General features: G+C 70.7%; 56 protein-coding genes, 1 tRNA gene and 2 pseudogenes (1 of these 59 running past the window's edge). 24 read left to right on the plus strand and 35 right to left on the minus strand.

Translation table 11 applies throughout. The features are described from left to right. Positions 1–246: 246 nt before the first annotated feature. The gene (locus tag NO889_RS06700; protein WP_256411518.1) at positions 247–696 is read right to left on the minus strand and encodes a universal stress protein; all 450 of its coding nucleotides are present in this window, start codon (positions 694–696) and stop codon (positions 247–249) included. A 119-nt stretch (positions 697–815) separates the two neighbouring features. On the opposite strand from NO889_RS06700, the gene NO889_RS06705 reads away from it, so the two are divergent. Beyond that, positions 816–2,420, plus strand: a complete 1,605-nt coding sequence (locus NO889_RS06705) for an amidohydrolase (protein ID WP_256411519.1) — start codon at positions 816–818, stop codon at positions 2,418–2,420. Positions 2,421–2,549: 129 nt separating this feature from the next. Here the strand turns inward: NO889_RS06705 and trpG are convergent, their stop codons facing one another. From trpG to NO889_RS06735, 6 genes are all read right to left on the minus strand, one after another. Beyond that, on the minus strand, positions 2,550–3,182 hold the full coding sequence (trpG, locus tag NO889_RS06710; protein ID WP_256411520.1) for an anthranilate synthase component II: 633 nt from the start codon (positions 3,180–3,182) through the stop codon (positions 2,550–2,552). After that, positions 3,179–4,873 carry an anthranilate synthase component I gene (gene trpE, locus NO889_RS06715; protein WP_256411521.1) on the minus strand — a complete coding sequence of 565 codons (1,695 nt, stop codon included), beginning with the start codon at positions 4,871–4,873 and terminating at the stop codon, positions 3,179–3,181. Before trpE ends, trpG begins: the two co-directional genes overlap by 4 nt. After that, positions 4,870–5,514 (minus strand): phosphoribosylanthranilate isomerase, encoded by a 645-nt coding sequence (locus tag NO889_RS06720; protein WP_256411522.1) that lies wholly within the window; start codon positions 5,512–5,514, stop codon positions 4,870–4,872. Before NO889_RS06720 ends, trpE begins: the two co-directional genes overlap by 4 nt. Then, positions 5,514–6,578, minus strand: coding sequence for an anthranilate phosphoribosyltransferase (gene trpD, locus NO889_RS06725; protein WP_256411523.1), 1,065 nt, complete (start codon positions 6,576–6,578; stop codon positions 5,514–5,516). The genes NO889_RS06720 and trpD overlap by 1 nt, the downstream gene beginning before the upstream one ends. A gap of 146 nt (positions 6,579–6,724) precedes the next feature. Then, positions 6,725–7,396, minus strand: coding sequence for a universal stress protein (locus tag NO889_RS06730; RefSeq protein ID WP_256411524.1), 672 nt, complete (start codon positions 7,394–7,396; stop codon positions 6,725–6,727). A 147-nt stretch (positions 7,397–7,543) separates the two neighbouring features. Continuing rightward, a complete protein-coding gene (locus tag NO889_RS06735) occupies positions 7,544–8,827 on the minus strand; it encodes a tRNA pseudouridine(54/55) synthase Pus10 (RefSeq protein ID WP_256411525.1) in 1,284 nt (427 codons plus the stop codon). A 140-nt stretch (positions 8,828–8,967) separates the two neighbouring features. Here NO889_RS06735 and NO889_RS06740 point away from each other — a divergent pair, with 140 nt between their 5' ends. Then, on the plus strand, positions 8,968–9,348 hold the full coding sequence (locus tag NO889_RS06740) for a DUF5830 family protein (protein WP_256411526.1): 381 nt from the start codon (positions 8,968–8,970) through the stop codon (positions 9,346–9,348). Between the two features lie 5 nt (positions 9,349–9,353). On the opposite strand, the gene NO889_RS06745 is transcribed toward NO889_RS06740, so the two are convergent. Continuing rightward, complete coding sequence (locus NO889_RS06745; protein ID WP_256411527.1) at positions 9,354–10,586, minus strand: DUF7115 domain-containing protein; 1,233 nt, start codon at positions 10,584–10,586, stop codon at positions 9,354–9,356. A 156-nt stretch (positions 10,587–10,742) separates the two neighbouring features. Here NO889_RS06745 and NO889_RS06750 point away from each other — a divergent pair. Together NO889_RS06750 and NO889_RS06755 are read left to right on the plus strand one after the other, a co-directional pair. Beyond that, positions 10,743–10,896: transfer RNA gene (locus tag NO889_RS06750), tRNA-Met, on the plus strand. A 193-nt stretch (positions 10,897–11,089) separates the two neighbouring features. After that, positions 11,090–12,070: an NAD-dependent epimerase/dehydratase family protein gene (locus NO889_RS06755; RefSeq protein WP_256411528.1), complete on the plus strand. Its 981-nt coding sequence runs from the start codon at positions 11,090–11,092 to the stop codon at positions 12,068–12,070. A 91-nt stretch (positions 12,071–12,161) separates the two neighbouring features. On the opposite strand, the gene NO889_RS06760 is transcribed toward NO889_RS06755, so the two are convergent. From NO889_RS06760 to NO889_RS06780, 5 genes are all read right to left on the minus strand, one after another. Next, entirely contained in the window at positions 12,162–12,656 is a 495-nt protein-coding gene (locus NO889_RS06760; protein ID WP_256411529.1) for a metal-dependent hydrolase, read from the minus strand. 14 nt (positions 12,657–12,670) lie between these two features. Continuing rightward, positions 12,671–13,855, minus strand: coding sequence for a bifunctional sugar-1-phosphate nucleotidylyltransferase/acetyltransferase (gene glmU / locus NO889_RS06765; RefSeq protein ID WP_256411530.1), 1,185 nt, complete (start codon positions 13,853–13,855; stop codon positions 12,671–12,673). Between the two features lie 107 nt (positions 13,856–13,962). After that, complete coding sequence (gene glmM / locus NO889_RS06770) at positions 13,963–15,354, minus strand: phosphoglucosamine mutase (RefSeq protein WP_256411531.1); 1,392 nt, start codon at positions 15,352–15,354, stop codon at positions 13,963–13,965. A gap of 65 nt (positions 15,355–15,419) precedes the next feature. After that, positions 15,420–15,749 carry a 4Fe-4S dicluster domain-containing protein gene (locus NO889_RS06775; RefSeq protein WP_256411532.1) on the minus strand — a complete coding sequence of 110 codons (330 nt, stop codon included), beginning with the start codon at positions 15,747–15,749 and terminating at the stop codon, positions 15,420–15,422. Between the two features lie 110 nt (positions 15,750–15,859). Then, positions 15,860–17,632, minus strand: a complete 1,773-nt coding sequence (locus tag NO889_RS06780) for a glutamate--tRNA ligase (protein WP_256411533.1) — start codon at positions 17,630–17,632, stop codon at positions 15,860–15,862. Between the two features lie 341 nt (positions 17,633–17,973). Here NO889_RS06780 and NO889_RS06785 point away from each other — a divergent pair, with 341 nt between their 5' ends. Continuing rightward, positions 17,974–18,204, plus strand: coding sequence for a hypothetical protein (locus NO889_RS06785; protein ID WP_256411534.1), 231 nt, complete (start codon positions 17,974–17,976; stop codon positions 18,202–18,204). Positions 18,205–18,284: 80 nt separating this feature from the next. Here the strand turns inward: NO889_RS06785 and NO889_RS06790 are convergent, their stop codons facing one another. The 4 genes from NO889_RS06790 to NO889_RS06805 all read right to left on the minus strand — a co-directional run bounded on the left by NO889_RS06790 (position 18,285) and on the right by NO889_RS06805 (position 20,811). Beyond that, on the minus strand, positions 18,285–19,019 hold the full coding sequence (locus NO889_RS06790; protein ID WP_379787464.1) for a DUF4382 domain-containing protein: 735 nt from the start codon (positions 19,017–19,019) through the stop codon (positions 18,285–18,287). After that, the gene (locus tag NO889_RS06795) at positions 19,012–19,305 is read right to left on the minus strand and encodes a hypothetical protein (RefSeq protein ID WP_256411536.1); all 294 of its coding nucleotides are present in this window, start codon (positions 19,303–19,305) and stop codon (positions 19,012–19,014) included. The genes NO889_RS06790 and NO889_RS06795 overlap by 8 nt, the downstream gene beginning before the upstream one ends. A gap of 184 nt (positions 19,306–19,489) precedes the next feature. After that, on the minus strand, positions 19,490–20,224 hold the full coding sequence (locus NO889_RS06800) for a hypothetical protein (RefSeq protein WP_256411537.1): 735 nt from the start codon (positions 20,222–20,224) through the stop codon (positions 19,490–19,492). Positions 20,225–20,322: 98 nt separating this feature from the next. Next, the gene (locus NO889_RS06805; RefSeq protein WP_256411538.1) at positions 20,323–20,811 is read right to left on the minus strand and encodes a hypothetical protein; all 489 of its coding nucleotides are present in this window, start codon (positions 20,809–20,811) and stop codon (positions 20,323–20,325) included. A gap of 245 nt (positions 20,812–21,056) precedes the next feature. Here NO889_RS06805 and NO889_RS06810 point away from each other — a divergent pair, with 245 nt between their 5' ends. Then, on the plus strand, positions 21,057–21,209 hold the full coding sequence (locus NO889_RS06810; RefSeq protein WP_256411539.1) for a DUF2080 family transposase-associated protein: 153 nt from the start codon (positions 21,057–21,059) through the stop codon (positions 21,207–21,209). 11 nt (positions 21,210–21,220) lie between these two features. Here the strand turns inward: NO889_RS06810 and NO889_RS06815 are convergent. Further along, positions 21,221–22,469, minus strand: a pseudogene (locus NO889_RS06815) (RNA-guided endonuclease InsQ/TnpB family protein); the annotation flags it as partial. 125 nt (positions 22,470–22,594) lie between these two features. Between NO889_RS06815 and NO889_RS06820 the strand changes: the two are divergent. Further along, positions 22,595–22,981: pseudogene (locus tag NO889_RS06820) on the plus strand (RNA-guided endonuclease InsQ/TnpB family protein); the annotation flags it as partial. Positions 22,982–23,048: 67 nt separating this feature from the next. On the opposite strand, the gene NO889_RS06825 reads toward NO889_RS06820, so the two are convergent. Then, a complete protein-coding gene (locus tag NO889_RS06825) occupies positions 23,049–23,399 on the minus strand; it encodes a 4a-hydroxytetrahydrobiopterin dehydratase (RefSeq protein WP_256411540.1) in 351 nt (116 codons plus the stop codon). A 113-nt stretch (positions 23,400–23,512) separates the two neighbouring features. On the opposite strand from NO889_RS06825, the gene NO889_RS06830 reads away from it, so the two are divergent. Continuing rightward, complete coding sequence (locus tag NO889_RS06830) at positions 23,513–24,340, plus strand: BtpA/SgcQ family protein (RefSeq protein ID WP_256411541.1); 828 nt, start codon at positions 23,513–23,515, stop codon at positions 24,338–24,340. Positions 24,341–24,363: 23 nt separating this feature from the next. Here the strand turns inward: NO889_RS06830 and NO889_RS06835 are convergent, their stop codons facing one another. From NO889_RS06835 to NO889_RS06855, 5 genes are read right to left on the minus strand one after another with little or no spacing between them, the layout of a single operon-like run. Continuing rightward, the gene (locus NO889_RS06835; protein ID WP_256411542.1) at positions 24,364–25,377 is read right to left on the minus strand and encodes a carbohydrate kinase family protein; all 1,014 of its coding nucleotides are present in this window, start codon (positions 25,375–25,377) and stop codon (positions 24,364–24,366) included. Then, positions 25,374–25,829, minus strand: coding sequence for a nucleoside deaminase (locus NO889_RS06840; RefSeq protein ID WP_256411543.1), 456 nt, complete (start codon positions 25,827–25,829; stop codon positions 25,374–25,376). The genes NO889_RS06835 and NO889_RS06840 overlap by 4 nt, the downstream gene beginning before the upstream one ends. A 24-nt stretch (positions 25,830–25,853) precedes the next feature. Beyond that, the gene (locus NO889_RS06845) at positions 25,854–26,216 is read right to left on the minus strand and encodes a hypothetical protein (RefSeq protein ID WP_256411544.1); all 363 of its coding nucleotides are present in this window, start codon (positions 26,214–26,216) and stop codon (positions 25,854–25,856) included. Positions 26,217–26,219: 3 nt separating this feature from the next. Next, positions 26,220–26,957 carry a Rho termination factor N-terminal domain-containing protein gene (locus NO889_RS06850; RefSeq protein ID WP_256411545.1) on the minus strand — a complete coding sequence of 246 codons (738 nt, stop codon included), beginning with the start codon at positions 26,955–26,957 and terminating at the stop codon, positions 26,220–26,222. Positions 26,958–26,960: 3 nt separating this feature from the next. After that, positions 26,961–27,197 carry a TFIIB-type zinc ribbon-containing protein gene (locus NO889_RS06855; protein WP_256411546.1) on the minus strand — a complete coding sequence of 79 codons (237 nt, stop codon included), beginning with the start codon at positions 27,195–27,197 and terminating at the stop codon, positions 26,961–26,963. 184 nt (positions 27,198–27,381) lie between these two features. On the opposite strand from NO889_RS06855, the gene NO889_RS06860 reads away from it, so the two are divergent. From NO889_RS06860 to NO889_RS06880, 5 genes are all read left to right on the plus strand, one after another. Next, entirely contained in the window at positions 27,382–27,612 is a 231-nt protein-coding gene (locus NO889_RS06860; protein ID WP_256411547.1) for a hypothetical protein, read from the plus strand. A gap of 132 nt (positions 27,613–27,744) precedes the next feature. After that, positions 27,745–28,683 carry a cell division protein CdpA domain-containing protein gene (locus tag NO889_RS06865; RefSeq protein ID WP_256411548.1) on the plus strand — a complete coding sequence of 313 codons (939 nt, stop codon included), beginning with the start codon at positions 27,745–27,747 and terminating at the stop codon, positions 28,681–28,683. A 115-nt stretch (positions 28,684–28,798) separates the two neighbouring features. Beyond that, on the plus strand, positions 28,799–29,653 hold the full coding sequence (locus tag NO889_RS06870; protein ID WP_256411549.1) for a CehA/McbA family metallohydrolase: 855 nt from the start codon (positions 28,799–28,801) through the stop codon (positions 29,651–29,653). A gap of 94 nt (positions 29,654–29,747) precedes the next feature. Beyond that, entirely contained in the window at positions 29,748–31,031 is a 1,284-nt protein-coding gene (locus NO889_RS06875; RefSeq protein ID WP_256411550.1) for a molybdopterin molybdotransferase MoeA, read from the plus strand. Next, complete coding sequence (locus NO889_RS06880; RefSeq protein WP_256411551.1) at positions 31,028–32,998, plus strand: molybdopterin biosynthesis protein; 1,971 nt, start codon at positions 31,028–31,030, stop codon at positions 32,996–32,998. The genes NO889_RS06875 and NO889_RS06880 overlap by 4 nt, the downstream gene beginning before the upstream one ends. Before the next feature lie 51 nt (positions 32,999–33,049). Here the strand turns inward: NO889_RS06880 and NO889_RS06885 are convergent, their stop codons facing one another. After that, positions 33,050–33,805, minus strand: coding sequence for a DUF2064 domain-containing protein (locus NO889_RS06885; protein ID WP_256411552.1), 756 nt, complete (start codon positions 33,803–33,805; stop codon positions 33,050–33,052). Between the two features lie 29 nt (positions 33,806–33,834). Continuing rightward, the gene (gene idi / locus NO889_RS06890; protein WP_256411553.1) at positions 33,835–34,431 is read right to left on the minus strand and encodes an isopentenyl-diphosphate Delta-isomerase; all 597 of its coding nucleotides are present in this window, start codon (positions 34,429–34,431) and stop codon (positions 33,835–33,837) included. A gap of 108 nt (positions 34,432–34,539) precedes the next feature. On the opposite strand from idi, the gene NO889_RS06895 reads away from it, so the two are divergent. Then, positions 34,540–35,970, plus strand: a complete 1,431-nt coding sequence (locus tag NO889_RS06895; RefSeq protein WP_256411554.1) for an ATP-binding protein — start codon at positions 34,540–34,542, stop codon at positions 35,968–35,970. Positions 35,971–36,038: 68 nt separating this feature from the next. Here NO889_RS06895 and NO889_RS06900 read toward each other — a convergent pair whose 3' ends face one another. Beyond that, complete coding sequence (locus NO889_RS06900; protein WP_256411555.1) at positions 36,039–36,626, minus strand: class I SAM-dependent methyltransferase; 588 nt, start codon at positions 36,624–36,626, stop codon at positions 36,039–36,041. A 137-nt stretch (positions 36,627–36,763) separates the two neighbouring features. Here NO889_RS06900 and NO889_RS06905 point away from each other — a divergent pair, with 137 nt between their 5' ends. Continuing rightward, positions 36,764–37,483 carry a GNAT family N-acetyltransferase gene (locus NO889_RS06905; protein ID WP_256411556.1) on the plus strand — a complete coding sequence of 240 codons (720 nt, stop codon included), beginning with the start codon at positions 36,764–36,766 and terminating at the stop codon, positions 37,481–37,483. A 5-nt stretch (positions 37,484–37,488) separates the two neighbouring features. Continuing rightward, complete coding sequence (locus tag NO889_RS06910; RefSeq protein WP_256411557.1) at positions 37,489–38,904, plus strand: FAD-dependent oxidoreductase; 1,416 nt, start codon at positions 37,489–37,491, stop codon at positions 38,902–38,904. Positions 38,905–38,920: 16 nt separating this feature from the next. Here the strand turns inward: NO889_RS06910 and NO889_RS06915 are convergent, their stop codons facing one another. Next, positions 38,921–39,517, minus strand: coding sequence for a DUF6149 family protein (locus tag NO889_RS06915; RefSeq protein WP_256411558.1), 597 nt, complete (start codon positions 39,515–39,517; stop codon positions 38,921–38,923). A gap of 172 nt (positions 39,518–39,689) precedes the next feature. On the opposite strand from NO889_RS06915, the gene NO889_RS06920 reads away from it, so the two are divergent. From NO889_RS06920 to NO889_RS06935, 4 genes are all read left to right on the plus strand, one after another. Beyond that, positions 39,690–40,928 carry an NAD(P)/FAD-dependent oxidoreductase gene (locus NO889_RS06920; protein ID WP_256411559.1) on the plus strand — a complete coding sequence of 413 codons (1,239 nt, stop codon included), beginning with the start codon at positions 39,690–39,692 and terminating at the stop codon, positions 40,926–40,928. Positions 40,929–41,045: 117 nt separating this feature from the next. Next, on the plus strand, positions 41,046–43,244 hold the full coding sequence (locus NO889_RS06925; RefSeq protein ID WP_256411560.1) for a PAS domain S-box protein: 2,199 nt from the start codon (positions 41,046–41,048) through the stop codon (positions 43,242–43,244). Between the two features lie 54 nt (positions 43,245–43,298). Then, entirely contained in the window at positions 43,299–43,514 is a 216-nt protein-coding gene (locus tag NO889_RS06930; RefSeq protein WP_256411561.1) for a DUF7979 domain-containing protein, read from the plus strand. A 98-nt stretch (positions 43,515–43,612) separates the two neighbouring features. Next, on the plus strand, positions 43,613–44,026 hold the full coding sequence (locus NO889_RS06935) for a DUF7124 domain-containing protein (RefSeq protein ID WP_256411562.1): 414 nt from the start codon (positions 43,613–43,615) through the stop codon (positions 44,024–44,026). 162 nt (positions 44,027–44,188) lie between these two features. Here NO889_RS06935 and NO889_RS06940 read toward each other — a convergent pair whose 3' ends face one another. Next, positions 44,189–44,962: a glucose 1-dehydrogenase gene (locus NO889_RS06940; RefSeq protein ID WP_256411563.1), complete on the minus strand. Its 774-nt coding sequence runs from the start codon at positions 44,960–44,962 to the stop codon at positions 44,189–44,191. Between the two features lie 130 nt (positions 44,963–45,092). Here NO889_RS06940 and NO889_RS06945 point away from each other — a divergent pair, with 130 nt between their 5' ends. Next, the gene (locus NO889_RS06945) at positions 45,093–45,713 is read left to right on the plus strand and encodes a MogA/MoaB family molybdenum cofactor biosynthesis protein (RefSeq protein WP_256411564.1); all 621 of its coding nucleotides are present in this window, start codon (positions 45,093–45,095) and stop codon (positions 45,711–45,713) included. Positions 45,714–45,740: 27 nt separating this feature from the next. Here NO889_RS06945 and NO889_RS06950 read toward each other — a convergent pair whose 3' ends face one another. Then, complete coding sequence (locus NO889_RS06950) at positions 45,741–45,947, minus strand: hypothetical protein (RefSeq protein WP_256411565.1); 207 nt, start codon at positions 45,945–45,947, stop codon at positions 45,741–45,743. A gap of 70 nt (positions 45,948–46,017) precedes the next feature. Next, a complete protein-coding gene (locus NO889_RS06955) occupies positions 46,018–46,335 on the minus strand; it encodes a BolA family protein (protein WP_256411566.1) in 318 nt (105 codons plus the stop codon). A 161-nt stretch (positions 46,336–46,496) separates the two neighbouring features. Between NO889_RS06955 and NO889_RS06960 the strand changes: the two genes are divergently transcribed. After that, on the plus strand, positions 46,497–48,869 hold the full coding sequence (locus NO889_RS06960) for an amino acid permease (RefSeq protein ID WP_256411567.1): 2,373 nt from the start codon (positions 46,497–46,499) through the stop codon (positions 48,867–48,869). Positions 48,870–48,888: 19 nt separating this feature from the next. On the opposite strand, the gene deoC is transcribed toward NO889_RS06960, so the two are convergent. From deoC to NO889_RS06975, 3 genes are all read right to left on the minus strand, one after another. Continuing rightward, positions 48,889–49,527 carry a deoxyribose-phosphate aldolase gene (deoC, locus tag NO889_RS06965; RefSeq protein WP_256411568.1) on the minus strand — a complete coding sequence of 213 codons (639 nt, stop codon included), beginning with the start codon at positions 49,525–49,527 and terminating at the stop codon, positions 48,889–48,891. Between the two features lie 72 nt (positions 49,528–49,599). After that, the gene (locus NO889_RS06970) at positions 49,600–50,520 is read right to left on the minus strand and encodes a DMT family transporter (RefSeq protein ID WP_256411569.1); all 921 of its coding nucleotides are present in this window, start codon (positions 50,518–50,520) and stop codon (positions 49,600–49,602) included. Between the two features lie 79 nt (positions 50,521–50,599). Beyond that, entirely contained in the window at positions 50,600–51,259 is a 660-nt protein-coding gene (locus NO889_RS06975) for an ArsR/SmtB family transcription factor (protein WP_256411570.1), read from the minus strand. A 126-nt stretch (positions 51,260–51,385) separates the two neighbouring features. Here NO889_RS06975 and gpmI point away from each other — a divergent pair, with 126 nt between their 5' ends. Together gpmI and NO889_RS06985 are read left to right on the plus strand one after the other, a co-directional pair. Further along, positions 51,386–52,960: a 2,3-bisphosphoglycerate-independent phosphoglycerate mutase gene (gpmI, locus tag NO889_RS06980; protein ID WP_256411571.1), complete on the plus strand. Its 1,575-nt coding sequence runs from the start codon at positions 51,386–51,388 to the stop codon at positions 52,958–52,960. A 73-nt stretch (positions 52,961–53,033) separates the two neighbouring features. Further along, on the plus strand, positions 53,034–54,176 hold the full coding sequence (locus NO889_RS06985; RefSeq protein WP_256411572.1) for a thiolase family protein: 1,143 nt from the start codon (positions 53,034–53,036) through the stop codon (positions 54,174–54,176). A gap of 1 nt (position 54,177) precedes the next feature. On the opposite strand, the gene NO889_RS06990 is transcribed toward NO889_RS06985, so the two are convergent. After that, a protein-coding gene (locus NO889_RS06990) for a dipeptide epimerase (RefSeq protein ID WP_256411573.1) crosses the window boundary here: on the minus strand, positions 54,178–54,809 show its 3' portion. Its footprint extends 409 nt past the window's final position; 632 of the gene's 1,041 nt are visible here — the last part of the coding sequence; the start codon falls outside the window, past its right edge; the stop codon is at positions 54,178–54,180.

Raw genomic sequence — 54,809 nt, forward strand, 5'->3', positions numbered from 1 at the left:
GAAGCAAGGACCGCAGGAACGAGCGGAGCGAGTGACGAGGACCACAGCGAGCCGCGCGAGTCCTCGCGACTGGGGCTTTGGGGATCGTCACCGCGACAGCAAGGGTCCCGTTCTACTCACCCCGATCCCCACCAAAACACCCGTACCACAAGCAGACAGTATAGACTGTCCGTTTCGAACGAGAACGTGTCTGATGAAGTGAAAATCGACGAGGTCGACTGCGACGACGCTGCCTGCGACTCGAGCTCAGCCCGAGACGGTCGTCTTCACGATGCTCACCGGCGCGGGCGACTGTCGAGAGACGCGTTCCGTGACGGAGCCGAGCATCCGCCGGTACTCACCCGGCCGCGTCTTCGATCCCATCACGGTGAGGTCGATGTCCTCGCGGTCGATGTACCGGAGGATCGCCTCGTCCGGCTTTCCGTACACGAGGTCGGTCACGACCTCGACGCCCGCGCTCGCCGCGCGCTCCGCGACCGCCTCGAGCGCGTCGCGGCCGTTGTCCTCGAGGGTCTCCTCCGCTCCCTCGGAGCCGTCCACGAACTCGTCGCCGGAGTAGGCGTTGACGATGTCGCTGTCGACGACGTAGAGCACGTGGAGCGTGGCGTCGTAGCGGTCGGCCGCGTCGATGGCGTGGTCGGTCGCGCGGTCGACGCCCTTCGTGCCGTCCGTCGGGAACAGTATTCGATCGTACATGTGCGAGGGTTCGTCCGGTGACCGAATAAAAGGTGTGCCCGGTTCCCGGACCGGGAGAGCGAGAGGATTCGTCAGGGTCCGCCCCAAACGGTTAATCCGTCCCGCGCGGGAGGACGTTCATGAGCGAAGCCGCGGACCGGGTCTTCCTGAACGGGGAGGTCCACACGCTAGCCGAGCCCGACGAGACCCACGAGGCGGTCGCCGTCCGCGACGGCGAGGTCGTCCGGCTCGGCCGGACGTACGACGTCGAGTTCCTCGCCGGCGTCGACACCGACGTCGTCGACCTCGCGGGACGCGTCCTCCTGCCGGGGTTCGTCGACGCGCACACGCATCTGACGACCGTCGGGCGGTCGCTCGTCCACGCGGACCTCTCCGCGGCCGACTCGCCCGCTGAGGCGATCGATCTGCTGACGGAACGGGCCGAGGAACTGGAGGGGGCGGACGGAGACGCCGCCGATCCCGCCGCCGCCGCCGCCGACCCCGCGACGGAGTGGGCGCTCGGCTACGGCTACGACGAGTCGACGTGGGAGGAAAAGCGGTACCTGACGCGGGACGACCTCGACCGCGTCTCGACCGACCGCCCGGTGGCCGCGTTCCGCGAGGACATGCACGTCGCCGCGGTCAACGGGGTCGTCCTCGATCGGTTCGCCGACGCGCTGGAGTCGGTCCCCGAGGAAACCGTCCCGACCGATGACGCGGGCGAGCCGACGGGCGTCCTCCTCGAGAGCGCGATCGACCCGGTCTACGAGGCGGTCGAGCCCGGCGTGGCGGGGACGCGCGCGGCCGTCGAGGCGGGCCTCGAACTCTGCGCCGAACGGGGGATCACGGCCTTTCACGACATGGTCCGGGACTCGCACGCTCCGCGGGTCTACCGCGACCTCGACGCGGAGGGAAAGCTGACCGCGCGCGTCCGGATCAACTACTGGACCGACCACCTGGACGCGCTCCGGGAGGTGGGGCTCGCGACGAACGCGGGATCGGCGTTCGTCCGGACGGGCGCGATCAAGTCGTTCACCGACGGGAGCTTCGGCGGCCGGACCGCCCGGCTCTCCGAGCCGTACGCCGACGACCCGGAGGAGACCGGCCAGTGGGTTATCGAGCCCGCCGAACTCGACGAGTGGGTGCGCGAGGCCACCGAGGCGGGCTACCAGTTCACGGCCCACGCCATCGGCGACGAGGCGATCCGGGCGACCCTCGACGCCTACGAGGGGGCGGCCGCGGGCGATCCGGGCGCGGACCGCCACCGAATCGAGCACGTCGAACTCGCAGACGACGACGCCGTCGAGCGGCTCGCGGACACGGGCGTCGTCGCGAGCGTCCAGCCGAACTTCCTGAAGTGGGCACGGGAGGACGGGCTCTACGAGGCGCGCCTCGGCGAGGAGCGCACCGCGGAGACCAACCGCTACCGCGAGATGCTCGACGCGGGCGTCCGGCTCGCGTTCGGCTCCGACGGGATGCCGATGGGCCCCCTCCTCGGGATCCACCACGCCGTCAACGCCCCCGCGGCGGGCCAGCGGCTCTCGGTGACGGAGGCGCTCCGTGCGTACACCCGCGGGGCGGCGTACGCCGGCTTCGACGAGGACCGGCTGGGCACCGTCGAGGTCGGCAAGCGCGCCGACTTCGTCGTCTTAGAGGAGTCGCCGTGGGAGAACCCGGAGACGATCCGCGACGTCGACGTGGCGATGACGGTCGTCGACGGCGAGGTCGTTCACGACGCGCGCTGAGAAACGGGGCGGGAGAGACTGGGTGGGAGCGGGAGAGACTGGGTGGGAGCGGGAGAGACTGGGTGGGAGCGGGAGAGACTGGGTGGGAGCGGGAGAGACTGGGTGGGAGCGGGAGAGAGGGGACGCGACCTACGCGACCGACTCGAGGAAGTTCCGGATCACGTCGTGACCGACCGCGGTGAGGACGCTCTCGGGATGGAACTGGACCGCCTCGATCGGGTGATCGCGGTGCCGGATCCCCATCACGACCGGCTCGCCCGCGTGGTCGGTCGTCGCGGTGACCGCGAACTCGTCCGGCACCTCCGTGGCGACGAGCGAGTGGTACCGCCCCGCCCGAAAGCCCTGGTCGAGCCCGGCGAAGACGCCCGCGCCGTCGTGGTCGACCGGGAACGCCTTGCCGTGGACCGGCTCCGGCGCGTGCCCGACCGTGCCGCCGTACTCGTGGACGGCCGCCTCCAGCCCGAGACACACCCCGAGGGTCGGGACGTCGGGGGACAGCTCCCGGAGCACCGACGCCGAAACCCCGACGTCGCGCTCGTTCTTCGGATGGCCCGGTCCGGGACTGATCACCACGGCGTCGGGCGCCTCGGACTCGACCGCCGACAGCGACGCGGTGTTCTTCAACACCGCGATGTCGACGTCCTCGCTCGCGTCCTCACCGCCGCCGTCCTCACCGTCTCCGCCGCCGACCGAGAGCTCCGAGACGTACTCGACGAGGTTGTAGGTGAACGAGTCGAAGTTGTCGACGACGACGACCTTCATCGGCCCATCCCCTCGATCCGAGGGTCGTCCTCGCGAACCCGCTCGATCGCGGCGAGGACGCCCTCCATCTTGCGCTCGGTCTCCTCGTACTCCGCGGTCGGGTCGGAGTCGGCGACGATCCCCGCGCCGGCGCGGACCGTGATCTCGTCGGTGCCGGCGCGCTCGTCGTCCTCGAAGCCCGTCTCGCCGGAGCCGTCGATCCCCTCGCGTATCGTCGCCGTCCGGATCACGATCGCGAAGTCCGCGTCGCCGGTCCACGAGTAGTAGCCGACGCCCCCGCCGTACGCCTCCCGCGGGGTCGTCTCGAGGTCGTCGATGACCTCCATCGCGCGCACCTTCGGCGCGCCGGTGAGCGTGCCCGCGGGGAACGCCGCCCGCGTGGCGTCGAACGGGTCGCAGTCGGGCGCGAGCGTCCCCGTCACGGTCGACTCGATGTGCTGGACGTGGCTGTACTTCAACACGTTCATGAACTCCTCGACGCGGACGGACCCCGGCTCGGACACCCGGCGCACGTCGTTGCGCGCGAGGTCGACGAGCATCGTGTGTTCGGCGCGCTCCTTCCCGTCCGCGAGCATCTCGCCGGCCAGCCGCCGGTCCTCGACCGGGCTCGTCCCGCGGGGGCAGGTGCCCGCGATCGGGTTCGAGACGACGCGGTCGCCCTTCACCGAGACGAGCGTCTCCGGGCTCGCGCCGACCACCGTCCGGTCGTCGTGGCTGAGGACGTACATGTACGGCGAGGGGTTGATCTCCCGGAGCGCCGCGTACAGCCCGAGCGGGTCGACGTCGCCGCGGAGCCGCCGGCTCCGGGAGATCACGCCCTGGTAGATGTCTCCGTCGAGCACGTGGCGTTTCGCGGTCCGGACGGCCTCCTCGTAGGCCGCCTGCGGGTCGGCCTCCTCCTCCCGAACGCGGACGCCGCCGGGGTCCGGCGGGCCGGCCGCCGCGAGGTCGTCGGCGACGCGGTCCGCCTCCGCGGCGAGTTCGTCGTACACCTTGCCGGGGTCGTCGTCGACGCCGACGACCGGCGTGAACACCAGATCGACGGTCCCCTCCTTCTCGTCGAAGACGACTGTCCGCGTCGTCAACAGGAACTCGGCGTCGGGGAACTCGGTCGCCGGGCGCTCGACGCCGACTTCCTCGAGCCAGAGGTCGTACACCGCCTCGTACGCGAGGAAGCCGACGAAGCCGCCCGAGAGGATCTGCCGGTCCGTCTCGGGGAAGCCCCGACGGGCGACGTCGGGGAACGCCGCCCGGAGCCGGTCGATGGCGTCGCGGTCGTCGTCGACGCCCCCGTCGTCGGTGTCGGCATCGTCGACCCCGTCGCCGCCCGCGTCCACGTCGCCGACGAACGTCGCGGCGGGGCCGAGCTCGGTCACTTCGGTGCGGTCCGGGTGGACGGAGACCACCGCCTCGGGGTCGTAGCCGACGAACGAGTAGCGGGCGTGCCTGTCGGCTTTCCCGCCCGCGGTGAACGCGCCGTCGGGGTCGCTCGAGGCCACCTTCTCGCCGGACTCTAAGAGGAAGCCGTACGGCTCGTCGCCGACGAGCGTGGCGTACGCCGAGAGCGGGGTCGTCTCGGGGTCGAGCGACGCGGCCGTGCGGACGACGACCGGCCGCTCGGCGTCCGCGACCAGCTCGACGAACTCGGATCGCGAGCGGTCGAGTACGGTCCGCGGAGCGTCCCCGGTCATGCGACCTCCATCTCGCGGCCCGCGTTGGCGACGAAGCGGGCGACCGCGTTGTGGTCCTTCCGTCCCTCGACGTGTTCGACGCCGGAGGCCACGTCGACCGCGTACGGGTCCGCGACCCGCACCGCCTCGGCGACGTTCTCCGCGGTGAGCCCGCCGGCGAGCACGATCGGGACGGTCAGCCGCTCGGCCAGTTCGCCGGTCGCCGCCCAGTCGTGGGTCTCGCCGGTGCCGCCCGCGCCGGACTCGCGCGTCGAGTCGACGACGAGCGCGTCGGCGACGCCGTCGAACGCCTCGGCGCGCGCCGGATCGGTCGCGTCGATCGCGACCAGCACCTTCCGTTCCGTCTCCGCGCGGATGAAGCGGACCTCGTCGGGCGTCCACTCGCCGTGTAACTGGAGCGCGTCGGGGCCGATGGTCCGAACGAGTTCCACCGCGCGCTCGGCCGAGGTCGGCATCGTGACGAGCGTCGCCGTGACGAACGGGGGCACGTCGGCGAGCAGGTCGGCCGCGCGCGCCGGGTCGACCTCGCGAGGGGTGTCGACCGGAACCTCGGTTATCACGCCGACCGCGTCCGCCCCCGCCTCGACGGCCGCGCGGAGGTCCGCCTCGTCGGTGAACCCGCACACCTTCACCCGCGCCATCACTCGCCCTCCGACCCGGACCCCGTCGCCGCACCAGACCCGGCCGCAGCCGGCTCCGCGGTCGTCCCCTCACAGAGCGCCGCGAACTTCTCGGCGGCCGCCCTCGAGTCGATCGCCGCCGCGGCGCGCTCGACGCCCGCCGAAAGCGAGTCGGCCTCGCCGGCGACGTATATCGCCGCGCCCGCGTTCGCTAAGATCAGGTCGCGTTTCGGTCCCGTCACCGAGCCGTCGACGATGCCGCGGAGGTCCGCCGCGTTCTCCTCAGGCGTTCCCCCCGCGACCGCCTCGATCGGCGCTCGCTCCACGCCGAGCTCCTCCGGCGTGATCGTGAACTCTCGGACGGTGCCGCCGTCGACCTCGGCGGCGACCGTCTCGTCGTGGATCCCGATCTCGTCCATCCCCGCGCCGTGGACGACGAGGGCGCGATCGACCGGCATGTGCGCGAGCGCGCGGGCGATCGGGCCGACCAGGTCGGGGTCGTAGACGCCGAGCAGCTGGGCGTCCGCCCCCGCGGGGTTCGTCAGCGGGCCGAGCACGTTGAATATCGTCCGCATCCCGAGCTCCTTCCGCGGGCCGATGACGGCCTTCATCGCGGGGTGGAAGACGGGCGCGAGCATGAACCCGATCCCGTCGGCCTCGATGGCGGCCTCGACCGCGGCGGGCTCGGCCTCGACGTTCGCGCCGGCGACCTCGAGCACGTCGGCGCTGCCGGAGGAGGAGGAGACGGAGTAGTTGCCGTGTTTGGCGATCGGCACGCCCGCGCCCGCGGCGACGATCGCCGCGGTCGTCGAGACGTTGATCGTGTCGTAGTCGTCGCCGCCGGTCCCGCAGGTGTCGACGAGCGGCGCTCGGTCGGGATCGATCGTCCGGGCCGCGTCGCGCATCCCTCGGGCGAATCCCGCGATCTCCGCCTCGGTCTCGCCTTTCGCACGCAACGCGGCGAGCAGCGCCCCGATCTGCGCTTCCGTCATCTCCTCGAAGACGAGCCGCGCGGCCTCGCGCGCCTCCTCGAGCGACAGGTCCTCCCCGTTCGTCACGCGTTCGACCGTGTGCTGAATGTCCATAATGTTCACCGATGTATGAGTCCGTGTTGTAATGTACAAGTATGTACACCGATTTAACCCTGTCGCCGTCGCTGTGCGTTCGGCGCTCGTGGCGACGGTGGCGGCAGATCGGGGGCGGATCGGGGGCGGACCGCGGGCTCCGGTCGTTACTCCTCGACGATCGGCGTCTCGCCGTCGGCCTCGACGACGACCACGGGGACCGCGGACTCGTCGACGACCGTGTCGGTCGTGGAGCCGAAGACGAGCCGGCCGACGGTCCCCGTTGTCGGCGCGCCGACGACCACGAGGTCGTAGTAGGGCGACTGCTCGACGATCGCCCCGGCGACCGAGTCGTTTTCGAGGAGCCACCGGTCGACGCGGTCGAACGCGCCGAGCCGGTCGCGAGCGGCGTCGAGGATGCGCTCGCCGGCCGCCTCCTCGGCGCCGTCCTCGTCCACCGAGTCGGCGTCGGACGCGCCTCCGTCGATCCCGTCGATCGACGGGGTCACGTGGAACAGCTCGAGCCACGCGTCGGTCGCCTCGGCGACGCGTTTCGCCACGTCGACCGTCACGCCGGAGTGGGGGCCGACCGCGACCGCGACGAGGATCGAGGAGGTCCGTTCCGGTCCGGTCGCGCGATCGGCCCCGTTCAGCGTCGCGCGCGCCGCGGTCCCGACCGACGCGGCAGCCTCCTCGACGGCCGTCTCCAGCGACGGACCCGTCGCGGGAAGTCGGCTCTCGGTCGCCGGATCGGTCGGCGTCTCCCCGCCGACGTCACCGACGCCCTCGCCGACCCCGCCGCCCTCACCGCTCCCGTCGTCGGCGTCGCTCCCGTACATACCCTACGCGTCAGACAGACGCATGATAAATCCCGATGGTCGTTCCCGTTTCGGTATTCCGCCGAGCCCCGCTCCGTGGGTCTCTGGTCGTCCTTCCCCCCTCGAGGGCGGGGTCGGACCCGTCCGGAACGGAAGCCGCCGGCGTTCCTACTCCCGGAAGAACGCCTCGTCCTCGAACGGCTCGTCCTCGCCCTCCACGGCGATCACGTCGAGGGCGGTGACCTCGGCACCGACGCCGAGGATCCCGGCGAGGCTCGGCTCGGTCCGTCCCTCGTCGCCGGAGATCAACTCCTTGACGTAGAGTCCGCCCGCACCGTGGATCTCGACGGTGGCGTGCCGCGAATCCTCGAGATCGGCGGTCGCCGCGTACACGTCGCGCTCGCGGGTCAGGCTCGCGCGCCGGTGGTCGACGCGGTTCGGGGTGTACTGCTCGACGGTCGCGCCCGCGAGTTCGTCCATCGCGGCCGCAAGCGCGTCGGCATCGACGTCGCCGTCGAACGTCACCTGCGCGCGGTAGCGCTTCGAGGCGTCGTGTTCCTTGACGCGCTCGACCATGTCGTAGGTCGCGAGCCGGAGCCCCTCGACCTCGACCGACCCCTCGGCGAAGGCGTTGATGTCGGCCTCGAGCCGGTCGGTGTCGACGCGGCGGCGGCGCGGCTCCGCGACCTCGACCACGAACGGGCGGCCGGTACCGAGCATGAGCGCGTCGACGTCCTCGCGGCCCGCGCCGTGGAACGTCGCCTCGGTGCCGTCCATCACGTCCTCGACGACCGGCGCGGTGTACTCCTCGACGCTGTCGTCGTAGAGGTAGCCCGATCCGCCGCAGTGGTCACACGGGTCCGCCCCCTGCCGCCCGGACCCCTTACACTCCCGGCAGGGCCACTCGGTCTGGGGGATGTCGCGCTCCAGCTTCCGGTAGCGACCGTAGACGAACGCGGAGTTGACCTTGGCGTCGAGGGCGTCCTCGGCGAGATCGATCGTGAACTGGACGTCCGGGCGGTCGAAGGAGACCTCCGCGTCCGTGAGCCGACCGACCCGCTTGCCGACCTCGCGGTTGAACTCGGATTTGAACGGCTCGCCGGCGTCCGCCTCCACCCCGGCCTCCTCGCGGAGCAGCGCCTCGTTCTCCTCGATCAGCGGCGGCGGCCGCGTCCCGACGTTGTAGGTGGCGAACTCGGTCCCCTCCACGGCCTCGGCCGCACGCTCGGCCCACGCGTCGAACTCGGCACAGCGTCCCTCACACACCCAGCAGTCCGCGGTCGCGACCGGCTCGTGGTCGTCGTCCTCGCGCAGCGCGAGCGAGACCCGCAGCGCCGACCCGCGCTCGGCGTTCGACAGCCCGAAGCTCCGGTCGGCGACGAGCCGACCGAGACAGGCGTCACACACCGGCCCGGTCGCGGTCGCACGCGCGGCGACTTCCAGTACGTCCATGCGGTGGGAAGCCGGCCGCGGGGTAACTGTCTTGCCCTTGTGACCCGTCCCCCATCGACTTCGATCCCGCTCGCTCTCGGTCGCCTCCGCGCTCGCCTGCTCCCGACCGACTTATGTCCGTCACGACCGTCGCCTCAGGCGTGAGCGAGCCGGCGACGCGCGCGGAGAAGGTGGATCTCGGCGTCGAGCTCCTCGCACACCTCGAACGCGAGGAGCTCTCGCTTCCCGAGGCGGTAGACCGGATCGAGACGGTGACCACGAACCCCGCGCTCACCCGTGAGATACTCGATACGGCTGAGAAACGTGGCGTGATCGACCGCGAGAACGCCCGACTACGCGTTCTTCGGGGCGGAACCTACGTGAAGTACGACAGCCAAGTGGTCGCCCGCGAGGGCGAGTTCGAGTGTAAGCGATGTGGTGCAGGCATCACGACTGGGCACTTCGTCCGGTTCGAGGCCGGCGAACTCGGGCCGTTCGGCTCCTCGTGCGTTCGAAAGGTGACCGGCCGGGACGCCGAGTGACGGAGCTATCTGCCCTGTCGAAGCTCCTCGATGAGCCGCTCGATGAGTTCGGACTGCCGCTCGATGGTCGCCGACTGCGCCTCGACGGTCTGTCGGAGCGCCGCGACCTCCGCGGCGAGGCCGTCGTCCTCGACGCCCGCGCTCTCGAAGGGCGACCCCTCGAATCCGTCGCCGTCGACGGCGTCGGCCGGGGCCGTCGACCCCGTCGAGTTCGCCGCGTTCGAGACGTCCGTCGACGCCTCGTGGTTCGCGGTCGATCCGTTCGCGTCCGCCGTCGACGTCTCGAACTCGTCCGCAAGCGGGTCACCGTCGGCGCCGTCGGACTCGACCGGGTCGGCGTCGATCGCGCGTCCGGCCGCATTCGTGCCCCCGGCCGTGCCGTCGGTTCCGCCGCGGTCGAGGTCGCCCTCGGCGGAGTCGCCGAGTTCCGTCTCTTCCGCTCTCGTCTCGGAGAAGGCTCCCGGATCGGACGCCGACTCCGTCCTCGTTTCCGCCTCGATCTCCGCGTCGGCCGCCGGCGACGCCGAGAGCGGGTCGGGGCCCTCGCCGAAGTCGGTCGTCCCGGTGGACGTCGCGGTCCCCTCGTCCTCGTCGACGTCGTCCGCGACCGTCACCCGAAGCTCCTCGAGGCTCCCGACGCCGTGGAACGCGCACACCGCGTCGACGAGGCTCTCCTTGACGGCTCGAGCCGATTCGTTGGGCGCTTTGAACCGCTCGGAGCGGCCGTCGTGCGTGAGCACGACCGCGGTCGCGACCGTCCCCTCCTCGAAGTCGAGGTCGGTCAGGTCGGCGTAGGGGAACTCCTCGAACTCCTCGTCCCAGACCGCCGAGCCGACGTGTTTCACGAGCCGGCTGTCGGTGACGACGAGGGTGAGCTCCGAGAAGCGGAACGTGCGCTCGACCGACTCGCCGGCGTCGGTCACGCCGCGCGCGGAGAGCACCCCGGCGAGGACGGGGTGGACCACGTCGTCGAGGCGTTTCGACGGGACCGCCAGCGTCTCCTCGCCGTCGAGGCCGTAGCCGAAGACGACCTTCGACTTCCGCCGGCCGGTCGAGACGGCGATCCGCTCGGCGTCGTGCGGGTACTCCTCGACGGTCTCGTCGGAGAGCAGGCCGTCGGCGCGGTACACGAGCGTTCGCGTGGGCGTGACCGCGAGGAGGTCGTCCCCCCCGAGCGGGACCCGCGCGACGACCTCCTCGTCGCCGGCGGCCCCCGACAGTAGTTCCGGAAGGCTCATACGCCGAACGTCCGGGGCGTCCGGCATAAATCCGCGGGGTCCGGTTCTCGGTCGTGGATCCGGTCGCGACGACGCTCGCGGGACGGCGTGCGATCTCCTCTCATCCCCCCGACGGATGGGAAGGTTAAAGAGTGTCATCGCGATACGTAAGCGTGAGGCCGGGTGGCTTAGCTGGACATAGCGCCGCACTCATAGGGTTCAGAGATTCGGTGCGGTGACGCCTTGGAAGCGTCCGCGTCCTTCCCGTGGCTCCGCCGAGCCTCGGACCTGGGACATGCGGAGATCGTGGGTTCGGAGCCCACCCCGGCCATACAACAATTTGTTGACACTCGAGTCCGCCAGTCGCCGACGTATCTCCCGTGTTGACGAGTCCGGGTCTCGACGTTCGCGTGACGCCCTCCGCGACCACGTCACGCGAACGGTCGAACCTCGTTCCGCGGGATCGAACCGTCCGATACTGCCGGGATCGATACAGCCAATGGGTACCGGACGCCGATCGAGCCGTGACAGCCTCCGACACCGACGCGGGGACCGAGACGATACTGGTGACCGGCGGTACGGGCTTCATCGGATCACACCTCGCCCGGCGGCTCGTCGACGACGGCCACGAGGTCGTCGCCTTCGACGCCGCGCCCGACGCCGCCCTCCTCGAACGGCTCGGCGTCGCGGGGACGGTCGAGGTCCGGCGCGGCGACGTGACGGACGTCGCCGCGATCGTTCGGGCGATCCGCGAGAGCGGAGCCACCCGGATCGTCCACCTGGCCGCGCTCTTGAGCGAGGACGTTCGAACCGACGAGCTCGCGGCCACGCGGGTGAACGCGCTCGGCGCGAACCACGTGCTCGAGGCCGCCCGGCTCCTCCCCGATCGGATCGACCGCGTCGTGGTGACGTCGAGCGAGACGGTGTACGGCCCCGGATCGGCGTACGACGGGTCCGTCCCCGAGAACGCGCTGTTGTCGCCCGACTCGCCGTACGCCGCCGCGAAACGCCACGCCGAGTGTCTCTCGCGACGCTACCGGGAGGACCACGGCGTCCCCGCGGTCGCGCTCCGACCGACCGGCGTCTTCGGGCCGTTCAGACGGAGCTTCACGGCGTTCTCGGACCTCTTCGAGCGCCCGGCGGTCGGCGATCTCGTTCGCGTCGAGGGCGGCGGAACCGCCGTGAGCTGGCTCTCCGTGCGGGACGCCGCCGACGCGTTCCGGCGTGCCGCGCTGGCGTCCGCGAGCGACCTCGAACACGGCGTCTACAACGTCCGCGGCGAGGTCGCGACCGTCGCGGCGGCCGCGGAGACGGTTCGACGGCTCCTCCCGGACGCGGCGGTGACCGTGGCCGACGACGCCGACCGCGACTGGTCGGCCCAGCGACTCGCGCTCACACGTGCCCGGTCCGATCTCGACTACCGGATCGAGCACGGGCTCGAGGACCTCACGCGCGGGTACGTCGACGCGGTCCGGCGCGACGCCGGGCTCGATCCCGTCGACTGAGCCCGGCCGATCGCCGTCGCCCCGGCTGATCGCCGTCGCCCGCCTCACCCGCCGACGACCGCCTCACTCCCCTCACCCGCCGACGACCGCCTCACCCGCCGACGACCGCCCCGGCCAGCACTGCGATCCCGGCGACCGCGCCGCCGGCGACGAGGAGGGCGTAGTTCGCGATCGGGTTCGCCGCCTTCACGAGGTCGAGGGTGTAGTGGTCGTCCCTGACGGGCGCGTACGGCCGGATCCCCATCGGCGTGATCACGTCGGCGAGGAGGTGTGAGACGACCGTCCCCGCGCCGAGGACGAACGCGAGCGCGGCGAGCGCGAGGACGACGACCGGGCCGCTCTCGAGTCCGACGGCTCCGCCGACGAGCCCGAACGCGACGCCGACCGCGAGCGCGAACCAGACGGTGTGCGTGATCCCGCGGTGGTTCACGAACGGGATCTGCGTGTCCAGGTCGGGGACCATCGCCGTCCAGACGACGACCGCCGCGGCTCCCGCCGCGAGTTCGAGCCCGGCGAACGCGGCGAGGCCGAACCCGACCGGCGCGTACGCCGCGAGCGCGGCCCCGACGTGGCCCGTCCTGTACACGGTCTATCGCTCCCTCACCGGTCCCGCAGGACCGTCTCGCCCGGCGCGACCGTCGCGCCCGCGGAGAGGACGATCCCGACGTTGATCGTACAGTTGATCCCGGTTCGGACGCCGTCGCCACAGACGATTCCGAACTTCCGGCGGCCCGTGCTCACCCGGTCGCCCTTCACCGTGAGCTCGACCGGCTCGCCGTCGTGTCTGAGGTTCGCGACGGTCGTGCCCGCGCCGAGGTTGACGTCCTCGCCGAGCACGCTGTCGCCGAGGTACGTGAGGTGGGGAACCGCGGAGTCGGCCATCACGACGCTGTTTTTCACCTCGACGCCGTGGCCGACCCTGGCGTCCGGACCGAGGTACGTCGCGCCGCGGACGTACGCGTTGGGCCCGACGTGGCTGCCGGCGGCGACGTACGCCGGCCCCTCGATCACGACGCCGGGCTCTATCGTCGCGCCGTTCTCGACGACGACCGTGCCCCGCAGTTCGGCGTCGTCGCTCACGTCGCCGCCGACCTCGCGGTCGCACTCCGCGAGCTTCCACTCGTTCGCCGCGAGCAGCTCCCACGGCCGACCCACGTCGAGCCAGCGCTCGAAGGGGATCGACCGCACGTCGGTCGTCTCGCACGCCCGCTGGAGCACGTCGGTGAGCTCCAGCTCGCCGCGCTCGCTCTCGTCGACGTCGAGCCACGCGAGCGCCTCGGCGGGGAAGACGTACGCGCCCGTGTTCACGAGGTTCGAGGGCGGTTCCGCGGGCTTCTCGACGACGCCCTCGACACGCCCGTCGGCGACGCGCAACACGCCGTACGACGAGGGGTTCTCGACGCGGTAGGAGCCGACCGCGGCGTCAGAGTCGTACAGTTCCGCGAGCGACTCGCGGTCGTAGAGGGCGTCGCCGTTCAACACGACGAACGGCCCCTCCTCGAGTTCGCTTCGGGCGGTGCGGACGGCGTCGGCGGTCCCGCGCCGTTCGGCCTGCGTGACGGTCTCGATCGGGACCGGCCAGTCGCGGTCGGCGATCGCGGCTCGGACCGCGTCCGCCTCGTAGCCGACGACGACGACGATCCGGCTCGCGCCCGAGTCGATCGCGTCCTCGAGACAGCGGACGACGAGCGGCCGCCCGGCGACGGGCAGCATCGGTTTCGGCGTGTTCGCCGTCAGCGGGCGCATCCGGGTCCCCTCGCCGGCCGCGAGTACGACGGTTTGCATATACCCGCAACTCGCCGGACTCCGGGAAAGGTATTGCGACGCTACGCCCCCTGGGTGGCGTCGTCGGCTCCCGGTTATCCGCCGGCTACTCTCCGTCAGTCCCCGCCTCACTCGGCCCGCTCACTCGGTCCGTCCCCTCCGTTCGCCTCGTCGAGCGCGCGGTCGACGATCCCGCTCGCGCGCTCCAGGAGGGCGTCCGCGGCGTCGGCCTCGCGGGCCTCAGCCGTGATCCGGATCAGCGGCTCGGTCCCCGAGGCACGGAGGAGGAACCACCCCTCCTCGGCGTCGACGCGGACCCCGTCGAGCGTCGAGACGTCGGCGAATCCGTCGGTCACGCGCTCCGCGATCAGCGCCATCGCGGCGGTCTTGTGCTCGGTCTCGACCGAGCGCCGCCGGATCGGGTACCGCTCCATCGCCGCGACCCGCTCGGAGAGGGGTGTCTCCGCCGCCAACGCGGCGAGCCGGACCGCCGCGAGCGGGCCGTCCGGACACAGCGTCTCCTCGGGGAAGATCCACGCGCCGGAGGGCTCGCCGCCGAACGCGACCCCCGCCTCCGCGGCGCGCTCGGCCACGTACACGTCGCCGACGCGCGTGTAGACGAGTTCCGCGCCGACCGCGGCGAGCGCGTCCGCAGCCGCGAGGCTCGTGTCGACCGGCGCGGCGACGCGGTCGCCCTCGCCGGCGGCCGCCCGGCCGAAGACGGCGAGGAGCAGGTCGCCGGGGACGAACTCGCCCGCGTCCGTGACCGCCATCATGCGGTCCGCGTCGCCGTCGTGGGCGATCCCGAGGTCGGCGTCGACCGCCTCGACGGTGGCCGCGAGGGTCCCGCAGTTCTCGGCGGTCGGCTCGCTCGGGCGGGCGGGGAACCGGCCGTCCGGGGTCGCGTTCAGCGTCTCGACGTCGGCACCCAACTCGTGGAGCGCGTCGGCGGTCACGCCGCCCATCCCGTTGCCAACGTCGACGACGACGGAGAGGCCGGCGAGGGGTTCGGAGGCGGGGGCTCCGTCCCCGTTCGTCTCCGCCGCGCGCTCGCCGGCCGCGACGAGCGCGTCGCGGTGGCGCGCCGTCGCGTCGGTCCGGCGCTCGTACCCGCCCTGTCCCTCCCAGTCCGCGAGGTCGAACGCCTCCTCGCGGATCCGTTCCTCGATGACGTCCTGTCGCGCCGGCGGGTACGCCCGTCCCGAGGGGGTCCACAGCTTGAGCCCGTTGTCGGGTGCCGGGTTGTGCGAGGCGGTCAGGACGACCCCGGCGTCGGCGTCCAGCGTTCCGATCGCCCGCGCGACCGTGGGCGTGGCCGCGCGGCCGACGTCGACTACGTCCGCACCCGTCTCGCGGAGCCCCGCGACTAACGCGTCGCGGAGCGTCTCGCCCGTCTTCCGCGCGTCGCGTCCGACCACGACCCGGTCAGTTTCGGTGCCGACTGCACGCCCCACGTCGAGCGCGACGGCCGCGGTGACGGCCTCGCCGACGGGCCCGCGGATCCCGCTGGTTCCGAACATACCCGTGGCTCCCGTCGGGGAGACTTGTAACCTCGGGAAGAGGGGCGAGAAGGCGACGACCGATCTCAGATCCGGTTCTCGCGGCCGGGGTCAACGTCGATGGCGTCGACCGGACAGACGTCGACACACAGCATACAGTCGATACACTGGTCCTCGTCGGTCGGGTTCGCCTTGCGGTCGGACTCCGGGTGGCCGGGCGTGTCGACCCAGTCGAAGACGTCGACCGGACAGTCCTCCAGACACGCGCCGTCGGCCAGACAGATGTCGAAGTCGACGGCGACGTGGGTCCCGCGGATCCCGAGCGTCTCCGGCGGCTCGACCGGCCCCCACACGTCGACGCCGTGCTCCTCGCCGGTCCGTTCCGAGTTCCGCTCGAAGTTCGGGTCGATGCCCATCCTGACGGGACTTTCGCGCGTCGACAGTTAAACTCCGCGACGCCGGCCGAGCCGTGCTCTCCCGAGCGGCGGGTCAGCGGCGGCCCCTCCGAGCGACGGCTCCCCCGATCTCAGGGATGCGCGAAGTACGCCACGAGGTCCTCTCCGCCGGTCGGCCCGTCCGGCTCGTCGGTGCCCGTGGGATCGAACGAGTCGAGCCGGGCGAAGCCGATCCGCTCGAACTGGACCACGTCGTCGACGGCGGCGTCGGCGACCTCGGGCTCGGCGTACCCGCGCACGTCGCCCTCGAGGGTGCGGAGAAGCGTCTCGAGCGACTCCGCGGCGGGCACCCAGTGGACCACGTCGACGTCGCCGTCGCGGACCACGTCGATGTCGGCGTCGACGTAGACGAGCTCGTCGGCCTCGCGGCGCACGGGGCCGTACCCCTTCAGCCAGACGCGCTCGCCGGTGGGCGGGAGGTCCGATGCCTCCACGAGGACCCGTCCCGCCGGGATCGTCCGGTCGCCGCGGTCGGGGTGGTCGGGGTGTCGCGCGGGGCGGCCGGCGGCCGGCGCGGGCGCGTCGCCGTCGACGACCGGGAGCTCGACGGCCGGGTCGTCCTCGCGGTCGCGCACGAGGAAGAACCGGTCCGCCTCGTCGTCGACGCGGTCGCGGTTGTTGGCGTACACCGACGACATCGCCAGATCCACGTCGGAGGTCGACATCCCGAGTTCGGTCATCGACTCGACGAGCGCCTCGCCGCGGATCCCCCGCCGGCGGACCGACCGGATCGTCGGCGCGCGCGGGTCGTCCCACCCGGTCAGATCGCCGGCCTCGATCAGTCCCTTGATCGTCGACGTCGAGAGGCTCACGTCGTACTCGTCGACCTGGACGTGCCCCCAGTGGAGCACCTCGGGGTACACCCAGTCGAAGTAGTCGTAGACGAACCGCTGGCGCTTCGCGGAGTCCTGGAGGTCGATGCCGCGGATGATGTGAGTGACCCCCGTGAGGTGGTCGTCGACGCCCGACTGGAAATCGAGCATGGGCCAACAGCGATAGTCGGCGGCCGCCTCGCGGGGGTGGGGCGTGTCGATCATCCGGAAGGCGACCCAGTCGCGCAGCGCGGGGTTCTTGTGGTCGATGTCGGTACGTACCCGGAGGACCATCTCGCCGGCGTCGTACTCGCCGTCGACCATGGCCTCGAACTCCTCGCGGACGGTCGCCTCGTCCTTCCCGCGGTGTGGACACGGCTCGCCGTCGTTCTTCAGCTCGGAGAACGCCTCGCCGGAACACGAGCAGGTGTACGCGCCGCCGCGGTCGATCAGGTCGCGGGCGTGCTCGTAGTACGTTTCGAGGCGGTCGGACGCCCGCAGAACGCGGTCGGCCTCGAAGCCGAGGTACTCGATGTCTTCGAGGATCGCGTCGTACGCCTCGAGGTCGGGCCGCTTCGTCTCCGGGTCGGTGTCGTCGAACCGGCAGATGAACTCCCCGTCGTAGCGCTGTTTGTACGTCCCGATCACCGCGGGCATCCGGGCGTGGCCGATGTGCCAGGGGCCGTTGGGGTTCGGCGCGGCGCGCATCACGACCTCGCCCGCCTCCGCGTTCGGCAGGTCGGGGAGGACGCGGTCGTCCTCCTCGTCGTCGGCCTCAAGCTCCGCGAGTCGCTCGGGGGCCAACTCGCCGAGCCGATCGCGCCGCTCCGGCTCGTCCATCGCCGCGACCCGGTTCACGATCGGCGCGAGCACGCCGGGTATCTCGTCGCCGTGCGGGCGGAACTCGGGGTTCTCGCCCATCAGCGGACCCATGATGGCGCCCACGTCGGGGTCGCTGTCGTGTTTGAGCGCGTTGAACAGCGCGGCCGTCTCGCCGGCCGCCTCGACCCGCTCGCGGAGTTCGTCGTCCATACCGTCGGCTCGTCGGGGCGACTCAAAAACGCCGCGAAACCGTCGGCGTCACGGCGGGAGACGCGGATCGCGTCGGCGAGACGCAGGCGACCCGCCCGCTCCCGTCCCGCCGTCGGGGCCGCGGGTAGGGGCGTGGAACCATCGGAGACACGCGAACATAAACGGTCGAGACCGTTCACGCCGTCGAGCCGGAACGAGCGACGTGAACGGTCGCGACGTTTATGTGTTCACGACGACCTACTGAGGAGATCGGTCCGCGGAATTATAGCCGCTCGGGTTCTGAGGTCGAGTATGGAGACGCGCCGGACCGAGTCGGAACGTATGCGCCCCGGAGGTGCGGGATGGTAGAGCCGATGTCGCGCGAGGAACGCGACGCCGGCAACCGGAAAATAAAGCTCGGGTTCCTGCTTCTGGTGGCCGTCTCGCCGCCGCTCATCACGCTCCTCGGCGACCCGACGCCCGTTCAGTTGGCGGCCGCGACCGCCGGAGGCCTGATCCTCGGACTGCTCCTCGTCTGGTACCTGGGTCGGCTCGCGTCGGAGTTCACCGCGGGCGCTCGGCGGCTGCGATAGCGATCGATCCCCCGCCGCTCCGTTCGGAACCGTTTTGCCGGATCGCGGCTCGTGTCGGACCGGTCACGTTCGAGTCCGCGCTACTCGCTTTCCTCTCCCCCGTAACTGACCTCGATGCCGCGCGGCACCGGCCGGAGGAGGTACGTCCCGTTTCCGCGCTCGACCGGCGCGAAATCGGCGGTGAAGCTCGTGACGGTGTCCTCTCTGATCTCGAACTCCCGATCGAACGTGATCGGCGCGCTTCCGGGCAGTTCGACGGTCGCGTCGCTGCCGTCCACGAGCCTCGCGTCGGTTCCGGAGACGTCGAGCTGGAGGTACAGGTACGTCCCGGTGGCCAGATCGCGCTCGTCGATCAGCTGGGTTTCCTCGCCCCGTAGCTGGACGAGGTCGGCCTCCTGGGGTTCGTCGAACTCGTGGTACTCGCGTCCCTGCGGGTCGTCCTCTTCGTCGTCGGTCTCGTCGGCGGCTTCGTCATCGTCCGATCCCTCGTCGGCATCGTTCCCGCCGCCGTCGGGATCGGTCTCGTTGCCGCCCGCGTCGTCCCCTCCGCCGTCCTCGTCTCCGTCTTCCGCCCCATCGCCGTCTCCGTCACCGCCCTCGGGCCCCAGCCAGATCCCGTCGATCGTGACGACGAGCGACTCGAAGTCGTCGATGTCGGCCGGTTGGTCGGTGACCGAAGTCGCGAGCGTGCCGGTCGCGCGGCCGACGCAGCCGGCGATCCCCGCGGTCCCGAGCGCGGCGGCACCGGTCGCCCGGAGGTAGTCGCGGCGGCCGAACGCGTCGAACCGATCTCGCGTCCCGCTCACGTCAGACACCCCCGGCACCGCCGGCGCGGTCGTTTCCGCCGATATCGTTGCCGGCGAGATCGCTCACCGCGTCGCCGAGGTTCCCGATCTCGCCGGAGAGGAAGCCGTCGATCTCGTTCAGGAGCTCGCCGACGAACTCCGGAACCGGGTCCGGCAGATCGCTCGGCAGCCCGGCGTCGTCGCCGACGTTCCCGTCAGGGCCGACGTCGGCGGCGACCCCGCCGGCCGCAACGCCGGTTCCGATCAGTACGACCGCGGCGAGCGCTCCGAGGAGCGCGGTTCGAATGGCGTTCATTGCGACTCGCACACGAGCGGCTATCGACTTCAATGACCCACTCGCTTCGCCCGGTTCGGTCCGGATTAACTCGGATTAATCCGGTTCGAGCATCCGTGCGGCGGTCGATATCGAACGACCCGTCGTTCGGTGGGGTCGGTTACGCCGAGAGCGAGAGGAGCGGGCGACGCGTGGCGGGCGTTCCCTACCCCGCGGCCGGGAACGCCGAGTCCCCGTCGCCCCCGTGACGGAGGTACTGGATCGCGGCCCCGCCGATCAGGAACGCGAGAAACGCCGGCGTCGACGGGGCGGCCTGCTGGGTGATCGCGAGCGCCTCGCCGGCGAGGACGGCCCGCCACACCGGGTACGCCGTCGCGAGGACGCCGGCACCGAGTCCGGTCAGCGCCAGCGACATGATCGGGTCGGCGTACCGCATCGCCAGGATCCCGGCGACGATGCCGACGAAAAGCGAGGCGAGGAGGAACCGCTGGAACTCGGGTCGCGCGAACAGGCCGGATCCGGCGAGCGCCGCCGGGTCGATCGCCTCGACGACCGGCGCTTCGGACCCGGCCGGGTCGTACACCCGACCGAGGACCGACTCGCCGACCGTCAACACGAGCGTCGCGAGCGTCGAGAAGAGGAACGCCGAGATCGCCACGGCGAACCGGGCGACGAGCGGAACCAGCCCGCGACCGAGGAACGCGCCGATCAGCACGAGCGACGCGGCGAACCCGATCCGACCGCCGGTCGAGACGGTCCCGGAGGCGACCCTCGGGACGACGATCCAGCCGACCACCCCGCCGCCGGCCGCCCCGGCGATCCACCCGGTCCAGCCGAGGACGCGGTCCGTGAGGTCGTAGGCGGCGGCCACCAGCACGCCCCCGACGAGCGTGTTGACACAGAGCAACGCGAACACCACCGGCGTCTCCGCGAGTGACATGCGCCGGGCTACCGCCCGATGTCGTATAGTTCTATTGACGACACGCGCCGGTCGGGCGGTTCGCGGGTCGGTCCGGGCAGTCGACGGCCCGGTCCGGCCTACGCCTCGGCGTTCCGCTTGGTGTAGGCGTCGAGCGCCGTCTCGATCGTGGACAGGTCGCGGGTGACGCGGCCGTCGGCGACGCGCATGAACCCCGGCGTGTACGAGGCGGAGTAGTCGAAGATCCGGTTGACGCCGCGTTTGGGAACCGAGATCGGGGTGAACGACTCGACGGTGTACACCCGTGTGGTCGGGAACGCGGTCCAGAACGTGCCGCTGACCCACCGGTCCTCGTCGGCGAACGTCCGGCCGATCCGCCCGGTGGCGACGTACTCGCCGTCGTGATAGAACAGGACGAGGTCGCCGGACTCCATGCGGTCGAACGTCGAGCCGTTCCCGCTCTCGTCGTCGACGGCCCACAGCCGCGCCTCCTCGACGCTCGCGAGCGGCTCCGGCCGGTCGGGGTACTCGGAGAGATCGACCGCGGACCGGACCGTTCGATCGAAGTTCTCCGGGTCGACGGGGACGAGAAAGACGTTGGCGCTCATTGCCCCCCGTTTCGCCGGGAGGGATTTAACAGTTTGTAGGCGCTAAGTCCACTTCCTCAAGAAACGACCGAAGGGAGCGAGTAGGGAGGGGATACAGCGTCCCCAGAAATCGAAGATTTCTGGTGTGCGAACGAATCGCAAAGCGATTCGTCAACGCCGTCATCACCTGCTCATTCCTCCGATACAGCCGACCCGCAGGCCAACGCGCCGGAACGCTTCCCTATATATCTCGCATATAGATCAGCATGGCATCATTCACAGTTGAAGGTCAAGAAGCTCTCGACCGGGAAGTGAAGCCCTTCGGAAGCGGTGGTGCTCATATTACCATCCCGAAGCGGTGGATCGGGGCAGACGTGAAAGTAGTCCGCACCTCTGAGCCTGCCGAACCCGAGGAGTGAACTACCCCACCCTACTCAGCCACAGGTGTGGCTTCGTTGAGGGTGGGGCTTCCTGTTTCCACGACGCGCTTTGCAGACACCGAATGGGTGTCCGTAGGGAACGCAGTCTCCACAGACGTTGATTCGGGCCATCCCAGCCCTAGTTCAGCAAAGCCTCTCTGCAAGACGTTCATCGCCGCGTTCGCGTCACGGTTACACTCGAACCCACAACTCGGACACGAGTGCTCTCTGACCCAGATGGGTTTCGCTGTCTCCACACCACACGTCGCACACTCTTTCGTCGTTCCCGCTGCTTCGACTTGCACGACGTGTGTCCCGTACAGCTCACCTTTGTATTCCAGAAGAGTGATGAACTGTCGCCACGCCGCAGCCTGCTTGTTCCGCGCGTTCCCATCGTCTTGAAGCATCTCAGCGACGTTCAGGTCTTCCACGAACACCGCATCGTACTCTGTGACGAGCCATATCGTGAGCTTGTGCTGGTAGTCCAGCACCTTCTGACGGATGTGGCGTTTGACCTTCCCAACCGCTTGGCGCTGGTTTTCGTAGTTGTTTGACCCGTGTTCTTTCCGTGAAAGTTTGCGTTGTTCACGGTACAGACGCTCGTATTCGTCTTCGAGGTCGATCCAGTCCACAGTCGTACCGTCCGAAGTGTGGATGTAGTTGAGGATGCCGAGGTCAACGCCCGACGCTATTGTCCGTGTTGAGCGAGTCCACGTCGGGTTTCTCGGGCAGGTCAGCCTCGTCGGTTTCCAGCCCGAAAGAGATGAACCAGTCACCGGTCGTCTCTTTTTTCACTGTGACCTCTTTGATAGCTGCTTCGTCGGGGATCTCGCGGTGGTAGCGGAGTTTGATCTCTCCGATTTTGGAGAGCCAGAGCGTCGCGCGTCGGCCACTCGTGTTTTTGAGTTTGAAGCCGGACTGCGAATACGTTATACTCTGGAACTCTCTCGGAGACTTCCAGTTGAGCTCCCCGACCTTGCGTCCGTTTTGCTTCTGCTTGGAGAGTCCAGTGAGATTCTGGTAGAACCGAGTGACGGTTCGTTGCAGAGCCTTCGAGTTGACTTCCGGGAAAACGGGGAACTCGTCTTTCCAGTCGGGGAGTCGGGAGTGGTGCTTGTACGCAGAGCCGATGTCGTCGGCGTCAACGTTCTCGTACTCGTGCAGGGTGTCGTTGTACGCTTGGCGATGAATGTCGATATGGTAGTCTAGTTCAGCCGCTACCTCTTGTGTCGGGTAGGCATGGTAGCGGTGACTGTACTCCGTCGCTACCTATTGATTATCGATATGTTGTATTAATGGTTTGTAGTGGTGTGCGGCGATTCATCCCCTCCCTACTCGCTCCCGTTGGTCGCTCCTCGAGGAAGGGGCATTCTCGCCTCACTTCTGGTAACTCACGCAACCGTGCGGGGGCGGCGTGGGGGACTTTCCTGCGAATGCTGGAGTACAAGTGCGAACGTGAAGGCACGTACTTCGTATCGGTAGAACCATCAGGGACAACCAAAGAATGCGCTGCCTGCGGTGTCAAGACAGACAAGCCGTTGTGGGTGCGGGAACACTCGTGCCCCTCGTGTGGCTTCACCGCCGATAGGGACTGGAACGCGGCATGGAATATTCTTTCTCGCGGAATCAAGCAGTTAGGAGCGGGACGCTCCGAAACAACGCCTGCGGAGACTGCGCTCCCTACGGGGACCAATTCGGTCCCTGCAAAGCGTGTCGTAGAAACAGGAACCCCCGACCTCAAGGAACGAACCGCGTCAGCGGCGAGTGAGTAGGTCGGGGTAGTTCACAAGCGTTCGTTGGCCGACCGGGATCCGACCCGTCGACGTCGACCGGTCCCGCTCACTCCTCGTCGTACTCGTCGTAGATCCGGTCCATCCGCGCGGCCATCACGAAGTCGGACCGGTGGAGGCCGTCGATGTCGTGGCTCCACATCTCGATTCCGACCTCCCCCCACGAGAGGTGGATGTCGGGGTGGTGCCACTCCGCCTCGGCGAGCTCGCCCACGTCGTTCGTGAACGCGAGCGCGCTTTGGAAGTCCGGAAAGGCGTACGTCGCTTCCAGGTGGTGCTCCTCGATCACCTCCCAGGCGTCGCCGAGTTCGGCGAGGTGGTCGGCGTACTCTTCCGGCGTCAGCGGCTCGTCGTCCTCCGCGGACGGCTCAACGGGCTCGTCGGCGAGCGAGGATGTCATGTGCTCCCGTTGGTCTCGGAAGGGTTTGTACCTTCCGTGCGCGGGTCGCGCACGCCGCCGGCGGGCTCGCCCGCAACGAGGCGGTTAAACCGCCCCCGGTCCTCGGAGGAGCCATGAATCTCGGCTCCACGTTCGGCACGGACGCGCCGGTGATCGGCATGATACACCTGCCCGCCCTCCCCGGCGCGCCCGGCGCGCCCGACGACGGCGCGGTCGCGATGGACGCGGCCGTCGAGCGCGCCGTCGACGACGCGCGGACCCTCGAGGCCGGCGGCGTCGACGGCCTGATGATCGAGAACTTCGGCGACGCCCCCTTCTACCCCGACGACGTGCCGAAACACACCGTCGCGGCGACGACGCGCGCCGCGACGGCCGTCGCCGGGGCGGTCGACCTCCCGATCGGGATCAACGTCCTCCGCAACGACGCCGAGGCGGCCGTCTCCGTCGCCGCCGCGGTCGGGGCGGCGTTCGTCCGCGTGAACGTCCACACCGGCGCGCGGGTCACGGACCAGGGGATCGTCGAGGGGCGCGCCCACGAGACGGTCCGGCTCCGCGAGCGGCTCGGCGTCGACGTCGGGATCCTCGCCGACACCGACGTGAAACACTCCGCGCCGCTCGCGCCCGCGGGGTACTCCGCGGAGTCGTTCGCCGACACCGCCGAGCGCGGCCTCGCGGACGCCGTGATCGCCTCCGGATCCGGAACCGGCCACGCGGTCGACGACGACGCGCTCGAGGCGGTCGTCGCCGAGCGCGAGCGTCACGGCCTCGACACGCCGGTGTTCGTCGGCAGCGGCGTTCGACCCGACACGGTCGGCGACCTCCTCGGCGTCGCCGACGGCGTCATCGTCGGGACCGCGCTGAAGGAGAACGGCGAGACGACCGCGCCGGTGGACGTCGACCGGGTCGCGGAACTCGTGGCGCGGGCGGACGAGGCGCGGTGAGTACGGGCTCTTCCCCGTTTCGGTTACTGAGGGTCCGCGCCGTGCGCCGCGAGGAACGACTCGACCCCCTCGCGCGTCGGAAGTCCGGTCTGCGTGAACCGCTCCGTACAGTTGATCGCGGCGACCGCGGCCGCGAACCGGACGGCGGCGACCAGGGCGTCCCGGTCCCGCCGGTCCGACGGCTCCTCCTCCGCCAGAAGCCACCGGTCGATCAGCCCGGCGAGGAACGCGTCGCCCGCCCCGGTCGTGTCGACGACGTCGACCTCGAAGGCGTCGACCGGTGTCGTCTCGCCCCCGGCGATCACGGTCATCCCGTCCGCGCCGTGGGTGAGCACCGCGGGGCCGACGTCCGGGCTGCGGACCGCCGCGAGCCGGTCGACGGCGGCCTCGCGCCCGCCGAAGTAGGCCGGCGCGGCGACGCCGCCGGCGACGAAGAGGTCCGCGCCGTGGAGGTAGCCGTGGACCGTCTCCGGCTCGGTCCCGCGGCCGGCGAGCTCCTCGACCGGCCCCGAGAGGTCGAAGACGAGCGCGGGCCGGTCGGTCTCGGGGAGGTCGAGAACCCGGTCGAGGACCGCCCGCGCGACCCGGTCGGGCGCGTACGCCGTGAGGAAGACGACCTCGCTCGCGACGACCGACTCGAGGGTCGGCGGGTCGAGCCGGAGCTCGCGGAAGCTCTCGCCGGCGGTGACGATGGCGCGCTCGCCGTCCGGCGCGCTGAGGATCACGGAGCGCGTCGTCGGGTCGTCGCCGACCGCGACCCGAGACACGTCGACGCCCGTCTCGGCCAGCCAGGAGCGTGCCAGACGGCCGTACTCGTCGTCGCCGACGCGGCTGACGAGCCCGACGTCGCGGCCGAGCCGGTCGAGGCCGACCGCGACGTTCGCGCCGACGCCGCCCGGCGCGGTCTCGACCTCGCTGGCGTACGCGCCGCCGTCCGGCTCCGGGAGGTTCGAGACGGCGTACCACTCGTCGACCGCGGCCGCGCCGACGGCGGTGACGCGGGGCGGGTCGCGTTCGCCCCCGGTAGAGCCCGTCACGCTCCGAAGAAGGACTCGTGAACTGCCATCGCGGCTTCAGTCGCGATCGGTCCCTCGACGACGGTGTCGCCGTCCGCTCGCCGGATCACCTCGTCGGCGGGGATCGGGATCGCCCCGCCGGTGAGCTCGTGGAGCGTCTCGCCCGCGACCCCGAAGACGACGCGGCCGATCCCGGCGTAGTGGATCGCGGCGGTACACATCGGACACGGCTCGGTGCTCGCGTACATCGTACAGGCGGCCAGCTCCGCCGCCGAGAGCTCGCGGCCGGCCCACCGCGCCAGCTTCAGCTCCGGGTGGGCGCCGACGTCGTCGTCGGTGAGCGTCGTGTTCCTCGCCTCCCGTCGCACCTCGCCGTCGACGACCAACAGCGCGCCGAACGGGGTGTTCCCGTCCGCGACCGCCTCCTCGGCGAGCTCGATCGTCCGCAGGACGTGTTCCCGATCCGTGGTCATGTCACTGCCTTCGGCCCTCGGAACCTAACGTTTCCCGTCGTCGGCGGCGGGATCGGTCGGGTCGTTCCCGTCGACCGCCCCGGTCGACGCGTCGTCCGCCCTCGTCGAGTCGTCCTCCCTCGTCGAGCCGTCTCCTCCCACCGATCCGTCGTCCGACCCCGTTTCCGTCGCGGACGCTCCCTCCCGGACCGACCGGAGCTTGTCGACCGCGTCGTCGGTCGCGGCCGACCTGGTCTCGGTCACGGCAGCGGGGTCGAGCCGGTCGTCGTCGGGTTCCTCCGGCTCCGACTCTGCCGTCTCCTCGTCAGCTTCCTCGTCAGCGTCCGCCTCCTCCGAACCGCCGAGGAGGCCGCCTATCCACTCGCGAAGTGTCTTGATGGGTCTCATCGGTCAGTAGTTCCGGAACAGCAGCGCCCGCACGTCGTCCTTGGTGCGGGCCGTCTCGACGCTCCCGTCGGGCAGGTCCACCTCGTATCGCACGTCGCCGTCGCCCTCCCGCCACTTGTCGTCGTGGGTGTCGAGCAGGCTCATCATCGCGTTCAGTTGTCCGGCTCCGCCGTCGTCGACATCGGTCGTGTCGTCGTCGCTTTCGGTGTCGTCGTCGCTTTCGGCGTCCGGGGACGCCGTCCCGCCGTCGTCGGTTCCGTCCGCGGCGTCGTTCTCGTCCGCGGCGTCGGGGACCTCCACGTCGACGCGGGCGAAGGGGTCGGCCGCCAGCTCGGCGGCCGCGTCGAGGATCGCCTCGACGAGCTCCGCTTTCGTCATGTCGCTGCGGCCGGCGACGTCGAACGCGGCGGCGATCGAGTACAGGTCCGACCGGTCCGCGTCCTCGGGGTCGCCGTGTCTCCGGTTGCGCGCTTCGAGCGCCTCGCGCGCCGCCTCGCGGTCGAACGGGGGCCGATCCGCGTCGCCGTCGTCGTCCGCGTTCGAGCCGGCCGACCGGCCGGCCAGTCGGTCGGGATCGGCCGATCGGTCCGGGTCGTCGACGGCCTCCGCGAGGTCGAGCAGGTACGCGAGGACCTCCTCGGTGCCGACCGTCGCGTACGGGCCGGCGTGTCGGTCGGCCAGCTCCTCGCGAAGGGTCTCGATGCGTTCTCGGTGGTCGTCGGTGATCTCGAGCGGTGGCATGTCTCACTCCTCGCCGTCCGTCTCCTCGCCGTCCGTCTCCTCGCCGTCCGTCTCCTCGCCCTCTTCGACCTTTCTACCGAAGCGTTCGAGCGCCTCCTCCCAGCTCTCGACGAGACGGGGCTCGCCGGAGTGGTCGACCTCGACGCCGGCGTAGCCGCAGGCGTCACAGCCCACGGCCTCGGCCCCGTCGAGCGTGAACGTCGTCAGCGCGGATCCACAGCGCGGGCACTCGCTCGACACGGTCTCTCGGATGGACGGTGGACGCCGGTCGTGAAAAATACGGGGGTCGCGAGGACCCCGAGGATCACGAGAGGCCCCGGACGGGGCGTTCCTCACGAACGTTGGCTCGAGAGTGTTCCTCGCGAACGCATCGACCGGATGAACCGGTACTAATATATTAACTCGTTCTATAGTAGTCTTTGTAATGGGAACGAACGGGGTCGACCTGCTCGGCGTGCTGGAAAGCGACACGGACACGATCACGGACGCGGTGGCGACCGGACGTATCGACCTCGAGGACCTGGATCGATTCGTGGAGAGCGTCGATCGGGGAGAGCTCGAGGCGGACCGCGGCGTCGACGAGGTGGTCTGGATCGTCGGGTCGCTGCTGCGCGGCGACGCCGCCGACTGGGAGGAGATGGAACCGGCGAGCTGAGGTGCGAGCTGCGGTCGCGGGAGCGCGGCTCACGAGGCTCGTGGCACGCGGGGAGTCACCTGCGGGACGCGAGGGGAACCGGCCCGACCGGTCGGGGGCAACAATCATTAGACTCGGCGGAAACGTCGAGACATGAGCGACTCGATCGAGTCGAACCCGCTTTTCGACTACTACCGCCGCTACGTCGGCGACCCCGACCGCGCGGTGGACGTGTACGCCGGGTTCGGGCTCTTCTTCGTGGGGCTCGGCCTGGGCATCGTCGGCGTCGTCGTGTTCCTCTACAGCGCGACGCTGCCGCCGAACACCCTCTCGACGTACTCGGTCCGGCAGGTGGCCGCGGTCGCCGCCGCGCTCGGGCTCCCGGGGCTGCTCCTCGGCGTCGTCGTCCTCCTCCCGGTCGACCGCCGCATGCTGTACCTCGGGAGCGCCGGGACCGCGGTGTGTCTCGTCGCGGTCGCGTGGTTCGTCCGCGTGTACCCGCACGACTGGAACGTCGCCGAACCGCCGGACTACAGCGCGCAGGTCGTTGCGCTGTACAGCGTCGGGCTCGTCGCCGTCATCGGCGCGACCGGGGCGGCGCTCGTCGCCCACCGCGTCGAGCGGGCGTCGGGCGCGGCGGCGAGCGGAGCCGGAGCCGCGAGCGGTGCGGGCGGCGCGGCCGGTGACGCCGACGCGGGCGGCGAGAGCGCGGGAACCGAAACCGTCTCCGACGAGCAGGTCCGCGCCGACATCGAGCGCGAGCTCGACGACGCCGAACTCACCTGGGGCGGCGTGGAGCGCCCGACTGGCCGCCGGTTGGAGTTGAACACCAGTGCCGTCGACGAGGCCGACGTCGACAGCGGGGCGCTCTCCGGGTCGGCGACGGAGACGCGGACCACCTCCGGTACCGTCGACGACGCGGTCTCCCAGCTCAAGGGGCTCCAGGGCGGCGAGACGAAGACCGCGAGCGGCGAGGGCACCGACGACCAGGCCGCCGCGCTCCGCGAGCTCCGCGAGCAGCAGCGCGCGGAGGAGCAGGCCGAGGCCGACGAGTCGTCCGTCGTCGACCGCATTCGCGGGCTGTTCGAGTAGCCGGCGGGGTGGATCCGCTCCGCGACGAGTCGTGCCTCGACGGACCGTCCCACGACGAGTCCGTGGCCGTCCGCTCATCGGATCCTTATATGCCGTCGACCGTCTATTCGGGGGCGTGTCCAGCGTCACCGTGAGGATCGACCCGCACGTCCACTCCGAGGACAGCTACGACGGCCACGAGCCGGTCGATCTACTCCTCGAACACGCCGCGGACATCGGGCTCGACGCGGTCGTGATCACCGACCACGACACGATGGGGGAGTCGAAGCGGGCGGCCGAACTCGCCCCCGAGTACGGGCTGGTCGGGATCCCCGGCGTCGAGGTGTCGACCGCGGACGGCCACCTGCTCGCGGTCGGCGTCGATCGGATGCCGCCGCGCGGGGAGTCGTACGCGGCGACCGTGTCGTGGATCCACGACCGCGGCGGGGTCGCGATCGTCCCCCATCCCTTCCAGCGGTCGCGTCACGGCGTCCGCAGACGCGACGTTCCCCTCCCGGCGTCCGACGACCCCGCCGCGGTCGACGCCGTCGACGAGGTCGACGCCATCGAGGTGTTCAACGCGTGGCTGTTCACCGGCTACCGCAACCGACGCGCAAGACGGTTCGCGGCGCTCCACGGCTACCCCGGCGTCGCCGCCAGCGACGCCCACCACCTGAACTACGTCGGTCGCGCGTTCACGGAGCTGACGATCAGAGGACGCTCGTCGGTCGACGAGGTGACCGCCGAGGACGTCCTGGCGGCGATCCGCGAGGGGACGACGAGCGCGAGCGGGAAGCGCGCGCCGGTTCCGATGGCGGCGAGGCACTACCTGATCGCCGCCGGACGGAAGTCCGGCTACTACGCCCGGACGGGCGCGGACCGGGGGACCACCGCCGCGGTTCGCGCCGCGAGCGAGGCCGTCTCGATGACGCGAGTCGGCCTCTCACAGGGGGTCCACCGGTTCGGGCGGGCGCTCTCGTGGTTCCGGTAGGTCCGGCGCTCCGGGAGGGCGGCCGGCGCAGTGCGGAGCCGGCGACGCCGCCGGGGAGGCGGGGTTTTTGCCCGCGGAGGCGAAACGGACGGCCATGAGCCACGACAGACACGAGGCCGGGTTCAAGCAGCGGACCCGCGTCGCGGAGGCGCGCGCGACGCTGCTCGACGCCGTCGAGCCCCGCGGCCGGACCGAGACGGTCGCCCTCGCCGACGCCGACGGTCGCGTCCTCGCCGAGCCGATCGACGCGCCCGCGCCGGTTCCCGGCTACGACCGGGCGGCGATGGACGGGTACGCGGTCCGCGCGGAGGACACCTTCGGCGCGTCGGACCGATCGCCCGCGGTCCTGCGGGATCGGGACCGCGAGGACGGGTCGGTCGCCCCCGGCGAGGCGGCCCGCGTCCACACGGGGAGCGCGCTCCCCGAGGGCGCGGACGCGGTCGTGATGATCGAGCACGTCGAGGCCGTCGGCGACGAGGTCGAGACGTTCGACGCGGTCGCGGCCGGCGAGAACGTCGGCGCGGCGGGCGAGGACGTGGCGGAGGGCCAGCGGCTCTACGAGGCGGGCGAGACCCTCCGCCCGTCCGATCTGGGGCTGTGTAAGTCGGTCGGCCTCGAGGAGGTCGTCGTCAACGAACGTCCCGCGGTCGCCGTGATCCCGACCGGCGAGGAGCTGGTTCAGTCCGATCCCGACCCAGGGGAGGTTATCGAGACGAACGGGCTCACCGTCTCGCGACTGGTCGAGCGCTGGGGCGGCGAGCCGCGGTACCGCGAGGTCGTCACCGACGAGGAGGAGGCGCTCGCGGCCGCGATCGAGCGCGACCTCGACGCCGACGTGGTCGTCACCACCGGCGGCTCCTCCGTCGGCGAGCGCGACCTCCTCCCGGAGGTCGTCGACGAACTCGGCGAGGTGCTCGTCCACGGCGTCGCGCTCAAACCCGGCCACCCGGTGTGTCTCGGGCGGGTGGAGGGGACGCCCGTGATATCGCTGCCGGGCTACCCCGTGGCCTGTATCGTGAACGCCGTCCAGTTCCTCCGGCCGGTCCAGAAGCGCGTCGGCGGGACGACCGCCGATCCGTTCCCGACCCGGCGCGCGCGGCTCGACCGGAAGGTGGCGAGCGAGCCCGGCACGCGGACGTTCGCTCGCGTGAAGCTGTCCCGCGAGGGTGACGCCGGGAGAGGTGGCGGAGGCGACGACGAGGCCGGCGGGAGCGGCGACGGCGACCCGCCCTTCGTCGCGACGCCCACCCGCGCCAGCGGGTCCGGCGTCCTCTCGAGCGTCGCCCTCGCGGACGGCTGGGTCGTCGTGCCGGAGCCGCGGGAGGGGCTCGACGCCGGCGACGTCGTCGACGTCGAGCTCTGGGAGGTGACGGAATGACGGAGCGCAAGGAGTTCCGCGACCTGGCCGAGCCCGACGCCGCCCGCGACGCCATCGCGTCGCTGGACCTCTCGCCGGAGCCGGAGTCCGTCCCGCTGAGCGAGGCCCGCGGCCGGGTGCTCGCCGAGCGCGTCGACGCCGGGATCGACGTGCCGGGGTTCGACCGCGCGTCGATGGACGGCTACGCGGTCCGCGCCCGCGACACGTTCGGAGCCGACGAGGCCGACCCGGTCGCGCTCGACCTCGTCGGTGCGGTCCACGCGGGCGAGCCCCCCGAGGTGACCGTCGATCCGGGGACCTGCGCGGAGGTGTCGACCGGGGCGGTGATGCCGGACGGCGCGGACGCGGTGGTGATGGTCGAGCGCACCGACGAGCGGCCGACTGAGGGGGGTGAACCGGACCGGATCGCGTTCCGCACGTCGGTCGCGCCCGGCGACCACGTGATGGCTGCGGGCGCGGACATCGCCGCGGGGGCCCGCGCGCTCGGCCCCGGAACCCGGCTCACCCCCCGCGAGATCGGACTGCTCTCGGCGCTCGGCGTCGACGAGGTCCCGGTCCGCGGTCGACCCACCGTGGGGATCGTCTCGACGGGGGACGAGCTGGTCCGCCCCGGCGACGACCTCGACCCCTCGCGCGGCGAGATCTACGACGTGAACTCGACGACGATCGCGGCCGGGGTCACGGAGGCGGGCGGCGAGCCCGTCCTCTACCCCCACGCCGGCGACGACTACGCGGAGATGGAGCGGCTGCTCCGCGAGGCGGCCGACGAGTGCGACCTGGTCCTCTCGTCGGGGTCGACCTCCGCGAGCGCGGTCGACGTGATCTACCGCGTGATCGAGGAGCGCGGCGACCTGTTGCTCCACGGCGTCGCAGTCAAGCCGGGCAAGCCGATGCTGATCGGGCGGCTCGACCGCGCCGACGGCGGCGAGTCCGCCTACGTCGGGCTCCCCGGTTACCCCGTCTCCGCGCTGACGATCTTCCGGACGTTCGTCGCGCCGGCGATCCGCGAGGCCGCGGGGCTCCCGGAGCCGCGGACCGCGACCGTCGAGGGACGGATGGCCGTCCGCGAGCGCTACGCCGAGGGGCGGCTCCGGCTGATGCCGGTCGGCCTGCTCGACCTGGGCGACGACGCGGCGGCTGACGGCGCGGCCGCGGACGGCCCTGCGGGCGACTCGACGGCCCCCATCGTCTACCCGGTCGACAAGGGCTCCGGCGCGACGACGAGCCTCGTCGAGGCCGACGGCGTCGTCGCCGTCGACCCGGACACGGAGTACCTCGAGGCGGGCGAGCCCGTCACGGTCCGGCTGTTCTCGCCGGACGTCCGCCCGCCGACCCTGCTCGGGGTCGGCGAGGACGACCCGGCGGTCAACCGGCTGCTCGACCGGATCGAGAGCCCGCGATACCTCCCGGTCGGCTCGCGCGAGGGGTACCGGCGGCTCCGCGACGGCGTCCCGGACGTCGCCGTGACCGCGGGACCGACCGACCGCGACGTCGACGACGTCGTCCTCGGCGGGTGGAACCGCGAGTGGGGGCTCGTCGTGCCCGCCGGGAACCCCGAGGACGTCGAGGGGCTCGCGGACCTCCTCGACCGCGACCTCCGGTTCGTCAACCGACCGACCGGCACGGGGCTTCGCCGGAGCCTCGACGACGCGCTGGCGGAACTGGCCGACGAGCGCTCGGCCGCCAGGGGCGACCTGACCGAGCGGATCGACGGCTACGGGCTGACGCTCCGGGCGTTCGAGAGCCCGGTCCGGCGGGTGCTCGACGGGGACGCCGACGCGGGGCTAGGGCTGCGCGAGACGGCCGAACGGCTCGGCTGCGGGTTCGTCCCGCTCGGCGACCAGCGGGTCGCCGTCCGCGCGGCGGCCGACCGCGTCGGCCGCGAGGCGGTCGCGTCGCTCGCGACGGAGCTCGACGACGACGGGATCGCGGACCTGATCGCGGGGCTCGCGGGTTACTCGGCGTAGCGGCCGCGTCGACGGCGCGGGACGGGACTCCCGAGAGTCGGTTCCGGACGATCAGTCCCGGACGATCCGCTCCTCGCCGTCCTCGACGACGACGTCGAGGCCGTGCTCGTGGACGAACGCGGCGGTGTAGTCGGGGACGATCCGCTCGGCGGCAAAGCGCGCCCGGAGCAGCGGGATCGTGTCGAGGAGGTCCGCGCGGGTCGAAAGCGAGGGGAGCGACTGGACGAACTCCACGTCGAGCCCGGCGTCGCGCCCGCGGGCGGCGAGCGTCGGGAGCGCGGGCGCGTCGAACGCGCCCTCGAAGTCGATCGGCTCGGCGAAGCCCGCGTAGTACGCCCGCCCGCGGGTCGAGGGGCCGATCACGACCTCGTTCGTCCGGAGCTTCATCGCCGCCGAGTCGACGACCGTCCGCGAGAGCAGCGGCGCGGTCGGCGTCACGACCGCGACCGAGTCCGCGTTCTCCTCGCGCAGCAGGTGCGTGACGGCGTTGCCGGCACGCGCGCCGAACGTCGAGCCGACCTGCCGCTCGAACCGGACGTCGCCGGTCCCGTCGAGCGTGTCGGCGACGATCGCGCGGAGCTCGGCCTCGGGCGGCGTGTCGGTGCGGTGCGGTTCGGGGAGGGCGTCCTCGGCCGGGTAGTTGACGAGCAGGTCGCCGCCGGAGCGGTCGACCGCGAGCACGGCGTCGCGGAGGGCGGCCTCGTACATATCGGCCGCCTCGGCGGTCGAGAGCGGTGTCGACTCCGCCAGCCCGGTCGCGACGAGCCCCTCGCGGGGCGGGTTCGCAAACACGACGACGACGGTCATACCGGAGGGAGTCGCGGCTCCGCCTTCAACTAAGCGAAGTCGCGCCGCATCGCGATCTCGAACCAGGGACAGAGACGGAGCTGGCGGTACAGCGCGGGGTTCTCGTGGAGGTGGTCGTAGTCGACCCACATCCGGCCGCCGATCTCCGCGGGGTCGGGGTCGAGGGAGGTGTCTTCGAGAGTGACCTTCAACACCGCACACACCTCCCACTCGACGCCCTCGTTGGGGTAGTAGCGCTTGTACTCGAAGCGGTCCGTCACCCGGAGGTCGTCGTACTGGTCGGGCGTGATCCCCAGCTCCTCCTCGAGCCGCGTCTCGGTGGCGTCCTCCTGGGACTGTCCCTCGACGGGATGGGAGGCGACGGTGCCGTCCCAGTGGCCGTCCCACAGCCGCTTGGTCGGGGCGCGCTGGGCCAGTAGGATCCGGCCGTCGGTATCGAAGACGAGGCAGGTGAACGCCCGGTGACGGATCCCGTCGCCGGTGTGGGCGTCGAGCCGGTTGACGGTGCCCTGCGGGGTGTCGTCGGGGTCGACGGCGACGACGTCCTGGGCGGCGTTCTCGTGGTCGATGGCGGCGTCGGCGCCCCCGCCGTCGGGATCGGGGGCCGCGGCGTCCTCGGAACTCATACCTTCCCGTCTCACACCGAGACTAATAAGGGTTCGATACGTCACGAGGGGTCGAATCCGATCCGCGGTTCGACGCGCTTAAACGCGTGCCACGGCTACCTAACGGGGATGAGTGACCCGGCGCTCGACGTTGTCGAGTTCGTTCTGACCACCCACTTCTACAGCGAGAACCGCGACCTCGACGAGAACGACCTTCCGCCCCGGTTCCGGCGGGTGTTCTGGTCGGCCGACGCCGCGGAGGACGCCCCCGGCGGCGTCGAGCGACCGCTGAAGGCGACCGACGCCAGCACCCGGACGGCGACCGGCGTCGAGCGTCCCTGGGACGCGGTTTCCGACCTCCTCTTTACCCAACACACGGAGTTCTCCGGCGAGATCACGCTCACCCAGCCCGAGATGGGACTAGAGTGGTACCGCGATCACGCCGAGGACGACCGGATCGCCTCGAACCCGACGCTCGTCGCGGCGCTCGCGGCCGCAGACGGTCTCGAGGCTCCCGTCTCCCGCGAGGAGGCGCGCGAGGACGTCCGGCCGATCCAGGCCGATCGCGTCTGGATCGACGCGCTCCTCGAGGAGTACTTCGACGAGGACGAGGACGGCGAGATGCTCGACCTCGTCAACGTCCGCGCGCCCGAGGAGATCGAGACCACGCTCGAGGACCTCGTGTTGACCGGCGACCAGGAGGAGGAGATCCAGAAGATCGTGAAGGCGATCGAACACCGCGAGTACCTCGCGAGCATCGGGCTCCGCGAGATCGGGAAGCTGCTGTTCGTCGGCCCGCCGGGTACCGGGAAGACCACCGTCTCGCGGGCGCTCGCCCACCAGCTCGGCATCCCGCTCGTCGAGGTGAAGATGTCGATGATCACGAGCCAGTACCTCGGCGAGACGGCGAAGAACGTCGAGAAGACCTTCGAGGTCGCCAAGCGACTCTCGCCGTGTATCCTCTTCATCGACGAGTTCGACTCGGTCGCGAAGACGCGCCGCTCGGACGAGCACGCCGCCCTGAAACGCGCGGTCAACACCCTCCTCAAGTCGATCGACGAGGTGTCGCTCGTCCGTGACGAGGTGCTCCTCATCGGCGCGACGAACCACCCCGACCAGCTCGACGCGGCCGCCTGGCGGCGCTTCGACGAGATCGTCAACTTCCCCAAACCCGACCGCGACATGCGCGCGGACATCCTCCGGGTCGTCACTCGCGAGATGCAGATCGCCGACTTCGACCCCGCGGAGGTCGCCGACCGGACCACCGGGCTCACGGGTTCCGACCTCCGGATGGTGCTTCGGGAGGCGGTGCTCGGCGCGCTGACGGAGGACCGCATGACCATCACCCAGGCGGACGTGATGGGGGCGGTCGCGGACTTCGAGGAGAGAGACAACCTCAAGAACATGGACATGATCGACGGCGAGGGCGCGGAGGTGCTCGGCCAGACGAACGACAGCGGGGCCGACCACGGCGGCGGCCACGACCACGGCGAGGGCGACGACCACGGCCACGACCACGGCGAGGAGACCGACCACGCGCACGGACGCCCACAGGACTAGGCGCGGACCGTCTCGACATCGGACCGCTTCCGAGGTCGGGCCCCCGTCATCGACCGCCCACAGACCCCCTACGCGTCCTCCCCGACCCGAACGCCCGAAACGGTGTAGCCGAACCCGCGGTCGACGACCGCCGGATCGAGCCCGACCGCCGCCATGTCGGCCGCGAGCGCGTCGGGCGTCGAGAATCGCGACCCCATGCCGATCGCGTGTTCGCCGGCGACGAGCAGCCGGCCGAGCGGATGCGTGGGGTCGAACTCGCGAACGACGAGGACGCCGCCCGGCGCGAGGACCCGCGCGACCTCCCGCAGGGCGGCCCCCCGGTCCGGCAGGTGGTGGAACGCGTCGACGACCATGACGGCGTCGACGCTGCCGTCGCGGAACGGGAGCCGACCCGCGTCGCCGGTGATCGCCGACAGTCCGCGGGTGCCTCGGGCCCGGCGGAGCATCCCGGCGGAGGCGTCGACGACCGTGATCTCGGGTCCCGTCAGCGCGGCCGCGGCGCGCCCGGAACCGCCGCCGACGTCGACGAGGCGGTCGATCGGTCGCTCCGCGCGGTCGAACCCCGCCGCGAGCGCCGCGCCGTTCGCGGGCGGCATGACGAGGTCGTAAAGCGGCGCGATCCGGTCGAAGAAGCGAACGTCGCCGAGGCCGTACATGGCGGCCCTGCGGCCGGCGCGGAGTTATAGCTCCGGATCCGACGCCGGCGGCTCCCCGTCGACGCCGCGGACGCTCCCGCCCGCGTCCCGCCGCGACCGTCCGGACCGTTTACGTCTCCCCGCGCGTAGCGACGAACATGGTATCGGATCGCACGGCGTTCACGGTCGCGGGCGCGGCGGGGGAGGGGGCGACCTGTCGGCTCGACTACCGGGCGTTCGCGTACGCCGGGAAGTTCGTCGTCGGCGACACGGGCAAGGCGTTCCTGCGAACCGGCGACGGCTCCGACGCGGTCCCAGAGTGGGAGCCCGATGAGTCGCTCCCCGAGACCGTCGATCCGGACGCGTTCGAGACGGACGTCCTCGCGGCGGTCTCCTTCTCGCCAGACCGGACCGACCCGTCGTGCTGCCGGCTCCGCTACGTCACCGTCCACGTCGCGCGTCGCGGCGAGGGGCTCGGTCCCGAGCTGGTCCGGCGGACCGTCTCGTGGCTCGCGGACGCGGGGTACGAGCGCGTCCGGATCGCCGTCAACAACCCGTTCGCCTACGATGCGCTCTACAAGTGCGGGTTCGCCTACACCGGCCAGCAGACGGGCCTCGCGGAACTCGAGCTGGAGCGACCCGCCGACGCGCCCGCGCCGACCCGCGCCGACGCCGAGCGGTACCGCGCCGGGCTGGCCGTCTTCCGCGACCGAGACGACGATCTCCCGGAGGCAGTTCGGCGGTTCCTCGCGGACCGGCTGGGCGACGGGGGAGACGACCCCGCCGATCCGCCCGATCCGCTCGACCCGCCCGCCTCGCCCGATCCCGCAGACGCGCCCGATCCCCGCAACACACTTACCGACGAGGACCCCTCCTAGACCGTATGTACGGCGTCGTCGGCGGCGGGCTCGTCGGACTCGCGGCGGCCGCTCGACTCCGGGAGACGGGTCACTCGGTCCGGCTGTTCGAGGTGACCGACGCGGTCGGGGGACGGGCGCGCACGGTCGACACCGCCGGCGACCCGGTGGAGCGGTTCCCGCACTACCTCTCGCGCGGCGACGACGCCCTGTCCTCGCTCGCGGCCGACCACGGCCTCGACGACCGGATCGCGTGGCGACGCGGTCGAACCGCCCGGTACCGCGACGGGGTCGTCCACCCCCTCGACGCCCCGTGGGAGCGGCTGGCGTATCCGGGAACCGGGATCGTCGACGCGGTTCGGGCCGCACGCCTCGCCCGCATGGTTCGTCGCGTCGACGCCGACGACGCCGCTGCCCCCGACGCCGCCCGAACCGCTCTCGACGCGACGACCGTCGAGGCATTCGTCACCGAGCGCGCGTCGCGGTCGACCTACGAGGGGTACGTCGAGCCCGCCCTTCGAGCCGAGTTCGGCGGCCGCGCCGCCGACGTCTCCGCGGCGTGGCTGGCGGAGTGGCTCGGGTCGCGGGAGGGACGCCACCGCGACGGAGCGGCCGTCGGCTACGTCGACGGCTCGGCGGCTCTTCTCGTGGACGCGCTCGTCGGGGCGATCGGCGAGGGGGCGATACGGACCGGGAGCCGCGTCACCGACGTCGACGCGTCCGGCGTCGACCGCGACGGCGACGGACACGGGATCCCGCTGACGGTCGAGACGCCGGCCGGGAGCCGCGTCGTCGGCTGCGAGGGCGTCGTCGTCGCCGCCGGCCCGTCGACGCTCCGAGCGGTGACGGGAGTCGATCCCGGCATTCGGACGGTCCCCGGAACGTGCGCGCTCGTCACGACGGACGAGCCGATCGTCGACCCGTGGCGGGTGACCGTCGAGCCGGGGGCGCTCTCGACGGGCGAGGACGCCCCCTTCGGAACCCTGTTCGCGCACACGAACCTGATCTCTCCCGAGCGATACGGCGGCGATCACCTGACGTATCTGGTCGGGCGCGGCGGAACGGTCGCCGACGCGGACGGCGTGGGCGACGGGAGCGAGGAGAGGGTCCGGGATCGATGGCTGTCGGCGCTCGAGGACCTCTTTCCGGCGTTCTCGCCGAAGACGGTGCGGTCGTTCCGGGTCGCCCGCGATCCCGCCGCGGCCGTCGCGGCTCGTCCCGGCGAGCGCGTCCCGACCGACCTCGGTGAGGCGGGCGCTCCGGGCGTCGCGTACGCCGGTCCGGGGGGCCGGCTCGACCGGTTCGGCGGCTCGCCGGCGACGCGGGTCGCCGCGGGGGTCGCGGCCGCGGAGGCGGTGGCGGGTGCGGAGGCGGTGGCGGGTGCGGAGGCGGTGCCGGACCCGACGAGCGGACGAGACGACTCCGGCTTCGAGTGGATATGAGCGCCGAGGTCTCCCCTCAGGCGCTGGCCTCGTCCTCGTCGAGTCCGGGCGCGGCGGCAGGGTCGACCTCCTCGGGCTCCTCGGTGTCGCCGCCGACGACCGTCTCGCCGTCGTCGGTCTCCACGTACACGTCGTCGGCGAAGCCGGCGAGCGCGTTCTCGTACTCCGCCGTCTCGAGCCGCTCCGGGGTCTCGGGCGCGCCCGCGATCCCGTCCGCCGGGCGGAACTCGCCGAGCGGGTCGTCGATCGTGATCCCGTGTTCCGAGAAGAACGATTCGTACCGACGGTAGTGCTCCTCCAGCTCGTCGCCGGGGATCTCCATCATCTCCGTCCAGCCGCGGTTGAAGAAGTCGAAGTTGGCCTGGACGTGCGTGATCTCGCGGGCCTCGGCCTCCGAGAAGCCGGCCTCTAAGGCGGCGACGTACGCGTCCATCGTCGCGTCGAAGAAATCGTCGAGGTGTTCTCTGCGCTCCTCGCGACGCTCCTCGTCGGCCTTGTTGAGGAAGATGCTCGTGTGGAGGTCGACGAGCTTGTCGTTGGCGACGTCGCCGACCACGGGGGTCGTAAGCGCCTTTTTCGCGGCCCAGTGGCGGATGTTCTGCCGGATCTTCATACGCGTCGTTGGACGGCGACGGCCTTGAATCTGTGGCGACGACGGGGGGATCCGACGGCCGATCCGCCGGATCGATCGGTCGGGAACGTCGAAACGGTTGGGGAGCGAGAGACTATCACGGTTCTGAACGCGGATGACAATCCACATTAACCCCCAATCCGAAACGCCGCCCATGAGCGATTCGTACGTGATCGTCGGGGACGGGATCGCGGGGGCCTCCGCCGCCGAGACCCTCCGCGAGGAAGCGCCTGACGCCGAGATCACGGTCATCACCGAGGAGGGAGAGTCCCTCTACAACCGGATCCTGATAAAGGAGTTCGCGAAGGGCAAGCTCCCCGAGGCGCCGATCTCGATCCACGACGAGTCGTGGTACGACGACCACGACGTCGACCTCCGGCTGAACACGCTGGTCGTCGACGTCGACGTCGAGAACGACGCGATCCGGACCCACGAGGGCGAGACGATCGAGTACGACTCGCTGCTTCTGGCGATCGGCGGGACGCCCCAGCAGCTTCCCGTCGAGAACGCCGACGCCGAGGGAGTTCACCACTTCTGGACGTTCCAGGACGCCCGGAAGATCAAGGAGAGCGTGGAGGACGCGGACCGGGGGGTCATCGTCGGCGCGGGGCTGCTCGGCATCGACTTCGCGGCGATCTGCGGCGCGCAGGACGTGGAGGCGAAGTACCTGATGCGCGGCGACTCCTGGTGGCGGTACGCCCTCTCGAACGAGGGCGCGGAGATCATGCACGAGGCGATGCGCGAGCGCGGCGTCGAGCCGGTCTTCGGCTCGGGCGTGGACCACTTCGAGGTCGACGACGACGGCCACGTGGAGGCGGCCGTCGACCCGAACGGCGAGCGGTACGAGTGCGACTTCGCGGGCGTGGCGATCGGGCTGGACTTCAACACGGAGATACTCGAGGACACGCCGCTCGAGACCGACGACGGGATCGTCGTCGACGAGTACATGCGGACGAACGTCGACAACGTGTTCGCCGCCGGCGATATCACGGAGTTCTACGACACGATCCTCGGCGAGCGTGCCCAGAACGGCGCGTGGGGCTCGGCCAAAGAGCAGGGGACTATCGCCGCACACAACATGATCGACCACGGCAGCGAGCCGTTCGAGTGGGTCTCCTCGTACTCGATCACGCACTTCGACTTCCCGTTCCTCTCGTTCGGCCACCCGACGCTCGGCGACGACTCGGTGGAGGCCACCACCGACGAGGGCGAGTGGCGTCGCGTCGCGCTGAAGGACGGCAGGGTCATTGGCGGCGTGCTCATCGGCGACCTCTCGCCGCAGTCGGCGTTCAAACAACTGATGCGCGAGAAGCGCGACGTGAGCGGTCAGCGGGAACTCCTCATGGAGCCCGGCTTCTCCGTCGACGACCTCGTCGCGTCGACCGAGCACTGACCGGCCGTCGTCGCCGCGGATGCCCTTCTGGCCGCGGGTTCTCGCTTTCCCGGCCACGGGTTCTCGGCCTCCCGCAGGGAACAGTACCTTTTCACGTCGTGCCGATCTTGGACGGGTATGTCACACGGCACCGTCGACGAGCGGTCGGACCCGCCCGACGACGGGTTCCTCGCGTCGTTCGTGGAGGAGAGCGCGGACCCGGTGATCTCGCTCGACGACGCGGGGACGGTCGTCTACGCGAACCCGGCGGTCGAATCGACGCTCGGGTACGCCCCGGAGGACCTCGTCGATCGCCGGTTCGCGTCGCTGATCCCGTCGACGACCGCCGAGAAGCGCGCCCGCTCCCTCCGTGCGCGTCTCGAGGACCCCGAGCGACTCGTCGGCGAGGGGGACGTCACGGTCCCGCTCGCGTCCGCCGACGGCGACGCCCTCGCCTTCTCGGTCCGCTTCCACGACCACGAGAGCGGCGGTCGGCGCGTGTACACCGGCAGCTTCCGGGAGCGCGACGGCGACGACGGGGACCGGGAGCTTCGAACGTTTCGGAACCTGATCGAGCAGGCCGGCCACGCGATCTACGTCACCGACGTCGACGGGACGATCCGGTACGTCAACCCGGCGTTCACGGAGCACACCGGCTACGAGGCCGCGGAGGCGCTCGGCGAGACGCCGGCGATCCTCAGCTCCGGGGAGATGTCCGACGACTACTTCGCGTCGCTGTGGGAGACGATCCGGGCGGGCGAGGTGTGGGAAGAGGAGATAGTCGACCGCCGCAAGAACGGCGAGCTGTATCACGCCCACCAGACCATCGCGCCGGTGCTGGACGAGTCGGGGGCCGTCTCGCGGTTCGTCGCCATCCAGACGGACGTCACCGAGCGGAAGGCGGCCATGGACCGGCTGAAACAGTACCGCGACATCGTCGAGCGGCTGGACGAGCCCATTCTGTTACAGAGCCTCGACGGCGAGTTCGAACTGCTCAACGAGGCGGTAAGCGAGTTCGCGGGCGTGTCGCGGGAGGAGCTGTACGGCGCGGACGAGTTCGCGTTCATGGACCCGGAGACGGCGGCGACGATCGACGAGCATCGGGAGGAGGTGCTCGAGACGGCGGAACTCGCGGAGTACGAGGTCTCCCCGACGTTCGAGCCGAGCGGGCGAGAGGCGACGTTCAGCACGCGACGGTACCCCTACTACGACGGCGACGGCGAGCTGGCGGGGACGTTCGCGATCTGCCGGGACGTGACGGAGATCAAAGCCCGCGAGCGGGAGTTGGAGCGGTTCGAGCGCGCCATCGACGGCGCGACGGATCTGATCGCCGCGGTCGGCCGCGAGGAGCGATTCTTATTCGCCAACCGTCAGTACCGGACGTACCACGGCATCGAGGAGTCGGACGTGTGCGGGCTCACGCTCGGCGACGTCGTCGACGACGAGCGGTACCCGGAGGTGAAACGCCACGTCGACCGCGCGCTCCGGGGCGAGTCGGTCGAGTACCGGACGACGCGGACCCACCCGGAGCGGGGAACCCGCACCTTCGACGTGCGCTACTACCCGCTCGAGGCCCCCGAGGAGGAGGGCGGCGTGGCCGGGGTCGTCGGCGTCCTTCGGGACGTGACCGACAGCGAGAACCGGGCGACGCAGCTCCGGGTCGTCGACCGGGTGCTCCAGCACAACCTCCGGAACGCCGTGACCGTGATCCGGGGACGGGCGCAACAGATCGTTACGGGGGACACGGGGGGGACCGCCGGCGACGGCGACGACCTCGCCGAGGCGGCCTCCTATATCGTCGCGCGTGCGGACGAGCTTCTGACGACGAGCGAGAAGGCCCACCACATCACCGAGGTCTTGGGCGACCCCCCGAACACGGAGCCGATCGACGTCGGCCGAACGGTCGACCGGATCGTCGCGGCGACCGCCACGGAGTTCCCGGAGGCGACGATCTCGGCGACGACGCCGGCGGTGGGCGCGGCAGTCGCGTCCGCGACGGAGTGGATCGACCGGGCCATAGAGGAACTGATCCACAACGCGGTCGTCCATCACGACCGCGACCGACCGTCGGTCGAGGTCTCCGTCGAGACGTCGCCGGAGACGCTGACGATCGAGGTCGTCGACGACGGCCCCGGATTACACGGGATGAACCGCGACGTGTTGGAGACCGGGCGCGCGGTCGACGCGCTGTATCACGGCAGCGGACTGGGACTGTGGTTGGTGTACTGGGTGCTCCAGCAGTCCGGCGGATCGGCGACGGTCGCGGACGTCGAGCCCCGCGGTACCGTCGTGACTGTCACGCTGCCGCGCCGCGAGGACCGCACGACCGGCTCGTGAACCGTCGCCCGATCTTCCGGAAGAGTTAACAAACACCATGGTAAATAGTGGCATATGGCGTTTCGAGAGGAGGGGCGGCAGATGCGGCTACGTCGCACCGGGAGTGTACCCCCCGACGCACGGGTCCGCCACTACGACGAGCTCGCCGAGGCGAGCCAGGTGGCCGTCGCCGAGCTGGCGGATCGGCCGCGGACCGCCCCGGAGTCGGCGGACCTCGAGGACGGAGACGTGGTGAAGTTCACCGACTACTATCGGATCCGTGCCCGCTGAGCCGGCGGCGATCCCCTCGAGATCCTCCTCGTCGCCACGCTTCCCGCGGTTCACGCGAGAAGCGAAGTCGTTTTCGCCCGCGACGCGAAACGTGACGCATGGACAGCGGCGGATCAAGCGACATGACGTTGGCGTTCGAACTGGAGGCGCTGAAGGCGCTCGCCGACCCGAACGCCGTGTTCAGCGGCGCTCGACAGTGGACGGAGTACGTGGGGGTGGTAAGCGAGAAGCCCACGTACGTCGTCACGAACTTCACCCGGAAACACCGCGTGCGCCAGGACTTCTTCTCCGGGCCGCGCGGCGTCGAGGAGAGCCTGGAGAACATCAGGAGCCAGTTCGACACCGACCGTCACGTCTTCGTCGGGGTCGACGACGAGGACGCGGCGGTCGCGGAGGCGACGGACTGGGAGTTCCTCCACGTCGAGGACGCCGCGGAGGCCGCCGGGTGGACCCTCGCGACGCCGGAGGAGGTCGAGGAACCCGAGGAACCCTCCCGCGACGACTGGCCGTGATCGGGTTCCTCCGGTCAGGTGGGGGCACTACCGATCACCGCGAGTAGCGTGTCATCGAAGAACTCTCGCACGGGAGGGTCGTTCGATACAAACTATGGGAGAGGAGGTGTGGGTCCCGACGGACGAGTCAGGGCAAGGGAACGTTCACGTCTCGTCGAGACGTCACCGGCTAAGGTATCCGCCGTCGATAGCCAGCGTTTCACCGGTGGCGAACGACGCGTCGTCAGACGCGAGCCACAGGACGGCTTCAGCGATCTCGTCAGCCGTTCCGAGTCGCTTCATCGGGTGAAGCGCTTCAGTTTCAGCGCGTAACTCTTCGTCCGTCGTCACGCCGGCATCGTCCAGCATTTGGGTTTCGATATACCCGGGGCAGACCGCGTTCACCCTGATGTCCTCGGTCGCCCGTTCGAGCGCCGCAACTTTCGTGAGACCGACAACTCCGTGTTTCGCTGCCGTGTAGGCCGGCGTCCTCGCTTCACCCACTTTTCCGAGGATGGAGGCCGTGTTGACGATCGCACCGCCGCCGTGGTCGAGCATCACTGGGATCTCCTTGCGCATGCTTCGCCAGACCCCCGAGAGGTTCACGTCGATAATCGCCTGCCAGTCCTCTTCCGAGATCTCATCGACCGAATCGAACGTTCCGGGAAGTCCCGCGTTGTTGAACGCGACGTCAAGGCCACCGTACTCCGACGTTGCCGTTTCTACCATCTTCTCGACGTCCGCGTCGTCGGTGACATCGACTTCGACGAACGTCCCGTCTCCTGCCGTCTCATCCGTTATCGTCGAAGCGGTTTCCCTTCCACCGTCCTGATCGATATCCGCCACGACGACGTTCGCTCCTGCTTCTCCGAACGCGATGGCAGTTGCCTGGCCGATCCCCGAACCGGCACCCGTCGCGACGACCGTCTCACCAGCAAAGTCACTATTTCGTGTCACAGATACTGATACATCATGTCGAATGAAAGTCGGTATCAAGGTTCTCGGAAGCCAGGAACGTCGTCAGCATTTATCACACCGTCCGACCGCGACGAGTGGTGTTTTCACGCACCCGGACGAACGGACGCCCATGAGCGACGACGCCGATCACCACGACGACGCTGACCACGATCACCATCACACTGGCGACGCGGACCATCACGACCACCACGCTCACGACGCGGAGTCGGTCGCCGTCGCGGTCGTCACGGTCTCCTCCTCCCGGTCGCTTTCCGAGGACGCCTCCGGCGATCTGCTCGTCGAGGCGTTCGAGGACGCGGGCCACGAGGTCGCCGTCCGCGAACTCGTCGACGACGACTTCGACGGGGTCCAGGGTACGGTCGATCGACTCGCACGACGCGGAGACACCGACGCCATCGTGACGACCGGCGGCACGGGCGTGACCCCCGACGACGTCACGCCCGAGGCGGTCGATCCGCTCTTCGAGAAGGACCTCCCCGGCTTCGGCGAGCTGTTCCGGCGGCTCTCGACCGAGGAGGTCGGCACCCGAACGGTCGGCTCGCGCGCGACCGCGGGCGTCGCCCACGGGACCGTCGTCTGCTGTCTCCCCGGCTCGGAGAACGCGGTGCGGCTCGGCGTCGAGGAGATCATCCTGCCCGAGATCGGCCACCTCGCGGGGCTGGCCGACCGTGACGCGGGCTCGTCCGCCGCCGACTCCGCCACCGCCGACTCCGACTCCGCCGAGGAGTGAGCCGCCCGTCGACCCCGCTCCGCGCCGTCAGTCCCCCTTCCGGCCCGCGGCCCACCCGCCGAGCGCGATCAGTCCGCCGTTCATCACGAGAAAGACGACCACGATGACGCCGAACGCGGGGTCGACCCGGCTCGCACGGAGGTAGACGCCGGCGAGAAACAGCAGGACGAAGAGGGTCACGACCGGCCGGGAGGCGTCCGCGAGTCGGTCGAACGTGGAGGGCGACGACGACATGGTCGTGACGACGGCCGCGGGGACCGAAAACCTCCCGGCCGACCTGCTCGATCACCCCGCCCAATCGACCCTACTCGACCGGGAACAGCCCGGCCGTCCGGAGGTCGTCCGCGAGGGCTCCGTCGCCGTGTTCGGCGTACGCCTCGGGCGTGTAGGTCTTGATCTCCAGCGCGTGGATCGACCGGGTCATGTCGTCGCCGACGGCGTCGTACACCCGCTGGTGCTGGTCGACGAGCGACTCTCCCTCGAAGGCGGGCGAGACGACGACCGCCGCGAAGTGCGCGTCCTCGTCCTCGTCGTCGTGGATCCGGGGGGTCGTGACCCGCGCGACCGACTCCGGGATCCCCGACTCGATCAGCTCCTCCACCGTCCCCGTGTCGATGGTCATGCCGTCCCCTCCGGCGCGGACGGGCAAAAACGGACCGGGAGCGACCCGAAGACGAACGAACCGCCTAAATCCCTAGCCGAGAGAGTGCACCCCATGACCCCGCGTAGTTCGAAGCGAGTCGCGTCGATCGTCGACGACGGCGTCACGACGGAGGGGCGCGCGTGAGCGGCGACGAGGAGCTCGCGAAGGACCTCGGCCCCCTCGCGGCGCTCACGATCGGGATCGGCACCATGATCGGTGCCGGCATCTTCGTGCTGCCCGGAACCGCGGTCGCGCGGGCCGGGCCGCTCGCGGCGGCCACGTTCGTCCTCGGCGGCGTGATCGCGCTGTTCACGGCGCTTTCGGCCTCGGAACTCGGCACGGCGATGCCGAAATCCGGCGGCGCGTACTTCTACGTCAACCGGGCGCTCGGCCCCATGTTCGGCTCCATCGCCGGCTGGGCCAACTGGCTCGGGCTCGCGTTCGCCTCGGCGTTCTACATGTACGGCCTCGGCGAGTACGTCAACGCCCTCGTCGGGATCGGGCCGGTCGGCCTTGGTCCGGTCACCCTGGAGGCCGCCCAGGTGATCGGGCTCGCCGGCGCCCTCCTCTTTATCGCGGTCAACTACTTCGGGGCGAAGGAGACGGGCGGGCTCCAGATCGTCATCGTGCTGTCGCTTCTGGGGATCCTCGCCGTCTTCACCGTCGTCGGTCTGTTGAACGCCGACATGGAGTCGCTGCGTCCGATCGCGCCGCCGGGGACGCCGGCCGAGGTGTTGCCGGTGACCGGGATCATCTTCGTCTCGTATCTGGGGTTCGTCCAGATCACGTCGGTCGCGGAGGAGATCAAGAACCCCGGCCGCAACCTCCCACTCGCGGTACTCGGGTCGGTCGTCATCGTCACGGTCGTGTACGCGCTGTTCCTCGTCGTGTTGCTCGCGGCGGTACCGACCGACCTCGTCGCGAACAACGAGACGGCGGTCGTCGACGCCGCGCGGCTGCTGTTCGGCAACTACGCGGTGTTCGGCTACTCGCTCGGCGGGGTCGGCGCCGCGATGCTGCTCGTCGGCGGCCTGCTCGCGACCGCCTCCTCCGCGAACGCCTCGATCCTCTCGTCGTCGCGGATCAACTTCGCGATGGGGCGAGAGAAGATCGTGACGCCGAAGCTCAACGAGATCCACGAGCGGTTCGGCACGCCGTACAAGTCGATCGCGCTCACCGGCGCCCTGATCCTCGTGTTCCTCGTCGCCGGCAGCGTCGAGTCGCTGTCGACGATGGGGTCGGTCCTCCACCTCGTCGTGTACGGCCTGCTCAACATCGCGCTCATCGTGATGCGCGAGTCGGGGGTCGAGGGGTACGACCCGGACTTCGAGGTGCCCCTGTACCCGATCGTTCCGATCGTCGGCGCGGTCTCCTCGTTCGCGCTGATCGTCTACATCGAACCGCAGATCATCCTGCTCTCGTTCGGGCTCGTCGCGTTCGCCACCCTCTGGTACCTGGTGTACGCTCGCGAGCGGGTGGAGTCGCGAGGCGTGCTCGGATCGTGGGTACTGGACCGCTCGGAGGAGCTTCCCAAACCCGCGGTGTCGGCGGCCACCTCCCTCCAACCCAGCGGCGGCAACTATCGGGTGATGGTGCCGATCGCGAACCCGCGTACGGAGGAGCACCTGATCACGCTGGCGTCGGCGCTCGCGAAGCGGCACGACGGCACCGTCGTCGCGGTCAACATCGCGAACGTGCCGGATCAGACCTCGCTGGAGGCCGCCCGCGAGCGCGGGGCACACGACGCCGCCCACGACCTGCTCGACCGGGCGAAGGAGGACGCCGAGACGTTCGGCGTCGACGTGGAAACGCACGTCGTCCTCTCCCACCGGGTGTTCGAGGAGGTGTTCGACGCCGCGCGGACCTACGGCGCGGACCTGACGGTGATGGGCTGGGGTGAGGACTCGCACGGCGCGCCCGGCCGGGCCGAGTCGGCGATCGACGAGCTCGCCCACTCGCTGCCGTGTGACTTCCTCGTGTTCCGCGACCGGGGGCTCGACGCCTCCCGGATACTCGTCCCGACCGCCGGCGGCCCCGACTCCGAGCTGTCCGCGGCTGTCGCCAGGACGCTCCAGGTCGAGTTCGGCTCGGAGGTCACGCTGCTCCACGTCGCCGACGACCGTGCCGAGGGGGAGGCGTTCCTCGAGTCGTGGGCGGCGGACAACGGCCTCGAGGACGCGGAGCTTCGGGTTGAGTCGGGCGACGTGGAGTCGCGGATCGCGGAGGCCGCTCGCGACGCGACGCTGCTCGTGATCGGCGCGACCGAGAAGGGGCTGCTCTCGCGGCTGGTCCGCGGCTCGCTCGTGCTCGACGTGCTGTACGACGTGGAGTGTTCGGTGCTGCTCGCCGAGAAGCGCCACGACCGCGGCCTCCTCGACCGGCTGTTCGGGTCCGGATCCCGCGACCGAGACGACTCGTACGCGGAGGTCGGCGTCGAGACCGAGCCGGCGACGCCCGCGGTCGAGGACGGCGAGGGAGGCGACGCCGGGAACGGCGAGAACGACGCCCGCTAACCGTCCCGTATTCCCGCGCTCACTCCGGCGCGCCGTCGAGGATCGCGACCCCCGAGGAGGCCCCGATCCGTTCTGCGCCGGCCTCGACCATCGCCATCGCCTCCTCGTAGGAGCCGACGCCGCCGGAGGCCTTCACCGGGAGGTACTCGCTCATCAGCTCCACGTCGGCCACCGTCGCGCCGCCGTCGGCGAACCCGGTCGAGGTCTTCACCATGTCGGCGTCGGCGTCGACCGCGGCCTCGCAGGCCCGACGCTTCTCGGCGTCGGTCAGGAGCGCGGTCTCGATGATGACCTTCACGGGTACCGGAACGGTCGCGACGACCTCGGCGAGTTCGGCCGCGACCGCGTCGTCCGCGCCGGCCGTCAGCCGGCCGACGTTGATCACGAGGTCGATCTCGTCGGCCCCGTCGTCCCAGGCGTTCACCGCCTCGTCGCGTTTGGTGTCCATCGACGACTGCCCGTGTGGGAACCCGACGACGGTCGCGATCGTGTCCGGTGCCGCGTCGCGCTCGGCCGCCTCGGCGAGGTAACACGGCGGGATACAGACGTTCATGCCGTGCTCCGTGGCCTCCGTGAGGACGCGCTCTACGTCCGCGGGCGTCGTCGTCGGGCCGAGCACCGTGTGGTCGATCCGGGCGGCGAGCTCCGTGCGGTTCATGCCCCCGACTCGCGCGGACGCGACAAAGGCCTGCTGGGTCGGGGCGGTTCGCGCCGCGGGAGCTTCCGCGGCCTACGCCACCACGCCCCGGCGGCGGAGCTCGTCGCGGATCGTCGCCCGCTTGACGAGCAGGAAGCCACAACAGATGAGCAGGAAGCCGGCGACCGTGTTCGGCGTGAGTCCCTCGTCCAACACGAGCCACCCAGAGAGCGCCGCGAACACGGGCGCGACGTAGGAGACGAGGTTGATCTCGATCGGCCCGAGCCGGTCGAGGAGGTGGAAGTAGATGAGGTAGCCGAGACCGCTCGCGAACACCGCGAGGTAGCCGAGCGCGAGGAGCGCGTCGGCCGTCCAGACGACTTCCGCCATCGACTCGCCGAGCCCGACCGCGACGACGTGCATGATCGCCGCGCCGAACAGCATCGACCACGCCTCCATGGTCTCTATCTCCATGCCCACGTCGAGCGCGCGGGTGAGCACCGATCCGAGCGCGAACGACGCGGCCGCGAGGAACACGAGGAACTTGGCGACGGTCCCGCCCGCCGCGAGGTTCGCGGGATCGGGCGCGGCCAGCACGCCCGCGCCGGCGAGCCCGACGAGCAGGCCGACGACGCCGAGGAACGTCAGGCGCTCGGAGGGGAGAAACGCCCGCGCGAACACCGTGGTCAACACCGGCGAGAGGCCGACGGTGACCGACGCGACCGCGCTCGTCACTTCGGGGTCGGTCTGGCCGACGAACAGGAAGGCGTGGTAGGCGGCGATGAGGAGCACCGCGCCGACGGCCACGAGCGTCCACTCGCCGCGGCCGCGCGGGATCGGGTCGTCGACGACGTAGGCGGCGTAGGCGAGCATGACCACGCCCGCGAGGTCGTACCGGATGGCGGCGAACAACACCGGCGGGAAGTACGCTAACCCGGCGTTGATCGCCATGAACGCCGACCCCCACACCGCGGCGAGGAGGAGGAACAACGAGAGGTTTCGGTAACGGCTCACGTCGGTACTGCGCCGGCCGCCGGTCAAAAGCTTCCGAAAGCGGCTGCCGCCGCCCTCACCGAGTCCTGAACCGCTCCCGTCACCGGATCCGGAACCGCTCGTCGTCGCGGGTGACGACGCCGACGTCGGCGAGCCGCCAGAGGGCGTCGACGACGGCGTCCTCGGGCGCGCCGACCTCGTCGACGACCGCCTCGACGGAGCCGTCGGTCTCGGCCAGCGCGGCGAGCACCGCGGCGTAGAACCGGCTGTCGGCCTCGGTACCGAGCCGCTCGTCGATCTCCGCGAGCGCGTCCTCGACGCGGCCGTGGACCCACCGCTTGGCCACCGACAGCTCCCGGTCGAGCTCGCGGAGCCGACCGTACTCGGCGGCGAGGTCCGCGATCTCGTCGCCGCCCTCCTCCCCGTCGGGGGCCTCGATCGAGAGGTGCGGACACCGGCCGGACATGTCGAGGCTGTTGCTGGCGGGGTACGCGCTCTTCGCGCCGAACCCGTACGGGGAGACGCTCACCTCGAGCCGCAGGCTCCGGGTGATCCGGAAGTACTTCCGCCGCTGGTCGTCGGTGGTCGACTCGATCAGCCCGGCCTCCTCCAGCTTTCGGAGGTGGTCGATGACGGCCTTCGGGCTCACGCCGAGGTACTCCGAGATCTCCGTGACGTAACAGGGTTTCTCGGCGAGCAGCCGGAGGATGCGTCGCCGGTTCTCGTTTCCGAGGAGATCGAGCAGTACCGCGGAGTCCATTAACGTGTGGTTAGCGTCGGACGGACAAAAGGTTGGCTTCCCGCGATCGGGCGGCCCTCGCGGGGTCGCCGCGCCCCCGACGCTCCGGAACGAAGGGTAATTACCTCCCGGCAGGGAGGGTGAGGTATGCGGACAGCACTCGTCGTACTCGACGGCTGGGGCCTCGGCCGCGACTCGCCACACCGGACCGGCCGCGAGCCGGACGATCCCGCGGTCCCGGACGCGCAGGGACGCGACGCGGTCTCGGCCGCCGACACGCCGACGTTCGACGCGGCGGCCGACCGAGGGGCGTACGGGTCGCTCGTCGTCCACGGCCGGCGCGTGGGGCTCCCCGACGGACAGATGGGGAACTCCGAGGTCGGTCACCTCAACATCGGCGCGGGCCGGGTCGTCAAGCAGGCGTACACCCGAATCACGGACGCGCTCGCGGCGGGAACGTTCGCCGACAACGACGCGATCGCCTCGGCGTTCGAGCGCGTCGAGACGACCGGCGGCCGGGTCCACTTCATGGGGCTCGTCTCCGACGGCGGCGTCCACTCGCACGTCTCGCATCTGGAGGCGCTGATCGACGCAGCCGCCGAGGCGGGCGTCCCCGCGACGACCCACGCGTTCACCGACGGTCGGGACACGGCCCCGGAGATCGCGGACGAGTTCCTCGCGGAGGTCACGGAACGCGCCGAGGAGCGCGGGACCGGCCACGTCGCGACCGTGACCGGCCGGTACCACGCGATGGACCGCGACGAGAACTGGGAGCGGACGAAACGCGCCTACGACGCGATCGTGAACCGCGACGCGCCACACGAGGCGGCCTCGGCGGTCGAGGCCGCCCGCGAGGCGCACGCCCGCGGCGAGACCGACGAGTTCATCCAGCCGACGCTCGTTTCCGGCGAGCCCGCCCTCGCCGACGGCGACGCGGTCGTCTTCTTCAACTTCCGCGCGGACCGGGCGCGCCAGCTGGTGCGGATGCTCACCGACACCGAGCCGGAGTGGGGGATCGAGGTGGACCAGCCGGACGTCGAGCTGGTGACGATGACGGAGTACGACGAGACGTTCGAGTTCCCGGTGGCGTTCCCGCCGCGGATCCCGACGAACACGATCGGCGAGGTCGTCTCCGAGGCCGGCGGCACCCAGCTCCGGATCGCCGAGTCGGAGAAGTACCCGCACGTCACCTACTTCCTCAACGGCGGCCGGGAGGTCGAGTTCCCCGGCGAGCAACGCTCGATAGTCGAGAGCCCGGACGTGCCGACCTACGACCTCGAGCCGGAGATGTCGGCCCGCGAGCTCACCGACGAGGCGATCCGGGTGGTCGAGACGGACGACCCGGACCTGGTCGTGTTGAACTACGCGAACCCGGACATGGTGGGCCACACCGGCGACTTCGAGGCGGCCGTCGAGGCGGTCGAGACGGTCGATCGGCAGCTCTCCCGGCTGCTCGCCGCCGTCGCCGACGCCGGCGGCCACGCGGTCGTCACCGCCGACCACGGCAACGCCGACGACATGGGCACGCCCGAGGACCCCCACACCGCCCACACCTACAACCCGGTCCCGTTCGTCTACCTGACGCCCGAGGGCGGCGACGGCGACCGGGCGATCCGGGCGGGCGGGTCGCTGTGTGACGTCGCCCCGACCGTCCTGGAGACCATGGGGATCGACCGGCCGGCGGAGATGACCGGCGAGAGCCTGTTCGCCGACCGCAAATAGTAAACGATAAACCCCAGGGGAATTTTCTCTGGTTCCACGCCAATTTAAGCCGGTCACGGCTCTCCGTTCGGGCATGACCGACGCCACGACGCCGGTGATCGCGGCCGCGTACCGAACGCCACAGGGGAGAGAGGGGGGCGTCTTCGCGGACGTCCGCAGCGAGGACCTCTCGATCCGGCTCGTCGACCACCTCCTCGCGGAGACGGGACTCTCGAGCGACCACGTCGACGACCTGATGTGGGGAGTCGCCCAGCAGCGCACCGAACAGGACAACAACGTCGCGCGCGTCGTCGCGCTGCTCTCCGATCTCGGCGAGTCGGTGCCCGCCACCTCGATCAACCGGTGGTGCGCCTCCTCGATGCAGGCGACCATCTCCGCGGCCGACGCGGTCGCCGCGGGCAACCGCGACTGCGTGATCGCCGGCGGCGTCGAGAACATGAGCCGCGTCCCGATGGACGGCGACTCCTACCAGCACCTCCACCCGGAGCTGTCGGAGCGGTACAACGTCTTCCAGCTCCAGATGGGGATGACCGCGGAGAAGGTCGCCGAGGAGTACGGCGTGAGCCGGGAGGCGCAAGACGAGTACGCCGCCCGAAGCCACCGGCGCGCCGCCGAGGCGACCGAGTCGGGTCGCTTCGACGACGAGATCGTCCCCGTGGAAACGGCGGACGGACCGGTCGAGGAGGACGAGGGGATCCGCCCGGAGACGACCCCCGAGACGCTCGCGGAGCTGCCGCCGGCGTTCACCGGCGACGGCACGGTGACCGCCGGGAACGCCTCGCAGATCTCCGACGGCGCGGCGCTGACGCTCGTGGCGAGCCGCGCGTTCGCCGAGGACCACGGCTTGGACGTGCTCGCGGAGGTAGGGACGAACGCGGTCGCCGGCGTCGACCCCACGGTGATGGGGATCGGCCCGGTCCCCGCGACCCGGAACCTGCTCGATCGGGCGGGGACGACGGTCGACGACTACGACCTCGTCGAGCTCAACGAGGCGTTCGCCTCCCAGTGTGAGTACGCCCGCCGCGAACTGGACGTCGACGAGGAGATCTACAACGTCAACGGCGGCGCGATCGCGATCGGCCACCCGCTCGGGGCCTCGGGGGCGCGCCTTCCCGTGACGCTGCTCCACGAGATGGAGAAACGCGACGCCGAGCGGGGGCTCGCGACGCTCTGTGTCGGGTTCGGCCAGGGGGCCGCGGTGGAGTTCCTCCGGTAGCTCACCGATCGACCGCACCGGTTCCGGCGCGGTCGACGTCGGCGAGCGGGATCGCCCCGCCGGCGAGGTCCGGGCCGTCGAAGGGGTCCTCGGCGAGCAGCAGCGAGCCGTCGAGGTCGGCGTAATCGAGAAGCGGCGCGAGGTGGGTCGCGGCTGCGATGGAGGCGTTGGACTCGATCATACAGCCGAGCATCACCTCGAGCCCGTGCGAGCGCGCGGTCGCGATCGCCCGCCGGGCCTCCAGGAGCCCGCCCGTCTTCATCAGCTTCAGGTTCGCGATGTCGCACCGATCGGCGATCCGCGGGACGTCGGCGGCGACCACGCACGACTCGTCGGCGGCGATCGGCAGCGCCGAGCGTTCGTAGGCGAACTTCAGGCCCTCGGGCTCCTCGGCGGGCACCGGCTGCTCGATGAACTCCACCCCCAGGTCCGCGAGCCACTCGCTCTTCTCGACCGTCTCGCGGGGCGTCCACGCCTCGTTGGCGTCGACGCGGATCGTCGCGTCGGGGGCGGCCTCCCGGACCGTCTCGACGATCTCGCGGTCGCGGTCGCCGCCGAGTTTCACCTTCAGGATCGGATACCCGGCGGCGGCCGCGTCCGCGGCCTTCTCGCGGATCCGCTCCGTGGTGTCGA

It is taken from the genome of Halorubrum rubrum (assembly GCF_024494685.1).
Taxonomy (GTDB): domain Archaea; phylum Halobacteriota; class Halobacteria; order Halobacteriales; family Haloferacaceae; genus Halorubrum; species Halorubrum rubrum.

Coding starts and splice junctions, on each gene's coding strand:
- NO889_RS06895 (WP_256411554.1), top strand. CDS start 34,540: ATGAGTGACCCGGCGCTCGACGTTGTCGAGTTCGTTCTGACCACCCAC.
- NO889_RS06705 (WP_256411519.1), top strand. CDS start 816: ATGAGCGAAGCCGCGGACCGGGTCTTCCTGAACGGGGAGGTCCACACG.
- NO889_RS06985 (WP_256411572.1), top strand. CDS start 53,034: ATGACCGACGCCACGACGCCGGTGATCGCGGCCGCGTACCGAACGCCA.
- NO889_RS06935 (WP_256411562.1), top strand. CDS start 43,613: ATGGACAGCGGCGGATCAAGCGACATGACGTTGGCGTTCGAACTGGAG.
- NO889_RS06730 (WP_256411524.1), bottom strand. CDS start 7,396: ATGTACGGGAGCGACGCCGACGACGGGAGCGGTGAGGGCGGCGGGGTC.
- NO889_RS06735 (WP_256411525.1), bottom strand. CDS start 8,827: ATGGACGTACTGGAAGTCGCCGCGCGTGCGACCGCGACCGGGCCGGTG.
- glmM (WP_256411531.1), bottom strand. CDS start 15,354: ATGTTCGGAACCAGCGGGATCCGCGGGCCCGTCGGCGAGGCCGTCACC.
- trpD (WP_256411523.1), bottom strand. CDS start 6,578: ATGGACATTCAGCACACGGTCGAACGCGTGACGAACGGGGAGGACCTG.
- NO889_RS06860 (WP_256411547.1), top strand. CDS start 27,382: ATGGGAACGAACGGGGTCGACCTGCTCGGCGTGCTGGAAAGCGACACG.
- NO889_RS06795 (WP_256411536.1), bottom strand. CDS start 19,305: ATGAACGCCATTCGAACCGCGCTCCTCGGAGCGCTCGCCGCGGTCGTA.
- NO889_RS06800 (WP_256411537.1), bottom strand. CDS start 20,224: ATGTCACTCGCGGAGACGCCGGTGGTGTTCGCGTTGCTCTGTGTCAAC.
- glmU (WP_256411530.1), bottom strand. CDS start 13,855: ATGCAAACCGTCGTACTCGCGGCCGGCGAGGGGACCCGGATGCGCCCG.
- trpE (WP_256411521.1), bottom strand. CDS start 4,873: ATGACCGGGGACGCTCCGCGGACCGTACTCGACCGCTCGCGATCCGAG.
- NO889_RS06700 (WP_256411518.1), bottom strand. CDS start 696: ATGTACGATCGAATACTGTTCCCGACGGACGGCACGAAGGGCGTCGAC.
- NO889_RS06900 (WP_256411555.1), bottom strand. CDS start 36,626: ATGTACGGCCTCGGCGACGTTCGCTTCTTCGACCGGATCGCGCCGCTT.
- NO889_RS06955 (WP_256411566.1), bottom strand. CDS start 46,335: ATGACCATCGACACGGGGACGGTGGAGGAGCTGATCGAGTCGGGGATC.
- NO889_RS06840 (WP_256411543.1), bottom strand. CDS start 25,829: ATGACCACGGATCGGGAACACGTCCTGCGGACGATCGAGCTCGCCGAG.
- NO889_RS06745 (WP_256411527.1), bottom strand. CDS start 10,586: ATGAGCCTTCCGGAACTACTGTCGGGGGCCGCCGGCGACGAGGAGGTC.
- NO889_RS06910 (WP_256411557.1), top strand. CDS start 37,489: ATGTACGGCGTCGTCGGCGGCGGGCTCGTCGGACTCGCGGCGGCCGCT.
- NO889_RS06880 (WP_256411551.1), top strand. CDS start 31,028: ATGACGGAGCGCAAGGAGTTCCGCGACCTGGCCGAGCCCGACGCCGCC.
- NO889_RS06830 (WP_256411541.1), top strand. CDS start 23,513: ATGAATCTCGGCTCCACGTTCGGCACGGACGCGCCGGTGATCGGCATG.
- idi (WP_256411553.1), bottom strand. CDS start 34,431: ATGAGTTCCGAGGACGCCGCGGCCCCCGATCCCGACGGCGGGGGCGCC.
- NO889_RS06945 (WP_256411564.1), top strand. CDS start 45,093: ATGAGCGACGACGCCGATCACCACGACGACGCTGACCACGATCACCAT.
- NO889_RS06885 (WP_256411552.1), bottom strand. CDS start 33,805: ATGACCGTCGTCGTCGTGTTTGCGAACCCGCCCCGCGAGGGGCTCGTC.
- deoC (WP_256411568.1), bottom strand. CDS start 49,527: ATGAACCGCACGGAGCTCGCCGCCCGGATCGACCACACGGTGCTCGGC.
- gpmI (WP_256411571.1), top strand. CDS start 51,386: ATGCGGACAGCACTCGTCGTACTCGACGGCTGGGGCCTCGGCCGCGAC.
- trpG (WP_256411520.1), bottom strand. CDS start 3,182: ATGAAGGTCGTCGTCGTCGACAACTTCGACTCGTTCACCTACAACCTC.
- NO889_RS06720 (WP_256411522.1), bottom strand. CDS start 5,514: ATGGCGCGGGTGAAGGTGTGCGGGTTCACCGACGAGGCGGACCTCCGC.
- NO889_RS06975 (WP_256411570.1), bottom strand. CDS start 51,259: ATGGACTCCGCGGTACTGCTCGATCTCCTCGGAAACGAGAACCGGCGA.
- NO889_RS06780 (WP_256411533.1), bottom strand. CDS start 17,632: ATGGACGACGAACTCCGCGAGCGGGTCGAGGCGGCCGGCGAGACGGCC.
- NO889_RS06810 (WP_256411539.1), top strand. CDS start 21,057: ATGGCATCATTCACAGTTGAAGGTCAAGAAGCTCTCGACCGGGAAGTG.
- NO889_RS06865 (WP_256411548.1), top strand. CDS start 27,745: ATGAGCGACTCGATCGAGTCGAACCCGCTTTTCGACTACTACCGCCGC.
- NO889_RS06785 (WP_256411534.1), top strand. CDS start 17,974: ATGGTAGAGCCGATGTCGCGCGAGGAACGCGACGCCGGCAACCGGAAA.
- NO889_RS06825 (WP_256411540.1), bottom strand. CDS start 23,399: ATGACATCCTCGCTCGCCGACGAGCCCGTTGAGCCGTCCGCGGAGGAC.
- NO889_RS06930 (WP_256411561.1), top strand. CDS start 43,299: ATGGCGTTTCGAGAGGAGGGGCGGCAGATGCGGCTACGTCGCACCGGG.
- NO889_RS06875 (WP_256411550.1), top strand. CDS start 29,748: ATGAGCCACGACAGACACGAGGCCGGGTTCAAGCAGCGGACCCGCGTC.
- NO889_RS06950 (WP_256411565.1), bottom strand. CDS start 45,947: ATGTCGTCGTCGCCCTCCACGTTCGACCGACTCGCGGACGCCTCCCGG.
- NO889_RS06850 (WP_256411545.1), bottom strand. CDS start 26,957: ATGCCACCGCTCGAGATCACCGACGACCACCGAGAACGCATCGAGACC.
- NO889_RS06920 (WP_256411559.1), top strand. CDS start 39,690: ATGAGCGATTCGTACGTGATCGTCGGGGACGGGATCGCGGGGGCCTCC.
- NO889_RS06845 (WP_256411544.1), bottom strand. CDS start 26,216: ATGAGACCCATCAAGACACTTCGCGAGTGGATAGGCGGCCTCCTCGGC.
- NO889_RS06915 (WP_256411558.1), bottom strand. CDS start 39,517: ATGAAGATCCGGCAGAACATCCGCCACTGGGCCGCGAAAAAGGCGCTT.
- NO889_RS06805 (WP_256411538.1), bottom strand. CDS start 20,811: ATGAGCGCCAACGTCTTTCTCGTCCCCGTCGACCCGGAGAACTTCGAT.
- NO889_RS06775 (WP_256411532.1), bottom strand. CDS start 15,749: ATGGGCATCGACCCGAACTTCGAGCGGAACTCGGAACGGACCGGCGAG.
- NO889_RS06905 (WP_256411556.1), top strand. CDS start 36,764: ATGGTATCGGATCGCACGGCGTTCACGGTCGCGGGCGCGGCGGGGGAG.
- NO889_RS06925 (WP_256411560.1), top strand. CDS start 41,046: ATGTCACACGGCACCGTCGACGAGCGGTCGGACCCGCCCGACGACGGG.